Genomic DNA, 54,572 nt, shown 5'->3' with positions numbered 1-54,572 from the left:
CTGGATGCCCTTGGCGACACCCGTGACCGCGGAGGCGATGAACGCGAGCGTGAGCAGGGCGACGATCGCGACGAGCAGCATCACGCCGGCCGTCTCGAGCCAGCCGGTAACCTCGAAGCCCGATCCGATCTGCAGGGCGCCCAGGCCGAGCGACGCCGCGGTGCCGAACAGGGTCGCGAACAGGGCGAGGATGTCGATGACCTTGCCGAGCGGACCTTCGGCCCGGCGCCCCAGCAGCGGGATGAAGGCCGAGCTGATGAGCTGCTTGCGTCCCTTACGGAAGGTGCCGTACGCGATGGTCAGGCCGACAACGGCGTAGATCGCCCAGGGATGCAGGCTCCAGTGGAACATCGAGGTCGCCATCGCGACACCGGTGCCACCGTTGGTGCCCGGTGGCGGCTCGACGAAGTGCGAGAGCGGTTCGGCGACACCGAAGAACATCAGACCGATACCCATGCCGGCGGCGAACATCATCGCGATCCAGCTGACGGTGCGGAACTCCGGCTTCTCGTCGTCCTTGCCGAGCGGGATCCGGCCGTAGCGGCTCACCGCCAGCCAGAGCGCGAAGAACACGAATCCGCTCGCCGTGAGCACGAACAACCAGCCGAACTCGACGACGATCCAGTCGAGGATGTTCCCGGTAACGGTCCCGAAGTTCTCCGTGGCGGCCAGACCCCACACCACGATCGCCGCGACCAGCGCGGCAGCGACTCCGAAGACCACCTTGTCGGTCTGCGGCGGATGCGCCGCGGACGCGGCTACTGCAGGAGCACCGGCGCCCGAGACCTCGTCGATCTCCTCGGACCCGGGCCGATCACCAGGGACGTTCATGCGAACAAACCTTCCAAGTTTCGGCCGCCTGCGGAGCGGAATCACCGAACCCGAGAAAATCGTCACATTTCGGACGCACCCTGCATACTCTGCGCGAACCGGAAGACGGGCAGGTCAGCCCGCGCGCAGGGCGGCCGAGACGAATTCGAGGATCTCCTCGTCGGACATCCCGAGTGCCCTCACCTCGGCGACGTACTCGTTGGTGGATCGCTGGGCCCGCGTGCGAGTGGGATCGCCCGTGTCGGCGACGAACGTCCCCGCCCGCCCGCGGGCCTCGAGCACACCCAGCTTCTCGAGTTCCCGGTAGGTCTTCGCGACCGTGTTCGGGGCGATGCCGAGTGTGTCGGCGAGACCCCGGACGGTGGGTAGCTTGGAACCTGCGATCAGCTCACCATCGTGTACCAGGTCGACGATGCGTCGGCGCAGTTGCTCGAACGGCGGGACGGGTGAGTCGGGATCGATGGTGAGGTCGAGCATTCTCGCAGGTTATCAGCGCTCGGTGACCTTGACGGGCGCTTCGGCCGAGGGCGCGTCGGCGGGCGCGGTGTTGTAGCTGCCGGTCTCGAGCAGGTCGCGGATCTGGATGAGCAGATCGGTCTCGCTCAGCGGCTCGTCCTCGGGCTCCTTCTCCGGCGCGAAGCGGGCCTTGGCGGCATTGACCGGCACGATGAGCACGAAGTAGACGACGGCGGCGATGATGAAGAAGTTGATCGCCGCGGAGATGACGGCACCGAGGTTGACGAAGGTCGCGTCGTTCGACGAGAGCAGGCGGAAGCCGAAGCCCATCTCGTTGTCGCCACCCACAGCAGCGACCAGCGGGTTCACGATGTGATCGGTGAACGCCGTGACGATGGACGTGAACGCCGCGCCGACGACCACTGCGACGGCGAGTTCGACGACGTTTCCGCGCAGCAGGAAATCCTTGAAACCTTTGAGCATCGTGCTCCGTGCCTTTTCTGAGAGGGAATTCGAAAACTTCAGGGCGCGGAAATCGTAATAATGCTTCCCAACAGCTTCAACAGGGACGAATCGGGCAACACGAGCGCGAGTGACACCGGAGTATGGGCTGTGCCAGGGCAGAATCGGGCCATGGCAACCACGGCGACGATCTATCACAATCCGCGTTGCAGCACGTCACGCAACACTTTGGCGTTGCTGAAGGAAAACGGGCTCGAACCCACGGTCATCAAATATCTCGAAACCCCGCCCTCCCGCGACGAGCTGCGGTCGCTGCTCGATGCGGCAGGTCTCACACCGAGTCAGGCGATCCGGAAGAAGGAATCGCTCTACAAGGAGCTGAACCTGGCCGAGGCATCCGAGGACGAACTGCTCGACGCGATGGTCGCGAACCCGATCCTCATCGAGCGCCCGCTGGTCGTCACCGACAAGGGCACCGTGCTCGCGCGTCCGGTCGACAAGGTGCGCGAGATCCTCTGACGCCAGTTACAGGACCGCCCGCGAGAGCGGGCACGACATGCATCGCGGACCGCCGCGGCCGGAACCGAGTTCCGACCCGGCGATCCGCAGCACCTCGACCCCAGAATCCTCGAGGCGGGTGTTCGTCTCGACGTTGCGTTCGTAGGCGACGACGACGCCGGGCGCCACGGCCAGCGTGTTGTTCCCGTCGTCCCACTGCTCACGCTCGGCGACAACGGAATCCAGACCGGTGTCGATGACGCGCAGTTTCTCGATCCCCATCGCGTCGGCGGCCGCCTCGAGGAAGGGGCGCGGTCCCGAGATCTGTACCGCGCCGTTCTCGCGGTGGATGGCGAACGCCTGCAGGCTGTCCCGGATCGCCGGGTACATCACCACCGCGTCGACGTCGACCATCGTGCACACCGTGTCGAGGTGCATCGACGCCCGTCGCTGCTCGATCGGGACCGCCAGCACGGTGTGCGCGAGACCGTCGTCGAAGGCGCTGCGCGCCAACGCTTCCGCACCGGCCGGGCTGGTCCTCTCCCCCACCCCGACGGCCACGACGCCGGGCGCGAGCAGCAATACGTCGCCGCCCTCGACGGGCGCGGTGTGCGATTCGTACGCGCGTCGCACGTGGAGGAACTGCGGATGGAAGGCGTAGATGAGGTCGGTGAGGCTGGTCTCGCGCCGGCGCGCGGGCAGCGCCAGATTGGGGATCGCCACGCGCGTTCCGATCCAGAACGACGAATCGCGCGTGAACAGCAGGTTCGGAAGCGGTGCGATCGCGAAATCGGAGCCGTGGTGCATCAGGCGCACGAGGGACGGGGCCGCGCCACTGCCTACCGCGGGCAGTTCGTCGAAGGTCATGCCCGCGATGAGGATCCGGGCGAGTTCGGCAGCGGGCAGGGCACGCAGATGGCCCGTCAGCTCCTCTGCGAGCGCATAACCGAGACGTTGCGCGTCGACGGCCGACGACACGCTCTGCACCCGCGCGGCGCCACTGGCCTCGAGTGTCTCGGTGAGCAGGTCTGCCAGCAGGAACACCTCGACCCCGCGGCTGCGCAGCAGCTCGGCGAAGGCGTCGTGCTCCTCCTGGGCGCGCGCCACCCACGGCAGGGCGTCGAAGAGCAGCTGGTCGTTGTTGCGGGGCGTGAGGCGTTCGAGTTCGGCACCGGGCCGGTGCAGCATCACGGCGCGGAGTTCACCGACTTCGGACTCGACACCCCAGCGATGACTCATATGCTCACGGTATCGCGCAGGACGGCGGCATCCGGGTCAGGCGCGTCGAGTACGGCGACAACGATTGCGAAGAACACACCGAGAACACGAGGGAGATTTCATGGCCGACGACCCGCTCGGGTGCCTGGCACCGTACGCCGGGCGCTGGACCGGAGGTGGCGACGGCCACTACCCCACCATCGACGACTTCGCGTACGACGAGACGATCGAGTTCGCCACCCTTCCCGGCAAGCCCTTCCTGATGTACGTCAGCCGTACGCGGCACCGCACGGAGGGACGCCCGTTGCACACCGAGAACGGCTACCTGCGTCGCAGCGGCGACGACGTCGAACTGCTCGTCTCGCAGCCCACCGGGTTCGTCGAGATCCAGCGGGCCAGGCCGGAAGGCGGCGTGCTGGACTTCACCACCCTCACCCTGGAGCGCTCACCCGACGCCAAGCCCGTGCACGAGGTCCGGCGGCGTTTCGAGGTCGACGGCGACGTGCTGGTCTACGACTTCTGGATGGCCCACGCCGACACTCCTCTGACGCACCACCTGCACGCCGAACTGCACCGCGCGTCGGAGTGATCCAGGTGGATCCGGCCCCGCTCAGCGGGGTCGGAACCACCGGAATTCACTTCGTGCCGACGACGCGACGGAAGTAGTCGTTGGCGGCCTGCATGACGAGGTTGTAGGGCGGCGCGAACTTGCGGGCCCACCAGTACCCGAACCGGGTGTCGAACGACGTGTAGACCATGAAGCGGTTCTTCAGGATGCCGGCGACGATGCGTTCGGCAACCTTCTCGGGCGTCGCGGCGTGCCGGACGAACTGCTTGGTGAGCTTGCGGACCTCGGGGCGGTCGCGGTCGACGCCGACGATCTGCACGGTGTCGACGAGCGGTGTGCGCACGGCCCCCGGGACGACGAGCGAGACACCGATGCCGTCGCGCTTGAGGTCGAACCGCAGCACCTCCGACACCCCACGCAGACCGAATTTGCTTGCGCTGTAGGCGGCATGCCACGGCAGGGCGAGCAGCCCGGCAGCCGAGGAGACGTTGACGATGTGCCCGCCGCGGCCGGCCTCGATCATGGCCGGCACGAAGTTCTCGATGACGTGGATGGGCCCCATGAGGTTGACGTCCACCATGAGCTTCCAGTGCTCGTGCTCCAGCCGGTCGACCGTGCCCCACACCGACACTCCCGCGACGTTGGCGACGATGTCGAGCGCCCCGCACGCCTCGTGCACGTCGCGGGCGAAGGCGGTGACGGCCTCGTAGTCGGAGATGTCGAGGGCGGCCGAGTGCAGCACGGTGCCGCCGCGTTCACGAACGCTGCGGACCACCTCGCCGAGGGCCTCCTCCTGCAGATCGGTGAGCACCAGCCGGGCCCCGCGATCGGAGGCCGCATGGGCCAGGGCGCGGCCGATTCCGCTGGCCGCGCCGGTCACAAGGAATTTGGTGCCGCGCAGGTCGGTGATCGCCATGGCGACACCCTAACGTCGCCGTGACGACGCGACGCTCCGGCGCGCCACGGATAAGACCGGATGCGCCGGAGCGAAGCGACTTGTGTGGCCGGAGCGAAGCAAGTTGTGCGGCCGGAGCGAAGCGACCTGTGTGGCCGAGCGAACCGACCTGTGAGCCGGAGCGTGCGGCTCCGGCGGATGGAACTCGCAGAATCGAACTCAGAGCCGCTGTGCCATCTCCTCCTGGTATTCCCGAATCGTGCGCTCGATCATCTCGACATCGTCGTGGCGATTCTCGCTGCGCGCGAGGTCGGCGCGCTCGCGCAGTACCCGGATCGCCCGACGCAACTCGTCGTCACTCATCCTGTGGTCCATGCCACACAGTCTGCCGGGTTCGGCGAGGACCCGCCAGCGGATGGCCCCGCATACGACGAAAGCCCCGCCGAGGGCGGGGCTTTCGGGGGTGGAGCTGAGGGGAATCGAACCCCTGACCTCTTCGATGCGAACGAAGCGCGCTACCAACTGCGCCACAGCCCCGTAGGTTCCGAGGGAACCGACTCGCAAACTCTAGCAAACCACCCCGTCCATCACGAAATCGGAGTGTCGGCGCAGGTGACGGGCGATTTCGCGATCTGCTCCGAAGACGGGTCGGGGCCCGCACCGATTCGGTGCGGACCCCGCCGGAAGCATCGTCGGACGATCATTCCCCCACTGCGCGGGGAACGACGTAGTCGCCGGGCTCGTCGTCGCCGTCGCTCGCCCGGACGTCGTAGCCGTGGTCGATGCCGTAGTCGTCCTCGTAGCGATCGAGATGTTCGAACTCCGGATCCTCGTCGTCGACCTCGAGGACCACGGCCCCCGGGCGACGCAGACGCTGCGGAACGTCGTCGTGGCCGCCGCGGGCTCCTGCGCGGGACCGCTGCAGTCGCGCGAGCCGACGCCGCCGGATCTCCTGTTCGAGACGCACCTGGCGCCGCAGGTAGAACAGGTAGGCCACGAGGGCCACGGCCGCGAGACCGGCGAGCCACCACATGACCGACGAGACGATCAGGGCGAGCGCCGACGTCATGATCGCGGCGATCAGCAGGCCGAGGACGGTCCGCTGACGGAATTCGTATCGTGCAGCGCTCGCGACGGCATCGGCGTGCGGGTCGAATCCGCCGCGACCCCGGCGCTGCGGTGCGTGTGCGCGCACGGGCTCACGGTCGGGTGCTGCTTCGTCGTGGACGTCGGCCTCGTCGGAATCGATCTCCGGCCTGTCGTCGAGTTCAGTGTTCATGCGGTCCTCCGCGGGGGTGCGGTGCGTGCGGTCACGAGTCGGACGCCAATGAGGATCGCTGCGGTGTCCGGCGGCCGGCCCCCGAGGGGTAATCGGCTCGTCGTCTCCGCGGTGCAGAACTCGAGTTGCGAGAGCGGCGTCGGTCGTCTGCCGGATTCGAGGACGCTTCGTGACCAGCATGGGCACCAGAACGAACAACCACACGGCAACGAGCCCGATCCACAGAAGCGAGTTCGGCATCCGGTGGTCCTCCCTCCAGTCGTCGCCCTACCAGCCCGTCGACGCCACCGACCTACATGAGGCTAACGGCATCACTGCGCTTACCTGTACAGAAACGCCGACTCAATCGACTACAGAAGTCACTCGAGTCACGCGAAACCAACTGACACTTTCTTCACTCTAATCACAGAGATCCCACACGCGCTGGGGATTGTTACTCGAGTTGCGAGTAACCTGCGTTACATAACGGACGAACCCGACTCGAGACGGGAAGTGATCAGGACCAGGTCGCGCGACCGGCCCGGACGAGGCGATCCGAGACCGAGCCCGGAACCTCCTCGACCGTCATCGCGACCAGCAGATGGTCGCGGAATCGACCCTGGACGTCGAGATAGCGCTTCAGCAGACCTTCCTCGCGGAAGCCGACGTTGCGCAGCACCGCGCGACTGGGCTCGTTCTCGGGCCGCACGGTGGCCTCGACGCGGTGCAACCCGACCGGGCCGAAACAGTGATCGAGACCGAGGGCGACGGCAGCGGTCGCGACGCCGAGGCCGTTGACCTCCTTCTCCACCCAGTAGCCGATCCAGGCCGAGCGCAGTGCCCCGCGCACGATGTTGCCCACCGTCAGCTGCCCGCAGAACCTACCGTCCAGTTCGATGGCCATCGGCAGCATCAGGCCCTTGTGGGCCTCCGACCGCAGGCTCCGATACAGCCCCGGCCACACCGAGATGTGGTGCCGCATGTCCCACGGCGCCTCACCGGTCGGCTCCCACGGCTCGAGATGCGCACGATCACGCAGACGCAGGCGACTCCAAGCCGCGGCATCGCGCAGTCGGATCGATCGGACGGTCACGACGCCCCCGGCCACCCGCAGCGGCCCGAGCTCGGCCGGCCAGCCGGGATGACGGGACATCAACCACGCTGCCCGAGGAACGCCACGTCCACCGGGTCGCCCGTGCGGATCTCGGAGACCTCGGGGTCGACGATGACGAGACAGTTCGCCTCGGCGAGGGTCGCGAGCAGGTGCGACGACGAGCCGGCAGCGCCACCGAGCGCCTGCACGAGATAGTCGCCCGTCGTCTCGTCGCGCATGAGCTGGCCGCGCAGGAAACCCTTGCGACCGGGGATCGAGGTGATCGGGGCGACCGTGCGAGCCGAGACGACGCGGCGCATCGGCTGGCGCCGGCCGAGCGCGATGCGGATCAGCGGCCGGACCATCACCTCGAAGACGACGAGCGCGCTCACCGGGTTGGCGGGCAGCAGGAAGGTCGGCACCTCGTCGCGGCCGAGACGTCCGAAGCCCTGGACCGAACCGGGATGCATCGCGATCCGCTCGACGCCCAGCTCACCGAGATCGGACAACGCCTCGCGGACCTCCTCGAGCGCGCCACCGCCCACGGCACCGGCGATCACGACGATCTCGGCGCGGATCAGCTGACCCTCGACGACCTCGCGCAGCCGCTTCGGGTCGGTGCTCGCGATGCCGACCCGGTTGACGTCGGCACCGGCGTCACGCGCGGCCGCAGCCAGCGCGTAGGAGTTGACGTCGTAGACCTGCCCCGGCCCGGGGGTGCGGTCGACGTCGACGAGTTCGCCGCCGACGGAGATGACCGACAGTCGCGGCCGCGGATGGACGAGCACCTTGTCGCGGCCGACCGCGGCGAGCAGACCCACCTGGGCGGCCCCGATGATCGTCCCCGCCCGCACCGCGATGTCGCCGGGCTGGACATCGTCGCCGGTGCGACGCACGTAGTCGCCCGAACGCACCGGCTCGAGCACCTTGATGCGCGCGGCACCACCATCGGTGTTGTCGAGTGGCAGCACCGCGTCGGCGAGCGTCGGCAGCGGCGCACCGGTGTCGACGCGGACCGCCTGACGGGGCTGGAGACGGATCGGCTGACGCGAACCGGCACGCACCTCGCCCACCACCGGCAGCGTCACCTCGGCGGGCGCGGAGTCGCCGTCGGTCTCGGCCGGGGCCTGGACGTCGACGCTGCGCACGGCGTATCCGTCGATCGCCGCCTGGTCGAATCCGGGTAGGGGTCGCTCGGTGACCACTTCCTCCGCGCACAGCAGACCCTGCGCCTCGGAAATGGCCACCCGGACCGGCCGGGGTGCGACTGCCGCCGCCGTGACCCTGGCCTGCTGATCCTCAACCGACCGCATACCGCTTCTCGTCCTCCAGCCCGTCCTGCAGTCAGCGCTTCAGGCGCTCGAGGAGCCACTCGCGCAGCGAGGGCCCGTACTCTTCCGTGTTCAACGCCGAGTCAACCGCAGCGCGCAGATAGCCCCCGGGATTTCCGAGGTCGTGTCGGGTGCCGCGGTGCACCACCACGTGGACGGGGTGGCCCTCGGAGATGAGCAGGGCGATCGCGTCGGTGAGCTGCAGTTCTCCCCCCGCTCCAGGCTCGATGCGACGCAGTGCGTCGAAGATCGCCCGGTCGAGCAGGTAGCGGCCGGCGGCAGCGAAGGTCGACGGTGCGTCCTCCACGGCCGGCTTCTCGACCATGCCGAGCACCTTGAGCACGTCGGGGTTGGCGGCATCCGGTACGACCTCGACGTCGAAGACGCCGTACGCGCTGACCTGTTCCTTGGGCACGTCGATCGCGCACAGCACGGAACCGCCACGCTTGGCGCGGACGCGCTGCATCGTCTCGAGCACGCCGACCGGCAGCACGAGGTCGTCGGGCAGCAGCACGGCGATCGCGTCCTCGTCGGGATCGAGCGCCTCTTCGGCGCACGCCACGGCGTGACCGAGGCCGAGCGGCTTCTCCTGGACCACGGACTCGACCTCGAGCAGCCCCTGGGCCTTGCGGACCTTGGCGAGGAGCTCGTACTTGCCCTTCTCCTCGAGCTTGGACTCGAGGACGAGATCCTCGACGAAGTGCGCGACCACGCCGTCCTTGCCCGGCGCCGTCACGATGAGAAGGCGTTCGGCGCCCGACTCCGCGGCTTCACCCGCCACGAGCTCGATGCCGGGCGTGTCGACCACCGGCAGGAGTTCCTTCGGAACCGTCTTGGTTGCGGGAAGGAACCGCGTCCCCATACCTGCTGCGGGGACAACCGCGGTCTTGAAATGCCGCGTGCCTCCGGTCGTACTGTTCGTCATAGACTCCCACCCTAAACTTCGGCCACCGAGGACGGTGGTTCGGCGATCGTAAGGCGCAGACATGCCCCCACCCCCGAAAGCGGTCTGGCGTGACCGCATTCTTACAGCTCGGCGCGAGCTGAGTGCTGCGAGGCGCAGAATCGAGGACACCGCGCTCGCCACGGTGGCCTCGACGCTGGCCCCGGCGGGGTCGATGGTGTGCGCATATGTGCCCGTGGGTTCGGAGCCCGGATCGATCGCGCTCCTCGACGCTCTGACCGAGGCCGGAACGACGGTGCTCGTCCCGGTGACCCGCACCGGCGAACCGTTGTCGTGGGCCCGCTACATGGGCGAGAAGACGCTGATGGCGGCCGATTTCGGGCTGCGCGAGCCGGGTGGTGAGATCTTCCCGCCCGAGGCGGTGGCGAAGGCTCACACGGTGCTCGTCCCGGCCCTGGCGGTGGACGCGCGGGGCGTGCGGCTCGGCCGCGGCGCCGGTTTCTACGACCGCACCTTGCACCTCGCCTCACCCGACGCCGCGATCATCGCGGTGGTCCGCGATGAAGAACTCGTCGACGAACTGCCCGAGGACCCCCACGACATCCGCATGGGATGGGCGCTGACACCCGGGAAAGGGCTGGTCCGGCTCGGTAGCGGCGACCGTGCGGAACAACACACTCCCTAGCGCTGTTGGCACTGTCGGCGGTAGAGTGCCAAAACTGCAGTACGACGAATACTGCGGTTCGACGAACTGGCGGAGGATCAACCGGTGCCCACCTACTCATATGCCTGCACGGCCTGCGACAACAAGTTCGACATCGTGCAGTCCTTCAGTGACGACTCCCTGACCGAATGCCCGCAGTGCGAGGGCAAGCTGCGCAAGCTCTTCAACTCGGTCGGCATCGTGTTCAAGGGCAGCGGCTTCTACCGCACCGACTCCCGCAGCGGCAGCACCGCGAGCGAATCCGCGTCGACGAGCTCGAGCAGCTCCTCGTCGAGCGACAGCAGTTCGTCGAGCAGTTCGTCGTCGAGCAGCACCTCCTCGGCTCCGGCTGCCGCCGCGAGCTGACCTCCGGACTCCTTTGTCCACAGGCGGTCGAGTCATCCACAGACCGCCGTCTCCGAGGGCTCATCGGGGCCGACAGAGCATCCCCACCTTCTAGGTTCGGGGCATGCCCGTCGGCCCTTTCTCGTTCCTCCAGCGTGCGCGCGCGCATCCGCACCACTCGCGCTCCTCTGCGGGTGCCTCGCTGCAGCCCACCCTCCCCGACCGGTTCGTCGAACTCCTCCGCCCCGGCTGGTCGCGCATCGTCCGGGCCCGCCGGATCGCGGCCGGACTCCTCGCCGTCCTCGCGGTGATCCTCGCGCTGCGCGGCGACCCCGACACCGATCGTGTGGGTGTCGTCGTCGCGGCTCACGATCTCGCGCCCGGGCACACCCTCACGGCCGACGATGTCGCGCACGTGGAGCGCGATCGGTCCACTGTGGTCGCCGGGACCCTGCACGACGTCGACGACGCCGTGGGCCACACTCTCGCCGGCCCTGTGCCGGCCGGTGAACCCCTCGTGGACACCCGCCTTCTCGGTCCTCGTCTCGCCGCAGTCGCCACCGGCTCCACCGAGGCCCGCGTAGTGCCCATCCGGCTCGCCGATGCCGGGGTGAGCGAACTGCTCCGTGAGGGCGACCGCGTCGATGTCCTGACGGTGACGGAGACCGAAGAGGGACCCCTGCCCGGCGCCCACGTCCTCGCTCGGGGTGCAGTGGTGGTGCTGGCCGAATCCGGCGGTTCGACGAGGGATCGGAACGAGCGGGTCGTGCTGGTCGCGCTGGAGCCCGAACCTGCCACGGCGGTCGCGGCGGCGTCGCTCGTGAGCGCGCTGACCGTCACGCTGCACTGAATGTCCCGGTGGTTACCGAGCCTCCCGGTCGTTTCCCCTGCACAATCGCCACGAGGAACCGACCTCGCGGTTTATCGTGTGGACGTCCGTGTGACCTACCTCATGTGCGCGGCTCCGGCGGACAGGCCGCGAGAAGGAGCACACCATGCTGAAGGGCTTCAAGGACTTCATATTGAGGGGCAACGTCCTCGATCTCGCCGTCGCGGTCGTGGTCGGTGCCGCGTTCACCGCCATCGTCACGGCCTTCACCCAGTACATCATCGAGCCGCTCGTCAGCGCGATCGGCGGCGACAACGAGATGGGCTGGGGCTTCGAGATCGTGAGCGGCAACCCGGAGACCTTCGTGAACATCGGCGCGGTGATCTCCGCGATCATCAACTTCATCATCATCGCCGCGGTCGTGTATTTCGTGCTCATCGTCCCCGCCAACGCGGCGAAGAAGAAGTTCGTCACCGAACCGGAGGACAAGCAGGCCAGCGCCGAGGACCTGCTCATCCAGATCCGCGACATCCTCGAGGCCCAGGCAGGTCAGGCCGCCCAGGGCGCACACGCCAAGCCGACGCCGCGCGTGGAATGAGCACGTGTGCATCGGGCATGACAAGACCGGGCCCGCTCGATGATTCGAGCGAGCCCGGTCTTGTCGTGCTGTGTTCGGCGTGAGCCGGACGTCTACGTCCTAGACGGTCCAGGGAGCGCCGTAGGTGGTGACGTTGTCGCCGTTGGCCGTGATGGCGCGAACGAACGGACGGACCTGGACAGCGCCGAGGACGCCGGAGGCCGTGCCGTGGACGTTGGAGAACTGAACGGTCTTGAAGTCACCGTCGAACTCGCCCTCGGCGACGACGAGCTCCTCGATGCCCGGAGCCGGGGTCAGCTCGAGCTCGGCGTAGGCCTGCGGAAGGATGTCGGTGACCTTGGCGGTGACGTCGCCGCTGAGCTTGGCGTCTACACCGAGGCCAGGAGTCGAGTAGGTGACTCCGATGGCTCCGTCGATGCTGCCGGCCCACGCGAACTGGTAACCGAACTGGAAGGTCGTGCCCTCGGCGTCGGCAGCGCCCTCACCGATCAGGTTGGCCGTACCGCGGCCGTTGTGGAAGAACTCGCGGTTGAACGGGCTGCCGCCGAGAGCCGGAACACCCTGGATGAAGGTGTCCTCCTGGGTCACGACGACCTCGAGGCCGTCGGAGACGATGCGGTTCTGGTCGTTGACCTCGGCCGAGGCGGCACCCGAGGCACCGAGGACCAGGCCGAAGACGGCGGCACCGGCGACGGCGGCGTTACGAGCGGCCTTGAAGCCACGCGACTTGATTCCCATGATTACTCCGTTTGTGGTGGTGGGGATTTCTTGCGGGATGGCGCGGAGCAGGACTAGAGGGTCCAGACCTGGCCGTAGGTGGTGACGTTGTCGCTGTTGGCCGTGATCACACGGACGAACGGACGGACGGAGACCGGACCGATGACTCCGGTAGCGGCACCGTGGACATTGGCGATCTGAACTTCCTTGAAGTCGCCATCGAACTCACCCTCGGCCACGACAATTTCTTCAATGCCAGGCGCTTGACTCAATTCGATGCCCGCAGTGACCTGCGGCAGAATGCTGCCCACACCGATGTCCGTGGACTGGTGCTCATAGTCGCCACCATCCTCGATCACAGTCCAGAGCTTCTTGCCGTCCTTGGTGCCGTCGACTGTGGCCTGAACCCGCTTCTCCTCGTCAACCACGTTGCCGGAGTAGTCGACGTATTGGCCAGCGGAATTCTTCAGCCAAACCTCTTCCACCGTGTCCGAATAGCCATAACCAAGGTCCGTGGCAAGCTCAGGGGAAGTCCAATTGAAGCCGATCGCACCGTCGACCGACGCCGTCCACGCGACCTGGTAGCCGAACTGGAAGGTCGAACCCTCGAAGTCCGCCGCCTCGGGGCCGACGATGTTCGCGATGCCGCGGCCGTTGTGGAACCATTCGCGGCTCAGCGGGCTGCCGCCGATCGGGGGCACACCGTTGATGAAGGTGTCCTCCTGCGTGACGATGACCTCGTGGCCGTTGGAGACGATCCGGTTCTGGTCGTTGACCTCGGCACCTGCGGCGCCGGCCGATCCGAGAACCAGACCGGCCACAGCAGCTGCTGCCACCGTGGCGTTGCGGGCGGCCCGGAAGCCACGTCGCGTCTGAATCTTCATGAATGCCTCATCCGTTCTCTGCGTGCCGGGTTGCGCACCGCGTCCGACAACAAGTAGTCGCCCTGTCGCCCGCGGGCCGCTGTCCACAGCGAACACACCGGCGGATCAGCCGCCGGTGTGTCGGTACGTCCATCGTCCGCACGGTTTTGCTTTACCGATTCGTGACCGAGCCCAGGCTGTGAAGCCTGGGCTCGACCGGTTTGAACCTGAGAGGGAGATTAGACCGTGACCATTCCTAGAGCAACGCCTAGCTTTCGTAACGCTCCGGTATAGGCGCGGTGCAGATCACACGCCCGACCGTTCACCGAAGCGGTCAAATAGGACACCTATCAGGTTGGAATATGTAACCCAGGATTACACGTACAGGACTCGATCAGCGCCACATCGGCGCAGGTAGAAGCCACATTCTTATTGCACCCGGAGTGCAGGACAAAATACCTTATGTGACCGGAAACACAGATCACAAACATCGCGCGGACCAGACGGAGATGAACGGATCGTTGCGGCGACGTTTCGTTGCGGTCGACAACGGGTTGGAATCCGGTTGAGCGCAACTCGACGTCAGTGATGCAGATCACTCACCGGAGTGGTGTGGAGGCACCTGCCTGCGCAGCCATTCGTCCGAGCCGCCACCGCCGGAGTCGCTCTCGCCCCGTTCGTCGCGTGTCGTCTCGGGAAGTACATCTCCGAAGATGCGCGCCAGCCGTGCCCGGTCGATCCGGGCACGGCTCTCACGCTTTGCTTCGGTCACCTCGTCGGGCTCCTGCGGGTCCGCAGGGTCGCCGGACATGGCGTCACTCCTCCATCCAGGACAGCTCTTCGATGACGTGCGCCGCGAGAGGAAGCAGGGTCGCCATCCCGTCGCGGATGGCGGGACGCGACGACGCGAGGTTCACCACCAGCGTCGATCCGGAGACGCCCACGAGACCGCGGGAGAGGCCGGCGTCGACGGCACCCGACGCCAGGCCCGACGAACGCAGCGCCTCGGCGATGCCGCGAATCTCGTGATCGAGCACGTCCTCGGTCGCGTCGGGAGTCACGTCGCGCGGGGTGACACCGGTGCCACCGACGGAGATCACCAGGTCGACACCGCCGATCACCGCGGTGTTGAGTGCATTTCGGATCTCGACCTCGTCGGCCGCGACCGTCACGACACCGTCGACCGCGAAGCCACCTTCGACGAGAAGCTCCGTGACCAGCGGGCCCGCGGAGTCCGGACTGTCGCCGTGGGAGACGCGGTCGTCGACGACGACGACGAGCGCGCGGCCTTTTCTGGGAGCTTCGAGTTCCATGAGGTCCACGGTAGTTTGCGGGTCGAGAGCATGCGGCTCTTGTACCGAAATGTGAGCTATGTCCATGTCGTCCCTCATCGTCCGGCGGAATCTGCGGTGGTCACGACGTCGACGGTGTTCTCCTCACCGTCGGCCGTGCGGTAGGTGATCTTCACGGTCTCGCCGGGAGCGCGGGAGCGGATCGCGGCGATGAGCGAGTCGCCGTCGGTGATGACCCGCTCGTCGACGCGGACGATGAGCGCGTTGTTCGGGATGCCCGCACGATCGGCCGGCCCGTCGGGTACGACTTCCACGACGCGCGCGCCGTAGGCGTTGTCCCGGGACGGGACCTGGACACCGATGATCGAGTGCGTCGCCTGCCCGGTGTCGACGAGTTCCTGCGCGATGCGCCGGGCCTGCTCGACGGGGATCGCGAAGCCGAGGCCGATCGAGCCCGACTGTCCGCCGGCCGTGGCGATCGCGGTGTTGATGCCGACGAGGCGACCTTCCATGTCGACGAGCGCGCCACCGGAGTTGCCCGGGTTGATCGCCGCGTCGGTCTGGATCGCGTCGATGACCGACGCCTGGTTGGCAGTGTCCCCGCTCGTGGAGACGGGACGGTTGAGGGCCGAGACGATGCCCGCCGTCACGGTGCTCTGGAGTCCGAGTGGCGAACCGACGGCCACGACCTCCTGGCCGACCGCCAGGTTCTCGGCGCTGCCGAGTTCGATAGGTGTGAGGTCGGTGCGACCTTCCGTCCGGATGACGGCGATGTCCGAGACCGCGTCCGCGCCGACGACCGTCGCCGGTGCGGTGGAACCGTCCGAGAAGTAGACCGTCAGGCGCGCGCCCTGCCCGCCACCCGCCACGACGTGGTTGTTGGTGAGAATCAATCCGTCCGAGGACAGGACCACACCCGAACCCTCACCGGCACCCGTGCGACCGAGGACCTCGATCCGCACGACGCTCGGCACGACCCTGTCGGCGACGGCCTGCACGCTGCCCTCGGGAGCGGCGGCGATCGTCTGTGTCTCGGGTCGCGGGGCGTCGAGGGAGTTGACGACCGGTCCGGACGAGTCGCGTACCGACCAGGCACCGACCGCGCCACCGATTCCGCCGCTCACCAGTGCCAGTGCGATGGCACCGACGACGAGGGCGGTACGGCCCGGCATGCGATTCGATGCCGTGTGATTCGGTGCTGGGTGATTCGATCCCGGCGCCGGCGGCGGAGGTGCCGGCTGCTGGGCGGCCTGCGCGTAGGGGTCGGTGTATCCACCGGGGCCGTACGGATGGGGTTGCGGTTGCGGTGCTCCCGCGCCGCGGGTGGGGTCCTCACTCATTCGTCACTTCGCCTTCGTCCGCCGGGGCCACCGGACGCATACGGGTCGACGTCGGCGTGCGGTGGCCGATCATGCGGGGTGCGTCGAGCACCTCCGCCCTTCTTCGTCCAGCATGGACCGGGCAGCTGAGAGTCGCCTCAGAAGTACCCGCGATTCTGCTGTCGAATTCATTCGATCTCGGTGGGGTGTGTCTCTCCGTCGAGGGCCGGTGTGCCGGGCAGCACGATGCGGATCAGCGCGCCGCCCCGATTCGACCGTTCGACGGCGATCGTCCCGCCGTGCTTCGTGACCATCTGTCGCACGATGGCCAGTCCCAGACCGGATCCCGGCATCGACCGCGCGGTCGTCGCCCGGTAGAACCGTTCGAACACCAGTTCGCGTTCCTCCTCCGGGATCCCCGGGCCGGCGTCGTCGACGGTCAGCTCCATCAGACCGCTGGCGATCTGCCGCATGTTCACGACGACGTCCTCCCCCGCCGGGCTCCACTTGGCCGCGTTGTCGAGGACGTTGACCACGGCGCGGGTGAGTCCGGCCTGGTCGCCGAAGACGAACCACTGCTCGGTGGTCGCCCGGAACTCGATGTCGGTACGCCGTCGACGCGCACGTTCGAGGCTGCGGTCCACCACCTCGGCGACGTCGACGACCTCGAAGACCGTCTCCGGTGCATCCTCCCGAGCGAGGTCGACGAGATCGCCGACGAGCGTCGACAACTCCTCGATCTGGCCGATGACGTCGGCCCGCAGTTCGGCCATGTCCTCGTCGGGCAGGCTCGGTGCACCGGGACGGCTCGCCGCGATGAGCAGTTCCATGTTGGTCCGCAATGAGGTCAGCGGTGTCTTCAGTTCGTGACCGGCGTCGGCGACCAGCCGGCTCTGCCGTTCCCGCGACTCGGCGAGCGCGCGCAGCATCATGTTGAAGCTCTCGGTGAGACGGGCGAGCTCGTCGTGGCCGGTCACCCGGATGGGCCGCAGGTCGTCGGTGCGGGCGACCCGCTCGGCGGCGGCGGTGAGCCGGGCGACGGGACGCAGACCCGTACGGCCGACCGTCGCACCCACGGCGGCGGCGAGCACCACCCCGCACCCGCCCACGATGAACAGCACACTCGCCAGGCGGTTGAGGATCTCGACGGTGGGACGCAGGCGCTGCGCGATCACGACCGTGCTGCCATCGGGCATGCGCTGGGCCAGTACGCGCTGCTGGGCGACGGTGCGAAGCGACGACTCACGGTCGCCCTCGGCCACCGCCAGTTCGGATTCGCCGATGGGGACCGACGAGCCCGGCGGCACGTACCTGCCGAGATCCGGGTAGATCAGGGCCACGCTGATGTCGGAGCTGTAGAGCTGGGCCCCACCGATATAGCGCGGGTCATAGGTGATGAGGGTGCTCGACTCGACGAGCGCGGCGGCCCGCGCCCGCAACTGGGTGTCGACCTCCGAGTACAACGCCCGCGAGACGACGGCGTAGGCCGCGATGGAGGTGACGGCGACGGCGAGCGCCACCGCGCCGGCCGCGAGGAGCGTGACGCGGGTGCGCAGCGGCACCGAGCGGGTCAGAAGAAGAGGTGGTCGCATCGGGTCGCTCACGGCGGGGTTTCGCGCAGCACGTACCCGACGCCGCGCACCGTGTGGATCAGGCGCGGTTCTCCACCGGCCTCGGTCTTGCGTCGCAGGTACCCCACGTAGACCTCGAGGGCGTTGCCGGAGGTCGGGAAGTCGTAACCCCACACCTCCTCGAGGATGCGGCTGCGCGTGAGCACCCTCCGCGGGTTCGCCATGAGCATCTCCATCAAGGAGAACTCGGTGCGGGTGAGGCTGATCTGCCGGTCACCGCGGGTGACTTCGCGGGTCGCGGGGTCGAGGCTGAGGTCGGCGAACCGCAGCACCTCGTCGGCGGACGAGTCCGGGTCGGGCGCGGCACGACGCAGCAGCGCCCGCAGCCGCGCGAGCAGTTCCTCGAGCGCGAACGGTTTCGGCAGGTAGTCGTCGGCGCCCGCGTCGAGACCCGCGACCCGCTCCGAGACGGAGTCGCGCGCGGTAAGGACGAGGATCGGCAGGTCGTCGCCGGTGCTGCGCAGTCGGCGGCACACCTCGAGACCGTCGACGCGCGGCATCATCACGTCGAGCACCATCGCATCCGGACGCGACGCCGCGACCTGCTCGAGGGCGTCCTGCCCATCCGTCGCGAGGTCGACCGTGTATCCGTTGAAACTCAGTGACCGGCGCAGCGACTCCCGCACCGCACGGTCGTCGTCGACCACCAGAATGCGCATGATCACCATTGTGGCCTGCCCCTACTGAGAGCGCGCTGAGAACCCGCGGTGGCGGGCGGGCTCTACGACTCAGTCGGTCCGGGGATCGACGTCACCCCTGTGCACGGCCTCGACGAGCCTGCGGGGCACCTTCACTGTCGTTCCGTCGACCGTGACCGGCACGAGATCGGGGACCTTCGCCGTCCACTGCGACCGGCGATGACGGGTGTTCGAGCGGGACTTCCTGCGTTTGGGGACTGCCATGTCGTTCTCCTTCGATGTCGGGAGGTTCGGGGATCAGGGTCGGCGCCGGCCGTACTTGCGCTCGAACTTCTCGACGCGACCGGCGGTGTCGAGCAGGCGGGCGGCGCCCGTCCAGAACGGGTGCGAGTCGCTCGTGACATCGACGACGATCAGCGGGTAGGTACGGCCGTCCGACCAGACGGTCGTGCGTTCGGATGTCGCGGTGGAACGGGTCAGGAAGGTGGCGCCGGTGTTGGCGTCCCGGAAGACCACGGGGTGGTAGTCGGGATGCAGGGCCGGTTTCATCGGTGTTCCTCTCTCTCGTTGTCGCGGCGGTCTGCCGGGAGGTCGTCACATGGGTCTTCGTGGAATCGACCGAAGGGGTCGTGCCAGGTCGGCCACAGGTCGGGGCGGTCGAACTCGTCGTCGGTCACGACTGCCGCACGCAGGGTGCGGTCGATGAGATCCGGGTCGGCGTCGTGGACGAGGACGACGATGCTCGTGTCCCGGTCGCCGTAGCGTTCGTCCCAGCGCAGCGACGCCATCGCGCGGCGTTCCGGCGGGATCTCGCGCTGTTGCTCGGGAGTCATCGACACGAGCCACGGCCCGGCATGAGCGACCCGCAGTCCTCCACCGGCGGATTCGACGAGCAGCGCATTGTCGGGTTGGGTGGCGACCCACAGTCGCCCTCGGGCGCGCACGACGCCGTCGAGCAGCACGTCGATCGCGTGGTGGAGACGTTCCGGATGGAACGGCCGGTCGGCGGAGAACTCGACGAGGCGGATTCCGCAGTCGTCGTCGAGGGGCGGTTGACCTCGTAGGAGAGGCGAGTGCGCCCCGTCGATCGTCCCCCGACGGGCGGTGGCGGGTATCTCGCGGAGGAGCCGCTCGACGTCCGGTTCCCCCGCCCACGCGATCGGCGCGTCCGGGGCGAGTCGGGTGAGCACCGCGTGCAGGCGTGCCTGCTGCCAGCCGTCCGCTCCCGGAAGCACCACCAACGCATCGGCGAACTCGACCTGGCCGACGACGACCTGCGCCAGGGTGCGGTCGTCGTCGACACGCTCGTTCAGTTCGTCGTCGCCCGTCGCGTCCTCGAGCCAGGTCGCGGCGTCGAGGCAGGTCACGACGCCGTCCACTCGGACATCGAGGGACGCGGGTCCGTCGACACGACCGACGATCCCGCTCACCACGACATGTTCGACTGCCCAGCACAGTGCCTCGGGTTCGAGTTGCGGGTCGAGGTGCAGCACGATCCGGTCGACGCTGCTGTAGTCGCGCATGCGGCGCAGAAGCGGCAGCAGATCCTCGCGCAGCGTGCAGGAGACGCACCCGTGCGCGAGTTCGAGGATCTCGGTGCGTTCGCCCTCGACGGTGAGCACTGAGCGGCGGAGTACGCCCTGGTCGAGACCGGACAGGTCGTGGTGGACGACCGCGGTGCCCGGACGCAGGAGCGACCGCGCGACCTGCGCAGTCCGTCCGCGCCATCCGCAGACGATGACGAGCGGCGTCCTGGTGTCCACAGGACTCCTTTCGATAACGATTGTCATTAACGACACCTGAGCGTACAGTCAGCGAAGCACTTTGTCGAAAATGATTGTCGTTACCTACGAAAGGAGCCGACGTGTCGGCCACGTGCCAACTCACCGGACGGCGACCCGGTTTCGGGAGATCCGTATCGCACTCCCATGTCCGCACCAGCCGGCGGTGGAACCCGAACATCCAGCGCAGAACCTATTTCGTACCTTCGTTCGGACGCCGGGTCACGCTGAACCTGTCCACCAAGGGCATCAAGATCGTCGACCGCGACGGCATCGAGAGCGTCGTCGCGCGTCTGCGTGCCCGCGGAGAGAAGTTCTGATGGCAGCACGCAGCGAGATCCGGCCCGTCGTCAAGCTTCGCTCGACCGCGGGAACCGGCTACACCTACGTCACCCGGAAGAACCGCCGGAACGATCCCGACCGTCTCGTCCTGCGCAAGTACGACCCCGTGCTGCGCAGACACGTCGACTTCCGGGAGGAGAAGTAGTCATGGCGAAGAAATCGAAGATCGCGCGCAACGAGCAACGGAAGGCGATCGTGGCCCGGTACGCCGAGCGCCGCGCGGAGCTGAAGGAGGTCGTGCGCCGACCGTCGTCCTCGCCCGAGGAGCGCAGCGAAGCCCAGCGGGCACTGCAGCGTCTACCCCGCGACGCCAGTCCGGTACGATTGCGCAATCGAGACGCTGCGGACGGCCGCCCGCGCGGCCACCTGCGAAAGTTCGGGCTCTCACGAGTGCGTGTGCGTGAACTCGCCCACCGCGGGGAACTACCCGGCGTCCACAAGTCGAGCTGGTGAGGAGCGAGATATGGCAGTCAAGCGAGGACCGTCGAAGAAGTCGCGTGCCGTAGAGGGACGCAAGCCCAAGAAGAACCCCCTCTTCGCGGCGAAGATCGAGTACGTCGACTACAAGGACGTCAACCTGCTCCGCACCTTCATCTCCGACCGCGGCAAGATCCGCAGCCGTCGCGTCACGGGCCTGACCCCGCAGCAGCAGCGTCAGGTCGCCGTCGCGGTGAAGAACGCCCGCGAGATGGCTCTGCTCCCCTACGTCAGCAGCAAGTAGGTCGTAGCTTCCGACGCCGCCTCTCCCCATCGGGAGGGGCGGCGTCGTCGTATGTGCAGGTATTGTCGAAATTCGTCGAAATTTTCGACGAGAAGTGCACATCACACGGGTGCGCCCGAAGCCCGCAGCGCCCTGCGGACCCGCTCGACGATCGTCAGCGGACGCATTCGGAGTTGCTCGGAGTTCACCCGGATCACCGACCAGCCCAGCGAGGCGAACGACTCGTAGCGCTCGATGTCCTTGGTGCGCTGACGCTCGTCGGTCCAGTGGTGCACCCCGTCGTACTCGACGGCGGTGCGCCATTCGTGCCACCCCATGTCCGCCCAACCGACCACCCTGCCCTCGTCGACGATCGGCACCTGGGTGGCCGGCGCCGGTAGTCCGTGGTGCACGAGCAACAGGCGGACCCTGGTCTCGGGTGGAGACTCGGCACCGGGATCCACGCGGGGCACGACCGCGCGCACCTGCGGAAGTCCGCGCTCCCCGCGGTGCCGGTCGGCGACGGTGAGGATGTCTGCCGGATCCAGCCCGGTGGCTCGACACAACGCATCGAGTTGTTCGACGGCTCGCGCCGGTGCCAGCCACCGGGCGAGATCGAAACCGGTCCGCGCGGCAGTCGTCACCGACATCCCCTCGCGCTCGCAGACCTCCTCCTCGAGCACGGTGTCGCCGTGCACCCTCACCCCGGCCGTGCCGCGGCGACTCCCGGTCCGGAGCAGCTCCGCCGGCGCACGACCGTCGACCCATCTGCTGCCGTGCACCGCGGCAGCGGACAGCCCTGCCAGTACGCCACCGCCTCGCGTCCACAACCACGCCGCACGCGCACGCCGCAGTGCCGTCATCTCCGCGTCGGGATGGATGTACACGTCGCGATGCAGCCGGCGCATGGTCCGCAGTCGGTACGGCGTCAAGCATTTCTCGGCCAGTGCGTCGGTGCCGCTGAACGGCTCGTCGAATTCCCCCATGGCGGAAGCCTGCACAACGCCCGCTCGACGTGGAACCCCGGAGCGTCGCCCTGTGGATGAACGTTCCCGAGTGAGCAGTTGTCGTCGAAAAATTCGGCTCCGATCGACAAGAACTGCGCTCCGGGCGCCTGCCTCGGGAACTCATCCACAGGGTCCTTAGACTAGGCAACCGTGTCGGGTGTGATCGCGGGGTTCAGTGTCATCTTCGTGATCATCGCCATCGGCTTCACGCTGGGGCGCCTGGGCACTCTCGGGCACGAGGCGCAGACGGTGCTCAGCCGGCTCGTCTTCTTCGTCGCCACCCCCGCGCTGCTGTTCGACGTGCTCGCGACGTCCGACCTGTCGGTGATCTTCTCGCCCAATCTCTACATCGCGGCGGCCACGGCGTTCGCCGTCGCGATCGTGCACTTCGTCGTCGCGAAGCTCTGGCTGCGACGTGCAGTTCCCGAGGCCACCATCGGCGCGCTGTGCGCCGGCTACGTCAACTCCGCGAACCTCGGCATCCCCATCGCGGTCTTCGTGCTCGGCGACGCGTCGTTCGTCGCTCCCCTGCTGTTGTTCCAGATCGTCGTGCTCTCCCCCATCGCGCTGACGATGCTCGACCTGTCGACGATGCGCGCCGGGGTCTCGCGCCTCGACACCCTGCTCGCGCCGTTCAAGAACCCCATCGTCCTGGCCGCCGCGGCCGGGCTCGCCATCGCGATCAGCGGGTGGACGCCTCCCGAAGCGCTGCTGCAGCCGTTCCATCTGCTCGGCGGCGCGTCTGTTCCCGGTGCGCTGCTCGCGTTCGGGTTGTCGCTGCAGGGCGTCCGAGTGCTCGAGAAGGGGACGAGCCCGCGCCGCGACATCGCGCTCGCCTCGGTGCTCAAGATCCTCGCCCAGCCCGTGCTCGCGTACCTGATGGGGCGTTTCGTGTTCGGCCTCGACGGCCATGCGCTGTTCGCCGTCGTGGTGGTCGCGGCACTGCCGACCGCGCAGAACGTGTTCGTCTACGCCAGTGCCTACGGTCGCGGCACGGTGCTCGCCCGCGACGCCGCACTCGTCACCACCCTCGCCTCCATCCCTGCGATCGGCGTGACCGCCGCCCTGCTGGCATGAGGAACACACGACACGGGAATACCGTGGGAACCATGCGTTCCGTCGTCCGTGTCTGCCGGGGAATCACCGTCCTCGCGATGTACCTGATCATCGCGGCCTGCGGATCGAGTTCGGGTACACCGGACGTCCCTGCACTGCCCGAGGAACCGGTTCCGGCAGGGGCGACGGCGTTCTCGCCGCGACCCGACATCGTCGACGCACATCCGCTGACGATCCTGTCGTGGTCGCGGGTGAGCGACGACCGGATCGCCCTGCACTTCGAGACGGGCACCCCCGAGTGCTTCGGCGTCGACGCGACCGTCACCGAAACGGACGACGCGGTGACGGTGACGCTGCTCGGCGGCACGCTGCCGGAGATGCAGGACCGCATGTGCATCATGGTCGCCGTCGCCGGCACCCTCGAGGTCTCCTTGCAGTCGCCGCTCGGCGACCGGGTCGTGACGGCCGGCGTCTGACATATGCCGCATCCTCCGCGTCACTGGCTGCTGTACCTGTGCTTGTCCACAGCCCTGCTGCACGCGGCATTCCAGTCGATCCGCGTCCTGGTCTCCTACCGGATCCTCGCGCTCGGCGGTGACGCGACGACCATCGGTGCCGTCACCGCGCTCTACGCCATCGTCCCACTGATCGCGGCGGTGCGGATGGGACGCGCCGTGGACCGCGGCCACGCGACCGCCATTCTCCGTTCGGGCATCGTCGTCACCACGGTCGGCGCCGGGTTGATCGCTCTCAGTTCGGGATTGCCCGTGCTCGCCGCCGGCAACGTCGTGCTCGGTCTCGGGCAGTTGCTCGTCACGGTGTCGGGACAGGCGTTCGTGTCGATCCTGTCGCCGCCGGGTCAACTGGATCGCGGGTTCGCCGGTCTCACGCTGGGTGTATCGCTCGGGCAGGCCGTCGGTGTGCCGGTCTCCGGCGTGATCGCCGCGACCACCGGTGACGGCAACGGTTCCGTCGAGACCACCGGCGCACTGCTGGCCATGACGGTGGTCTCGCTGCTCTCCCTTCCACTCGTGCTGGGACTTCGTGAACCGCCCGGCTCCGGCCGCACCGCGGAGGACGGCGCGCCCCAGTCGATCCTGTCGATGCTCGGGACGAAGGGCATGAAGCCCGCGATGCTGTCGAGCCTGGTGGTCCTCGCCTCGGTCGACCTCGTCGTCGCCTACCTGCCGTTGCTCGGCGAGCAGTTCGGGTTCGGTGTGCTGCTGGTGTCGATCCTGCTCACCGCCCGCACCGTGGCGTCCATCGTCTCGCGTGCCCTGCTGCCGTGGGCGCTGCGCCGGATTCCGCGCAGGTGGCTGCTCGTCTCCGCGACCGCCGGGACCATCGTGCCCGTCGCGCTGCTGCCGCTCGTGCCGAACCCGTGGGTCATCGGCGCCTTGCTGGCCGTGTGCGGAATGTTCTGGGGCGTCGGCCAACCCCTGACCATGACGTGGGTGGTCGAACTCGTCGCACCGGCCGACCGCGCGTCGGCGCTGGCGGTGCGATTGACCGGCAACCGTCTTGGGCAGGTCGCGGTGCCCATGGTGGCCGGCGCGATCGCCGGGGTCGCCGGGGTCGCGTCGATCTTCTGGGTGACCGCCGCCCTGCTGTCCGCCGCCGCGACGACCACGTGGCGATCCGTGCGCCGCTGAGAGTTCCTACGACCGCCGACGGGCCCGCACGTAGTCGGCGACGACCGCCGCCCCGAGACCGTCGACGTCGGGCGCGACCACCCGTCCCCCGACGCGACGCGCCAGCACGTCGACGACCCGCGCGAGCCCCGGATCGCTGCCGAGCCGGAAGATCGTGACCTGGGCGCCGAGCCGCGCGATGTGGTCGAGTTCGCGCACCGTCAGCCCCAGAGTGCGTGCGCTCGGCGGGTAGTCGAAGGCCGCGAAGCCGTCCGGTTCGAGGTGGGCGGTGGGTTCACCGTCGGTGACGACGAAGACCACCGGTTGCGCGTTGGGATGTCGACGCAGGTGACGACCCGCGAGCATCAGGGCGTGGTGCAGGTTGGTGCCCTGCTCGTAGACGCCGTCGAGCCCGGCGAGTTCGGGCGCCGACACCACACGAGCGTGCCGGCCGAACGCGATGAGCTGCAGCGCATCCCCGCGGAAGCGCGTGGACACGAGATGGTTGAGCGCGAGGGCCGTGCGTTTCATCGGCACCCAGCGACCGTCCATGACCATCGAGAACGACGTGTCGACGAGCAGCGCGACCGCCGCCTGCGTCCGCTGTTCGGTCTCGATCACCTCGACGTCCTGCACCGACATCCGCACCGGCAGACCGGGACTGCGCAGGGTCGCGTTGGTGAGGGTCCGCACGACGTCCCACGGTTCGGTGTCGCCGAACTCCCATGTCTTCGACGCGCCGGTCGGTTCGCCGAGCACGCCCGCCCGCCGCGACTCGCGTTGCCCGGTGCGCGACGAGATGCGATTCACGACGTCGCGCAGAGCCGCCTCGCCGAGCCGGCGCATGGCTTTGGGCGACAGTCGCCACTGTCCGTCGGCACCCCGGTCGAAGAAGCCCTGCCGCTGCAGTTCCTTCTCGAGTTCGGCGAGGGTGCGTGCATCGGCCGCGGCCTCGGGCCCGAGATGACGGGCGAGCGCGTCGAGGTCGATGTCGTCGAGCGACGCCCCGGCGTACTGCTGCGACAGCTGCTCGGCGAGCTGGTCGAGTTCGGACAGCTCCTGCAGCGCCGAGGTGGCCTCACCGAGACCCATGCCCTGTTCGCCGCGCACCTGCTCGGAGCCGGTCCAGTCCTCGCCGGGACGCGCGGCACGCAGGTGGCCGTCGAGACGGTCGAGCTGGCTCATCAGATCCGGGGATCCGAAGGCCTGCTGCGCGAGGGCGTCGAGTTCGTCGCGCTGCTCGGGGGTGAGCGAGTTGCGCAGCCGCTGCGCAGCCGCGGCCCGCTGCGCGAGGGAGTCGAGCAGTTCCTCCACGTTCTGCGGGTTCTCCGGGAAGAACTCGCCGTGCTCGGCCATGAACTGCTCGAAGTCCTCCTCGGTGTCCTCACCGCGGGAGTGCTTGTCGAGCAGATCGTTGAGGTCGTTCAGCATCTCCGAGATGCGTTGCCGGTCTTCGTCGGTGGCCCCTTCGAGCGCCTGCTTCATCCCGGTGAAGCGCTGGTCGAGCATCTCGCGGCCGAGCAGGTCGCGGATCTTCTCGTAATCCTGCCGGGCCTGCGTGCTGCGCCAGTCGTAGTCGGCGAGTTCCTGCACGGCCTGCGCCGTCGACGGGGGTAGTTCCTCGATCCGCATCTCCGCGAACCGCGCGTCGTCGTCGAGGGCACGGGCCAGCTCCTTGCGCTCCTCGAGCACGGCGCGGTCGAGGAGTTCGCGCACCTCGCGCAGGGTGCCGTCGAGGTTGGTGCGGTCGAGCAGCTGACGTCGACGCCGGTTCGCCTGCGCGGCAAGCTTGTCGAGGCCGCGCATACCGTCCTGTCCGCGGCGCAGCAACTCCCGCAGGGCGCGCTTGGGTGACGCGCCGGCCATGACGTCGTCGCCGATCGCGGCGAGCGCGTCGCGCAGGTCCACCGGCGGGGCGAGCGGATCGCCCCCGGTATACGGACCGTAGCGGGCGGACCTGCTCATCGGGAGTACACCGCCGAGCCGTCGTCGCCGGTGTCCTTGGCGATGCGTCGCGCCAGATACAGGCCTTCGAGGGCGAGTTCCACTGCCGCGGCGCGGGTTCCGGTGCCGGTGGCGCCGAGCCGCTCGGCGACGGCGTCGAGGACGGGCAGTTCGGGCAGTTCGTCGAGCAGCACCTTCGCGGTGATCCGCTCACCGGTGACCACCGGATCGCCCTGTTCGACGGCGGCGACCAGCGGTCCGAGGTCGACGCCCGCGAGTCGCGAGCGGGCGGTCTCGGCCGTCGCGCGCCGGAGGAGGTGATCGAGGATCTCGAATTCCCTTCCCTCCTCGCCGGATTCGAACTCCACCTTGCCGCGGAGCACCTCGACGACCGTGCCGAGGTCGACGGGACGCGCGACCGGATCGTCCTCGCCGAGAACCGCACCGCGGTGCAGCGCCGCGGCCGAGACCGTCTCGGCACCGGCGACGGCGAACCGTGCCGAAACACCCGAACGCTGGTCGACGGAGGTCGATTCGCGCAGCAACCTGGTGAAACGGGCGAGGATCTCGAAGAGATAGTCGGGCACGCGGGACTGCAGGTGGGCCTCCTGCTCGATGACGGCGATCTCGTCCTCGAGCCGCGTCGGGTAGTGCGTGCGGATCTCCGCGCCGAAACGGTCCTTGAGCGGGGTGATGATGCGACCGCGGTTCGTGTAGTCCTCGGGGTTCGCGCTCGCGACGAGCAGCACGTCGAGGGGCAGACGCAGCGTGTAGCCGCGGACCTGGATGTCGCGTTCCTCCATGACGTTGAGCAGCGACACCTGGATGCGCTCGGCGAGGTCGGGCAGTTCGTTGACGGCGACGATGCCGCGGTGCGCGCGGGGCACGAGACCGAAGTGGATCGTCTCCGGGTCGCCGAGGCTGCGACCCTCGGCGACCTTCACGGGATCGACGTCGCCGACGAGGTCGGCGACCGAGGTGTCGGGGGTCGCGAGCTTCTCGGCGTACCGCTCGCTGCGGTGCCGCCACGCGACGGGCAGGTCGTCGCCGAGTTCGGCGGCACGGCGGATCGACGCCGGGGTGATGGGTTCGTAGGGGTGCTCGCCGAGTTCGGAGCCGGCGATGACCGGGGTCCATTCGTCGAGCAGCAGCGGCAGGGTGCGCAGCAGGCGCGTCTTGCCCTGGCCGCGTTCGCCGAGCAGGACCACGTCGTGGCCGGCGATGAGGGCGCGTTCGAGCTGCGGGACGACGGTGTCCTCGAAACCGAGGATTCCGGGCCACGGATCGGTACCGTCGCGCAGCGCAGCGAGCAGGTTGTGCCGGATCTCGTCCTTGACGGACCGTTGCACGTGGCCGGAGGCGCGGAGCTCGCCGACCGTGGAGGGGCGCGGTGTGGGTGACGTCACCTCACCCAAGGTACGACCGAACCGCAGTTTCGGCATCCGTGATCCCGCGACCGGTCCGCCTACACTCGCCGCATGGACACCTGGATCCTGGCGGCCCTGCTCGGGCTGGGGCTCGCGGCCGCCACCGGGCTGCGCACCTTCCTGCCGCTGCTGCTCCTGTCGGCCGCGGTCCACTTCGAACTCTTCGGAGTCGTCCTCAACGAATCGATGCAGTGGCTCGGGTCCACCTCGGCGCTCGTCGCCCTGACGATCGCCACCGCCGTGGAGGTCGTCGCCGACCTCGTGCCGCTCGTGGACAACGCGCTGTCCGCCGTCGGCACGGTCACCCGGCCGGTCGCGGGTGCGCTCGCGGCGTGGGCGGCCTTCGCGAGCCTCGATCCGGCGATGGCGGCGCTCGCGGGCATCGTCATCGGCGCCCCGACCGCCCTGGCGGTGAGCACGGCGCAGACGGGTACGCGGGTCGCGAGCACCGCGACCACCGCCGGTTTCGGCAATCCGGTGCTGTCGATCGTCGAGAGCGTCACCTCGTTCGTCACATCGCTGATCGCGTTGCTCGCTCCCCTGCTCGTCATCCCCCTGCTGGCGCTGTTCGGGTGGCTCGGAGTGCGGGGTTACCGCCGGGTGCGCCGTGCCCGTTCGTCACGGACGAAACCGACGCCACACCGCGGCGCCCTCGATACGGGCCGGCCCGGCGACTTCTGATAGACACATGACATGTCGGACACCGAGATCACCTTTTCCAGCGGCGACGTCACCCTGCACGGCAGCCTGCGGGTCCCCGTCTCCATGAGGGGTCCGGTGCCCGCCGTCCTGCTGCTCGCCGGCAGCGGCCCCACCGACCGCAACGGTGACAGCGCACTGCTCCCGGGATCGATCGGGACCCTGCGGCACCTCGCCGACGTGCTCGAACGCAAGGGCTTCGCGAGCCTGCGCTACGACAAGTTCGGCAGCGGTGTCACCGGCCTCGGCCCGTACAGCGTCGAGGACGTCGCCGATCTCGGCTTCTCGACGTTCATCGACGGCGCCGCCGACGCGCTCGCCTTCCTCGGTTCGCAGCGCGGGGTCGACCCGGAGCGGCTCTACGTCGTCGGACACAGCGAGGGCGCGCTGATCGCGCTGTCGCTCGCCCAGGACAACGACGCGGTCGCCGGACTCGGTCTGCTCGAACCGCTCGCCGTGCGCCTGCTCGACCTGCTGACCGCCCAGATCGACGCGCAGCTCGACGCCGTCGTCGCCGCGGGACAGCTCCCCGTCCAGATCGCCGACGAACTGCGGGTCGCGCTCACGGGTGCGGTCGAGTCGCTCCGCGCCGACGGCACCCTCAGCGACACCCTGCCCGAGCCGTTGCGCAATGCCGGGCTCGTCCCCGCCAACGCGAAGGCGCTCGCCGAGGAGGACGCGCTCGATCCGCGGATGCTCGCCGCACAGGTCGCCGGCGACCTGCCGGTGCTCACCGCGGTCTCCTCGAAGGACATCCAGGTGCGGGTCGAGGACGTCGACGCGCTCGACGCGGCACTCGTCCACACCCGCCTGACGTCGCTGCGCATGACGCGCACCAACCACGTGCTCAAGGACATCGGCGACCAGCAGTCGACGGGCGCCGATTACGTCGCCGACCTGCCCTTCTCCGACGAGTTCACGTCCGGTTTCGAGGCGTGGCTCGAGAAGCTGAGGGGCTGAGCACCCGACCCCACGCACGGACGACGCAGAAATAACAAATGTCCATTCCGCGTTGTTCGTGTATGGTCATCCGTTAACCAACTGGTTCACACGAGAAAGGTACGGTCCGATGCGATACAAGCACATGTACGTAGCCGGTTGTTCCGTACCGTTTTCTCACTTCTTCTTCCACTTCGCGGCGGAGCGATCCCGAGAATAGAAGTCACACGACGACTCGTTCTCGGGCACTCGGGGCACATACGCCCCGGGTGCCCTTTCTCTATCCCCGACCGCGACCCGTACAAGATCACCTCGACAGGAGAAACACCATGAAACTGCGAATCGAATCCGGCGGCACCGTGTCGACCGAACTGCCCGACGACCTCACCGGTCACGCCATCACCATCGACCTGAGCCGGGTCGGCGGTACCGAGAGCGGCGCCGCCTCCGCGGATCTCATCCGCGAGCTGCTCGACCGTGGCGCCGCCAAGCTCGTCATCTCCGAGGGCCGCGGCAAGCGCACCGTCGAACACACCGCACACGACAACGGCACCCACGCGCACGCCGCCTGAGCGACGGTGCGCGCGGGTGCCGCGCGTGGTCGTGACTAGTGCGCGAAGTGCCGCGCGCCGGTGAGGTACAGCGTCACGCCCGCCTCGCGAGCGGCCTCGATGACCTCGTTGTCGCGCACCGAGCCACCCGGCTGCACGATCGCCTTCACGCCGGCCTCGGTCAGCACCTGCAGACCGTCGGCGAACGGGAAGAAGGCATCCGACGCGGCCACCGACCCGGCGACACGATCACCCGCACGGGTCACGGCGAGTCGCGCCGAGTCGACGCGGTTGACCTGACCCATGCCGACACCGACAGTCGCGCCGCCCGAAGCCAGCAGGATCGCGTTGGACTTCACGGCACGGCATGCGCGCCAGGCGAACTCGAGATCGCGCAGCGTGGCCTCGTCGGCAGCCTCGCCGCACGCGAGCTGCCAGTTGGCGGTGGAGTCGCCGTCCGCGGTGAGCACGTCGCGCTCCTGCAGCAGCAGCCCACCGGAGATCTGACGGATCTCGACCGGAGCCGACTTCGGCGAATCGGCGCGCAGGATGCGGATGTTCTTCTTGCGGGAGAGCACGTCGACGGCACCGTCGGCGTACGACGGGGCGATGATCACCTCGGTGAAGATCTCGGCGACCTGCTCGGCCATCTCGACGCTCACCTCACGGTTGGCGGCGATGACGCCACCGAAGGCCGAGACCGGATCGCACTCGTGCGCGTTGCGGTGTGCCGTGGCGATGTCGTCGGCGATCGCGATACCGCACGGGTTGGCGTGCTTGATGATCGCGACGCACGGCTCGCTGTGGTCGTGCGCGGCGCGCCAGGCGGCGTCGGCGTCCTGGTAGTTGTTGTAGGACATCTCCTTGCCGTGGAACTGCTCGGCCTGCGCGAGCCCCGGCTCGCCGGCCTCGTTCACGTACAGGGCTGCGGCCTGGTGCGGGTTCTCGCCGTAGCGAAGGACGTTCGCGCGGGTCCAGGTCGCGCCGGTCCACGCCGGGAACTGCGACTCGTCGCCCTCGGGCGCTGCGTAGCCGCTGTTCATCCAGCTCGCGACGGCGACGTCGTAGGCGGCGGTGTGCTGGAACGCCTGCGCGGCAAGACGCTTGCGCTGCTCGAGGGTGAAACCGCCGCCCTCGACGGCGGCGAGCACGTCACCGTAGGCGGCCGGGTCGACGACGACCGCGACGGACGGGTGGTTCTTCGCCGCAGCGCGCACCATCGACGGACCGCCGATGTCGATCTGCTCGACGCACTCGTCGGGGCTCGCACCCGAGGCGACCGTCTGCGTGAACGGGTAGAGGTTCACGACGACGAGCTCGAACGCCTCGATGCCGAGATCGGCGATCTGGTCGAGGTGGTCCTGCTTGCGGGTGTCGGCGAGGATGCCGGCGTGCACGCGCGGGTGCAGGGTCTTGACCCGGCCCTCGAGGCACTCGGGGAAGCCGGTCAGTTCTTCGACCTTCGTCACCGGCACGCCTGCGTCGGCGATGGTCTTGGCCGTGGAGCCGGTCGAGACCAGCTCGACACCTGCCGCGTGGAGCCCTGTCGCCAGCTCCACCAGCCCGCTCTTGTCGTACACGCTGACCAGCGCGCGGCGCACAGTCTTACGTTCGGTCACCGGGGATCACGGCCTTTCGTCCATCGGAAACAACTCCACGGGTGGCGACGGCGGCGACCATCTCGGCCAGCAGCCGTCGCTCCACAACCTTGATGCGCTCGTGCAGGGTGTCCTCGTCGTCGTCGTCGAGCACCTGCACGGCTTCCTGCGCGAGGATCGGCCCGGTGTCGACTCCCCCGTCGACGAGATGCACCGTCGAACCGGTGACCTTGACGCCGTAGGCCAGGGCGTCGGCGACGGCGTGCGCGCCGGGGAACGACGGCAGCAGCGCGGGATGCGTGTTGATGATGCGGCCGGCGAACCGCTCCAGGAAGGCCGAACCCAGGATCTTCATGAAGCCCGCGGACACCACGAGGTCGGGTTCGTGGGCGGCGACCGCGTCGGTCAGCGCGCGGTCCCACGCGGTGCGGTCCTCGAAGTCGCGCAACGCGACGCGGAACGACGGGATCCCCTCGTCCGCGGCATGTCCTTCGGCGGGACATTCGCGGTCGACACCGACAGCGACGACCGTGGCGGGATATCCGTCGGTCCGGGTGGCGTCGAGCAGCGAACGCAAGAGGCTGCCCGTGCCCGAGGCGAGGACGACGAGCCGCGCCGGCGCGGTGGGCGGCAGCTGGTCACGCGAGGCAGTCAGGGTCCACTCCTGTGAAGTCGAGGTGGGTCGGCCGATCGACCGGCCGTAGGAGAGCCTAGTCGGCGCCCTTCTCGGCCTTGTTCGCGACCTCCTCGTCGGGCTCGCTGTCGTCCTCGGCATCATCCTCGTCGACGACCTCGATCACCTCGGCGTCGATGACGTCGTCGTCCTCGGCGGCGTCGGTCGCATCGCCTTCGTCGGCCTCGTCCTCGTCGACTTCTGCGACCTCGCGCTCGGCGGCGGTGGTGTCCTCGACGGAGGATTCCTCCTCGTCGGCATCCGCGTCCTCGACATCCTCGCCGTCGACATCCGCACTGTCGACATCAGCGGCCTCGGAGTCCTCCGCCGCAGGAGCCTCGAGTACCGGGGTCTCACTCTCGGCCGCCTCGAGTTCTGCGTCGGTCTCTCCGTCGGCGGTGTTGTCGGACGGGGCCGCGTCTGCCGCATCCTCCGAGATCTCCTCGTCCACCTCGATGTCGGCGCGCAGCGCCGCCGCGGCCAATCGTCCTTCGCGCCACACAAGCAGCTGGGCCGTGATGATGCCGAGCAGTCCCGACCAGGCGAAGACGAGGATTCCGGCGAGCCACCAATTGGCGCCGACCGTGCCGAAGACGCCGAGCGGACCGCCCGCGACCCAGGTCGCCAGCGCCGTGACGAGTCCGGCTCCCGCTGCGGCAGCGAGCACCGTCCATGCCGCATCGGCGCTGCCGACCGGAGCACCGTCGGCCTTCGCCTGCAGGGTTCGCTGCGCGGCGAAACGGCCGAGCAGCGCACCGATCGTCGCCGGAACGGCCAGCAGCACCGGCCAGAACGCTGCGGCCGGGCCCGAGGGGACCGCCGCGAGCACCGGCAGTGCCGGGAGGTCGCCGCCCGTCGCCTCGAACAGGCTCAGATGGATGTCGCCGAAGTGCACGGTGCTGCCCGCCAGGACGGCAGCGGCACCGATGATGACGTTGGGCAGGTACAGGATCGACATCACCGTCAGCCCCAGCACGCCGGTCCAGTGATCCCCGCGCGCGAGCAGTTCACCGACGACGTTCCACGACCACAGCAGTCCGGCGACGACCACCACCCCACCGAGGGCGAACATTCCCAGCAGCACCCGCAGTGCCGGACGGAAGGCGAGCACGAGCCAGTCGGGCGCTGCGTAATAGCGCACCAGCGGCCTCCACACGCGGGACCCGATGCCGATGAGGGCCGCGAGGAGGTAGATGCCGGTGACCCACGCGAGCGCGGCACCGGCGTTCGGGGGCGTTACCGGCAGCACGCTCGCCGCATCCTGCAGCACGATCAGCGACGCCGCGGTCACGAGCAGCGGGCCGGCGAGGACGGCGACGGTGATGCGCGAGACGTCCTGACGATCGAGGGCGTAACCGCTGTTCTCGACGAGCGCGTCGGCCGCGGACGCGCATCCGCGCGCCGCCTGCCACACCAGGACCGCGGTGGGCAGCAGCGGCAGCACACCCAACGACGTGCCGTCGATCGTGAGCGTCACCTGGTGCAGAGCGAGCCACGTGCCGGCGATCGCGGCGTAGATGCCGGTGAGGTCGCTGTTGGCGACGACCATCGTCGTCACCACGATGGTGGCCACGACGGCGAGCGTCACCGCCGGAACGCGGGCCGCGGTGCCGAGCAGGATGCGGAACCGCTCCGGGTCCAGGCTGTCGTCGTCGGTGGGAACGTGCCGGGTGGACCGGCCGAGCGTCGAAGTCATCGGTTCGAGAGTGTCACCGACACGGCGGTCGTGGTGTCAGGCGCGCCGATCACCGCTGGTCGTCCGGTGCGCGGAAGGCCTGCGTGGCCTCCTGGTCGCCGGTCGCAGTGGTCCCGGTCTCCTCGCGACGTTCCGTGCCCGTCGTGTCGTCATCGGACACTGTGCCGTCCGCCCGGGTGACTGTGCCGTCCGCCCGCGTGTCGGTGTGGTCCGTCGGGTCCTGAGCGCCGTGCGGTTCCTGAACCGGATACTGCTGGGTCGGCTGCGCACCGGTGTACTGCTGTCCGCCGTACTGCTGGGCACCGGGATACTGCGCTCCCCCGCCGTACTGCTGGGCGCCCGGGAACTGCTGTGAACCGGGGAACTGCTGGGCTCCGCTGTACTGCTGCCCGCCGTACTGCTGAGCGCCCGGATACTGCTGGGACCCGCCGTACTGCTGCGACCCCGAATACTGCTGCGCGCCGGAGTACTCCCCCGACGTCTGCTGTCCGGGATACGCCTGATGGCCGGGATGCGGCGCACCGAACTGGGACTGCCCTCCGGTGACTCCCTGCTGCGAGCCGTAGGGCTGGCCGTATCCCTGCGGGCCGTAACCCTGCGGCGAACCGTATCCCTGCGGCGAACCGGAGCCCTGCGGCTGACCGGTTCCCGCACCGGACCCGAATCCCTGGTACTGCCCGGCGCCCTGCTGCGACCCGAAGGAACTCCGCTCACCCGACCGGCCGGACACGAGGATGCCGAGGCCGAACAGCAGCGCGACGAGCGCCAGCGCGAACTGCAGGAAACCGAGGACGAGGATCGTCACGCCGCCCCACGCGATCCCGGTGTCCTCGGGCAGATGGAACAGCTGGAACAGGGATGTCACGAAACCGACGCCCGACGCCGCGACGGCCACGGCACGCAGGTCCTGGCCGGGGAGCAGCGACAGTGCCGCGCTCACACCGCCGAAGAGCAGGAAGGCCAGCGGCACGACGGCGAAGCCGAAATCGAAGGACGTGAGCGCCACCTGCGAGCCGAAGGTGATGTTCACGAAGGGTGTGAGGCCGAGCAGGAAGTTCACGGCACCGAGCACGGCCACCGCGAGTGGCAGCAGCAACGGCACCACCTTGCTCTGGGCGGATGCGCCTGCGGGGAATGTCATCGATTCTCCTGCCGTCGATCGGTGTGTGTCGGTCACTCGTCCTGCAGTCAACAGCCTAGGGACTACCCGAGAGAATGGGGTCCATGCCGCACACTCTCGCCCCGGGCCCCGACGTCGTGGTCGAGACGGAGGTGAAGCACTCGCGTTTCCTCGCGGCGGTTCGTCGTGTCGACACGGCCGACGCCGCGCTCGCCTTCGTCGACGAACAACGCCGACTGTATCCCGATGCCCGACACCATTGCTGGGCGTTCGTGGTGGGTGACGCCCCGGCGGCGCGTGCCGAGCGGTCGAGCGACGACGGGGAGCCGGGCGGCACGGCCGGCATCCCGATGCTGCAGGTCCTGCACCACCGGGATCTCGTGAACGTCGCGGTGGTGGTGACCCGGTGGTTCGGGGGGATCAAGCTCGGCGCGGGCGGGCTGGTGCGCGCGTACTCGGGTGCGGTCGCGACGGCACTGGACGAGGCGCCCCTCGTCGAGCGCAGGCAGCAGGAGAAGTTCACCCTCGCGATCGATCACGGCGAGGCGGGTCGCGTGGAGGCGGAACTGCGCGGGCGCGGGGTCGCGGTGCTCGACGTCGCTTATGCGGACCGGGTCGTCCTCACCGTCGCCGGGCGCGAGCGGAGCGAACTGGAGGGGTGGGTGGCGTCGTTGACGTCCGGGGCGGGCGAACTCGAACCCGCGGGAGTCGACTGGATCGACATCTGACCGGATCCACACCGGAAAAGCGCGTGCGCGCCTCCCGATGGCCGGAGCCACCGGAAGGCGCGCACGGAAGGTGACGCTGCTGTCAGAGCGACTGCAGGATCTCGCGAGCGAGCGCAGCGGTCTCGGACGGCGTCTTGCCGACCTTCACGCCGGCCGCCTCGAGAGCGTCCTTCTTGGCCTGAGCGGTGCCCGAGGAGCCCGAGACGATAGCGCCGGCGTGGCCCATGGTCTTACCCTCGGGAGCGGTGAAGCCCGCGACGTAGCCGACGACCGGCTTGGTCACGTTGGCCTTGATGTAATCGGCCGCGCGCTCCTCGGCGTCGCCGCCGATCTCGCCGATCATGACGATGACCTTGGTCTCCGGGTCCTTCTCGAACGCCTCGATGGCGTCGATGTGGGTGGTGCCGATGACCGGGTCGCCGCCGATGCCGATGGCGGTCGAGAAGCCGTACTCGCGCAGCTCGAACATCATCTGGTAGGTCAGGGTGCCCGACTTGGAGACGAGGCCGACCGGGCCCTTGCCGGCGATGTTCGCCGGGGTGATGCCGACGAGCGCCTCACCCGGGGTGATGATGCCGGGGCAGTTGGGGCCGATGATGCGGGTCTTGTTGCCCTTCTGGACGTTGTAGGCCCAGGCGTAGGCGGAGTCCTGCACGGGGATGCCCTCGGTGATGACCACGAGCAGCGGGATCTCCGCGTCGATGGCCTCGACGATGGCGTCCTTCGAGAAGGCCGGGGGAACGAACGCGATCGAGACGTCGGCGCCGGTCTCCTTGATGGCCTCGGCGACGGAGCCGAAGACGGGGAGCTCGACCGGGTTGCCGTCCTTGTCGGTGTGCGAGACCGTCGTGCCGGCCTTGCGGGCGTTCACGCCGCCGACGACCTGGGTGCCGGCCTTGAGCATGAGCGCGGTGTGCTTGGTGCCCTCGCCGCCGGTGATGCCCTGGACGATGACCTTGGAATCCTTGGTAAGGAAGATTGCCATTGTTCTGTGTGTCCCTTTACTTCGCTGCGAAGGCGAGTTCGGCCGCCTTGTCGGCAGCCTCGTCCATGGTGGCGACGACCGTGACCAGCGGGTGGTCGGCCTCGGCGAGGATGCGGCGACCCTCGTCGACGTTGTTGCCGTCGAGGCGGACGACCAGCGGCTTGTTGGCCTCGTCGCCGAGGATCTCGAGGGCCTTGACGATGCCGTTCGCGACCGCGTCGCACGCGGTGATGCCACCGAAGACGTTGACGAACACGCTCTTGACCTGGGCGTCGTTCAGGATGACGTCGAGACCGGCGGCCATGACGGCTGCGGAGGCGCCGCCACCGATGTCGAGGAAGTTGGCGGGCTTGACGCCACCGTGCTTCTCGCCTGCGTAGGCGACGACGTCGAGGGTCGACATGACCAGGCCGGCGCCGTTACCGATGATGCCGACCTCGCCGTCGAGCTTGACGTAGTTGAGGTCGTTCTCCTTGGCCTTGAGCTCGAGGGGATCCGTGGCGTCCTTGTCCTCGAACTCGGCGTGGCCGGGCTGACGGAAGTCGGCGTTGGCATCCAGGGTGACCTTGCCGTCGAGGGCGAGGATCTGGTCGTCCGGGGTGCGGACGAGGGGGTTGACCTCCACGAGGAGAGCGTCTTCCTTGACGAAGACCTCCCACAGCTTCTGAATGGTCACGGCCGCGGCGTCGAGGACCTCGGCGGGCAGGTGACCCTTCTCGGCGATCTCGCGCGCGAACGCGAGGTCGACGCCCTTGACGGCGTCGACGGCAACCTTGGCGAGGCGCTCCGGCTTGGTGGCGGCGACCTCTTCGATCTCCATGCCGCCCTCGACCGAGCACATCGCCAGGTAGGTGCGGTTGGTGCGGTCGAGCAGGAAGGAGATGTAGTACTCCTCCGCGATGTCGCTGGCCTCGGCGACCAGGAGCTTCTTGACGATGTGACCCTTGATGTCGAGGCCGAGGATGTTCTCGGCGTGGGTCTGCGCGTCGTCTGCGGTGGCGGCGTACTTCACGCCACCGGCCTTGCCGCGGCCGCCGACCTTGACCTGGGCCTTGACCATCACCGGCTTGCCGATTTCCTCCGCGATCTCGCGGGCACCGGCGACAGTGTCGGTAACACGGCCGGCCGACGTCGGCACGTCATGCTTGGCGAAGAGTTCCTTCGCCTGATATTCGAAGAGATCCATCTGCTCACCGTCTCGTCTGCGTTCACGCCCGCTCCGGGGTATCGAGCGGGCCGTTTCGGACTCTAGTTTCTCGGCCGGGCCGCGGATCACGCGCGGCAGTCCCATGTGGCACAGGTCACGCGCGCGTAGGTCCGGGAACGACTTCGCAGTTCCCCTCCTCGAACGTGGCGGACGCCACGTTCGAGCGGAGCACTCGGTTCAGAATGACAGGTACCCACTCGCCCTCCGACACCGGATCCCACGCTGCCGCGACGCGACGGACTCGTGACATGTCGGAAAACAGTGTTTGGGACGCCGACCGCTGGGGCATGTCCCAATTTGCCCCGGTTTGCACTGTGATGCCACTCACATAACGTCCGCCGGACGAACTACGGCTTGCCACCCCCGCGATCGCTTCGTTACCGTCGCCTGGTCGAAGTAACGATGAGGTCACGAACGGAGGATGGCGATGCGCTCTGGTAACCCGAGTGCCGAGAGCCGAACCCGCCGTCCCGAATCGGCACCCGAAGACTGGAACGCCTGGGAAGCCGCCACGATGGACTTCCGCAACACCGGCCCCGGTCCCGAGCCCACCTACTACTCCGACTCCTTCGGCCACGCCGTCCGCGACGACCGCTTCGCGCAGGATCGTCCCGACGAGAGCACCGACGTCACCGCTCCCGCGTCCCGCGGTGGAGCCCATCGACTTCCCACTCCCCCCACCGCCCTCAAGGGCCGCGCCGCGGTCTTCGCGGTTGCCGCAGGCGCCGTGGTCGCCGCGGGCCAGGCCGCAGCCAACGGTGGTCCGGGACAGAACACCGAGCACTCCGAGGTCGCTCTCGCCGCCGGCGAAGCCGATTCCTCGATCATCACCGCCACTGCAGTGCCCCAGGCCGCGCAGTTCGCGCCGAGCGCCGACGCCGAGCCGTCGCAGGCCCCGCAGGTGCTCAACATCGCCGACCCGAACGACCTGTCGCAGTTCTCGAATCTCCTGGCCAAGGGCCAGCGGTTCAGCGAGGAACGCGCTGCGCGCGAGGCCGCGGCCCGTCGCCCGCTGTTCGTCCTCCCCGCCGTGGGGTCGTTCACCTCGAACTTCGGCGCCCGCTGGGGCACCCTCCACGCCGGCGTCGACATCGCAGGCCCCATCGGCACCCCGATCCTCGCGGTCGCCGACGGTGAGGTCATCGATTCCGGTCCGGCCTCCGGCTTCGGCATGTGGGTCCGCCTCCTCCACGCCGACGGCACCGTCACCGTGTACGGGCACATCGACCAGTCGCTGGTGACCGTGGGTCAGCACGTCATGGCCGGCGACCAGATCGCCACCATGGGCAACCGCGGCTTCTCCACCGGCCCGCACCTGCACTTCGAGGTGCACCTCAACGGCGTCGACAAGATCGACCCCGTTCCGTGGCTCGCCACCCGCGGTATCGCCCTCGGCATCCAGCGCGACTGACCGACCTCGCCGCCGTACGTTGGGCACTGCGTCCCGTTCCACCCTCTTGCCCGTTTCGGCGCGGACCCGCTCCTGCGTGCGAATCCGCGCCTGCCACAGGCTTTCAGGGCATCACAGCTTGATCATCGGCACACCGCCGACGAGCATCAACCGCACCTTGCCGGCACTGCCGAAGTCGATCACGACGGTGGCCGTGGGGCCCGAACCCCGGGTTTCGAGAACCGTTCCCAGACCGTACTTGTCGTGGCTGACGCGGTCGCCGACGTCGAGCACCAACTGGTTGTTGCGTCCGCGCGCCGCACCGAAACTCGGTGTGCCCGACGAACCGCGCCGCTCGCCCGCACCGAAGCGCGAACCGGTGCCCGAGCCGATCGCCTGACCACGCGCGGGTGTGGGCTCGAGGCGCCGCCAGTCGATGAGATGCTGCGGAATCTCTTGTAGGAAGCGGGATTCCGGATTGGTGAGCGGCTGACCCCAGGACGACCGCAGCACGGCACGTGTGAGGTAGAGACGCCGCCGCGCGCGCGTGATGCCGACATACGCGAGTCGCCGTTCCTCGGACAGTTCGGCGGGATCACCCAGGGCGCGCATGTGCGGGAACTGGCCGTCCTCCCAACCGGTGACGAAGACGACCGGGAACTCGAGGCCCTTCGCGGTGTGCAGCGTCATCAGCGTGACCACGCCGGCCTCGCTCTCCGGGATCTGGTCGGCGTCGGCGACGAGCGAGACCTTCTCGAGGAACGCCGCGAGCGAGCCCGGTTCGGGATCCCCCTCTTCGCGCTCGTCGTCGACGATCCCGGCCGAATTGCGGACGTCGGCACTGAATTCCCTTGCCACGCTGACGAGTTCGTGGAGATTGTCGAGACGGGCACCGTCCTGCGGATCGTCGCTCGCCGACAACTCGGCGCTGTACCCGGTACGTTCGAGGATCGCCTCGACGACGTCGCCGATGTCGACCATGTCGTTGCCGTCGGCGTCGCTCGCGACGAGCATCGCCCGCAGGCCGTCCATCATCTCGACGAAACCGGCGATCGCCTTCTGCGCCCGCGTGTTCAGCAACGCGACCTTGCCGGCTGCGGCGTCGGTGAGGGCCTGCCCGAAGCTCACACCGAGCCGCTCGGCGTGCACCGCCACGCACGCCTCGGCGCGATCGCCGATACCGCGGCGAGGGGTGTTGAGGATGCGGCGCAGGCTCACCGTGTCGTCGGGGTTGTCGAGCACCTTCAGGTACGCGACGACGTCGCGCACCTCCTTGCGCTCGTAGAACCGCACACCGCCGACGACCTTGTAGGGCACACCGTGCCGGATGAAGACGTCCTCGAACGCGCGGGAGGCGTTGTTGGTGCGGTAGAACACCGCGATGTCGGAGTAGGTGGTGTCGCCGCCGTCGACGAGCCGGTCGATCTCGGCGGCGACGAACCGCGCCTCGTCGTGCTCGTTGTCGGCGACGTAGCCGGTGATGAGTTCGCCCTCGCCCGAATCGGTCCACAACCGCTTCTCGCGGCGACCCGTGTTCTTGGAGATGACGGAATTGGCCGCCGACAGGATGTTCTGGGTGGAGCGGTAGTTCTGCTCGAGCAGGATCGTCCGCGCCTGCGGATAGTCGCGCTCGAACTCCTCGATGTTGCGGATCGTGGCGCCGCGGAAGGCGTAGATCGACTGGTCGGCGTCGCCCACCACGCACAGTTCGCTCGGGGAGACTGCGGATTCCTCCTCCGGATCGCCCACGAGGGTGCGCACCAGCACGTACTGCGCGTGGTTGGTGTCCTGGTACTCGTCGACCAGCACGTGGCGGAACCGGCGCCGGTAGTACTCGGCGACCTGCGGATGCGCCTGCAGCAGTGCCACCGTCTCGCCGATGAGGTCGTCGAAGTCGAAGGCGTTCGCCGTGCGCAGGCGCTGCTGGTAGTGCGCGTAGACCCGGGCGACGACACGGGTGAGTTCGGTGGCCGCCGAATCGGTCTCCGCCTCGTGAGCGGCTTCCTCCGGCCCGATCAGTTCGTTCTTCAGGTTCGAGATCTGCGTGGACAGCAGCCGGGCGGAGTACTTCTTGCTGTCGAGTTCGAGATCCTTCGCGATCATCGTGAGCAGACGACGGGAATCGTCGGCGTCGTAGATCGTGAAATTCGAATTCATGCCCTGGAGCAGACCCGCCTGCGCGCGCAGGATCCGGACGCAGCTCGAGTGGAAGGTCGAGACCCACATCGCATTCGCGCGCGGCCCCACCAGGGCCGCCACCCGCTCGCGCATCTCGGCCGCGGCCTTGTTGGTGAACGTGATTGCGAGCACCTGACCAGGGGCGACGCCGCGCTCGGCCAGCAGATAGGCGATGCGGCGCGTGAGCACCGCAGTCTTGCCGGAGCCCGCGCCCGCGACGATCAGCAGCGGGGCCCCTTCGTGCGTGACCGCTTCCCGCTGCTGCGGATTGAGCCCTTCGAGAAGAGCATCGGATCCGGGACGGGAGTGTGCGAGCGCGACGGGAGTGTTCATCGTTTCACCAAACTACCGGACCGCTCGGACAACGGATCCGGACCACGAAGTCGATCAAGCCGAGTGGCAGGGCCTACAGGGAGAGTGGCAAACTGGAGGCCATGTCTTCTGTCCTTTGCAGGCTCGGATCGAGTTCCGGTTGTCGCTGTCGATTCCCGACTGCCGGCCCGACCCGATACCGGTAACAGCCGCTCCCATACGGGCGATCCATCAGAGCAGATGCGAGGAGACGACATGAGCACGCACATCGATTCTTCCCTTTCCGGCGAGCCGGGCCAGGCGAACGCCGGAACACCGGCCGAGGCCGACGACACCGGAGTGCCCACCGAGGCCGAGATCGAGGAGCTCCGCAAGGAGATCGATCGTCTCGACGCCGAGATCCTGGCCGCGGTCAAGCGGCGCACCGAGGTCTCCCGCATGATCGGGCGTACCCGGATGGCGTCCGGCGGCACCCGTCTCGTGCACAGCCGCGAGATGAAGGTCCTCGAGCGGTTCAGCGAACTGGGCCAGGAAGGCCACACCCTGGCGATGCTGCTGCTCCGCCTCGGGCGTGGCCGCCTGGGTCACTGACGGCGAGGCCGTCCGCGTCAGTGACGGCGAAGCCGTCCCGGCCATCGCTGAGTTCCCTACTGCAGGGCGATGTACTTGGTCTCGAGGAATTCCTCGATGCCCTCGGTACCGCCTTCGCGTCCCAGCCCGGAATCCTTGATTCCGCCGAACGGGGCCGCGACATCCGAGACGACCCCGCGGTTCACACCGACGATGCCCGTTTCGAGCGCATGCGACACGCGCAGGGCCCGGTCGAGGTCGCGCGTGAAGATGTAAGCGGCGAGCCCGTAGCGGGTGTCGTTCGCCGCCGCGAGCGCTTCCTCCTCGGTGTCGAAGCCGGTGACGGCCGCGACCGGCCCGAACACCTCTTCCTGCAGGATGCGGGCCTGCTTCGGCACGTCGTCTAGCACGGTGGCCGGGTAGAACCATCCCGGTCCGTCCGCGGGTTCACCGCCCAGGCGCACCGAAGCACCCGCCGACACCGCGTCCTGCACGAGTTCGATCACGGTCTTCTTCTGGTTCTCGTTGACCAGGGGGCCCAGCGTCGCATCGGGATCCGTTCCCGGCCCGAGCTTGTACGACGCCATGCGCTCGGTGAGCTTGGCGACGAAGGCGTCGCGCACCGAATTGTGGACGTGGAAGCGGTTCGCGGCCGTGCAGGCCTCTCCCCCGTTGCGCAGCTTGGCTGCCACCGCGCCCTCGACCGCTGCGTCGAGATCGGCGTCCTCGAAGACGACGAACGGCGCGTTGCCGCCGAGTTCGAGCGAGGTGCGCAGCAGCGAACGACCGGCCTTCTCGGCGAGCATGCGCCCGACCTCGGTGGAGCCGGTGAAGGTGAGCTTGCGCAGCCGGGGATCCTCGAGGAGCGGCCCGGTGACCTCACCGGCATGCGAGGACGGCAGCACCGACAGGACCCCCTTGGGCAGTCCTGCCTCGTCGAAGAGTTGCGCGAGCAGCTGGATCGTGAGGGGTGTCTCGGACGCGGGCTTGACGATGATCGTGCACCCGGCCGCGAGGGCGGGACCGATCTTGCGGGTTCCCATCGCGAGCGGGAAGTTCCACGGCGTGATGGCCAGGCAGGGACCGACGGGTTGTTTCGTCACGAGAACGCGTCCGGTGCCGGCCGGGGCGGGCGTGTAGCGACCGGCGATGCGGACCGCCTCCTCGGAGAACCATCGCAGGAATTCGGCGCCGTAGGTCACCTCCGATCGGCTCTCCGGTAGTGCCTTGCCCATCTCGAGTGTCATAAGCAGCGCGAAGTCGTCGGCGCGCTCGGTGATCTTCTGCCAGACCGCTCGCAGCAGTTCGGCGCGTTCGCGCGGCGGGGTCGCTGCCCATTCCGGACCGGCCGCGACGGCCGCATCGAGGGCCCGTAGGGCATCGCCGGGCGCGGCATCGGCGACTCGGTTGAGTTCGTCGCCGGTCGCGGGATCGTGGACTCCGAAGGTGGCTCCGTTCTCGGCCGCCACCCATTCACCGCCGAGGAACAGGTCGGTGGGGACGGACCGAATCAGTTCTGCAGCATCCATATGCCCCATCATGCGCGCCGCGGTCGCTCGCTGTGGGAAACCGAGGGATCCCTTCGTCACACCGGGCACAGTCACACCGGGCACGGTCACATCGGGGGGCACGGTCGCATACCGGGCGCACCGTGTCGGGGCGCACTACTGTCGACGACATGAGCGACGTAACCGCAACGGCACCGTGGAAAGCTCTGGAAGACCATCGCGACCGGCTCGAATCGGTGTCGCTGCGGCAGTTGTTCACCACCGAACCCGACAGGGTCTCGGCGTTGACGGTCCGTGCCGGGGATCTGGTGATCGATTGCAGCAAGCAGCGCCTCGACACCCCCGTCCTGCAGGCTCTGCTCGAGCTCGCCGACACCGCCGGAATCGCCACCGCTCGGGAGGCGATGTTCTCGGGGGCGCACATCAACGTCACCGAGGACCGCGCGGTGCTGCATACCGCCCTGCGCCTGCCCCGCGACGCGACACTGATCGTCGACGGGGTCGATGTCGTCGCCGACGTCCACGCCGTGCTCGACCGGATGGGCGAGTTCACCGACCGCCTCCGCACCGGGGCTTGGCGCGGCGCCACCGGGCAGAAGATCGCCACGGTGGTCAACATCGGCATCGGCGGCTCCGATCTGGGCCCGGCGATGGTCACCCGCGCCCTGCGCCGTTTCCACGACGGGCCGGCGGCGCGGTTCGTCTCCAACGTCGACCCCGCCGATCTGACCGCCGCGCTGGCCGACCTGGACCCGGCCACCACGCTGTTCGTCGTCGCGTCGAAGACCTTCTCCACCCTCGAAACCCTGTCCAATGCCACCGCCGCGCGCCGCTGGCTCGTCGACGCCCTCGGCGAGGACGCCGTGGCCAAGCATTTCGTCGCCGTGTCGACCCATACGGAGCGGGTGGTCGAGTTCGGCATCGACCCGGCGAACATGTTCGAGTTCTGGGACTGGGTCGGTGGGCGGTATTCGGTGGGTTCGGCGATCGGCCTGGCGGTCATGTGCGCCATCGGCAAGGCCCGGTTCGGTGAGTTCCTCGCCGGCATGCACGCGATCGACACCCACTTCGCCACCGCGGCCCCGGCGCAGAATGCGCCGTTGCTGGCGGGGTTGATCGGGGTGTGGAACGCGAGCATCCTCGGCCACCGGTCGCGGGCGGTGGTGCCCTATGCGCAGGATCTGGCGCGGCTGCCGGCCTATCTGCAGCAGCTGACCATGGAATCGAACGGCAAATCCGTGCGCGCCGACGGCACCCCGGTCTCGTGCCCGACCGGGGAGGTGTTCTGGGGCGAACCCGGTACCAACGGCCAGCACGCCTTCTTCCAGTTGCTGCACCAGGGCACCGAGATCGTGCCGGTCGATTTCCTCGGCCTGGCCCGTTCCGGCGACGACCTGCCCGCCCGCGACGGGCAGACGAGCATGCAGGTGCTGGTGCTGGCGAACATGTTCGCCCAGGCCAAAGTGTTGGCGTTCGGCCGTGATGCGGACGAGGTGCGTGCCGAGGGCGTCGACGAGGCGTTGGTGGCGCACAAGGTGATGCCCGGCAATCGGCCGTCGACGACGATCCTCGCCCCGGAACTGACCCCCTCGGTGGTGGGGCAGATCATCGCCTTCTACGAGCACCAGACCTTCGTCCAAGGCGTCGTGTGGGGGATCGACTCGTTCGACCAGTGGGGCGTCGAACTCGGCAAGACCCAGGCCACCGCCCTGCAGGCCGTGCTCGCCGGCGACGACACCCCCGATACCGGGGACGCGTCGACCGATCACCTGATCGAGGTCTACCGCAACCTGCGCGACGGAGCCTGACCGCGCCCTGCCCGAGACGTCAGGCAGCCTTCGGATCGGACCAGGCCGTGGTGGTCCGGACCCGGCCGTGCGTGTCGACGAGACGCGCCGGCAGGTCGTACTGTTCGAGCCAGGACAGGGCTCCGATGCCCCGCTGCAAGGCCGTCGCCGCGGCCGCATCGGCCCACACCGCGTCGGGAGCGATGACGCTGACGAGACGCCACCGCTCTGGATCGGCGACGTCGCTGGCGTGCGACGCCATCGCCGATCCGGCCGGCAGTTCGACCGAGCCCCGATCCGGGAGCGGCACCTGCCATCCCCCGGCCGGCGCGTGCCCCGCGGTGGCCATGACGTCGCCGATGCGCACGAGCGCCCCGCATTCGAGCAGGTTCGCGACGAGCGCCGCGGAGTAGTCGACAGTGTCGGCCACGGCCGTCGCGCCGAGTTCGAGGCTCACCCCGAACGGGGCGAGCACGATGTCTCCGTCGATCTGCACGTCGCGGTAGGTGGGGATGGGATGGATCGGTGGGATGGCTCCGGCGTCGACCGCAGCGTCGTCGGAGTCGACCGGGGTGACGGCCCCGCCCGTCATGCGGGCCGCCCACAGCGCCGACCGCACCATCGACGCCAGTCGAGGGCTCATCGTGACCGGAGTGCCCTGCGCGAGGTTCACGGAGTGGATCTCGGCGTCGCCCCGACGGCTGTCGCTCACCGCCTCGGACTCGGCGACGACGCCGCGCACGATCATGCGGGCACGGTGCAGTGCATGCGGCTCGGTCACCGCGAGTGCGATCTGCCGACCCCACTCCCACCATTCGTTGCTGCCGATCATGACGGGCTCCACCCGTGGTCGATTCCTCGCAGGACGTATTCCAGTATGCCCGCGACCTGCGACAGGTGACAGCGCCGCAGAATCGGACCCGCGCCGTCAGATCCGGTCGAGGATCGCGGCGGTGTCCACGCCGGTCGGCAGTGTGCCCATCGCGATGCCCCAGTCGTCGTCGAGCCGGCTGCGGCAGAAGGCCTCCGCGACGGCGGGATGCCCGTGCCGGACGAGCTGCGCGCCCTGCAGGACCAGGGCCATGAGCTCCACGACCCGCCGTGCCCGGTACTCGGCGTCCTCGAGGTCGGCGAGCTCCTTGCCCACCCGGGCGATGGCCGAATCGAGGCGCGGATCGGCGCCTTCCGCAAGTCGGACCTCGGTGAAGAACGCCTCGACCGTGTCGGGTTGGCGGGCCATGGCGCGCAGCGCGTCGAGTGCCGCGACGTTGCCGGATCCTTCCCAGATCGACATGAGCGGCGACTCGCGATACAGCCGCGGCATGCCCGATTCCTCGGCGTAGCCGTTGCCGCCGAGACATTCGAGCGCTTCGGCGGCGACCGCGGGCGCCCGCTTGCACACCCAGTACTTGGTGACGGCCAGCGCGATGCGGCGTAGGGCGGCTTCCTGCTCGTCCCCGGCGGCGCGGTCGGTGGCCCCGGCCAGGCGCATCATCATCGTCGTCGCGGCATCGGATTCGACGACGAGATCGGAGAGGACGTTGCGCATGAGCGGCTGGTCGACGAGCAACGCGCCGAACGCCTTCCGGTGACGGGCGTGATGGACCGCGCGCAGCGTCGCGACCCGCATGTTCACGGCCGAGCCGATGACGCAGTCGAGTCGCGTCATGTTCACCATCTCGATGATGGTGTTGATGCCGCGGCCTTCCGGGCCGACGAGCCAGCCGATCGCGTTCTCGTACTCGATCTCGGACGAGGCGTTCGACTTGTTGCCGAGCTTGTCCTTCAGTCGCTGGATGCGGATGGCGTTGCGGGTGCCGTCCGGCAGGACGCGCGGGAGCAGGAAGCACGACGGTCCGTGCTCGGTCTGCGCGAGCGTGAGGAACAGGTCGGACATCGGCGCGGACGTGAACCACTTGTGCCCGACGATCGTGTACGAGCCGTCGGCGTTGGGGGTCGCGGTGGTGGTGTTGGCGCGGACGTCGGAACCGCCCTGCTTCTCGGTCATCGACATCCCGGCGATGAGGCCGCGTTTCGTGGAGGGTTCGCGCAGTCCGAAGTCGTAGTGCGGCGCGGCCAGCAGCGACTCGTAGCGCTCGGCGAGTTCGGCGTTGTGGCGCAGCGCCGGGACCGCGGCGTAGGTCATCGAGATGGGGCACATGTGCCCGGCGTCGGTGTGCCCCCACACGTAGAACTTCGCGGCGCGGGCGACGTGCGCGCCGGGACGCGGGTCGCGCCAGGGGGCCGCGTGCAGGCCGTTCTCGACGGCGACGGTCATCAGGTCGTGCCAGTGCGGATGGAACTCGACCTCGTCGACGCGGTGACCGTAGCGGTCGTGGGTGTGCAGCACGGGCGGGTACTCGTTGGCGAGCCGCCCCCAGTCCTGGGCACGGGTGGTGCCGGCGAGGGCGCCGAGTTCGCGGACCTCGTCCTCGGCCCAGCTCGCGCCCTCGCGGCGCAGTCCTTCGAGCAGGGCCGCATCGTCGGCGGCCGGGTACGGCTCGAGATCCGGTACCTGGTTGAACACCTCGTGGGTGGCGGGGAAATTCACGGCTTCACTCCTGAGTCGTTCCGGAAGGCAGGTGCCCCGCCGCTCGCAGTGCGAGGGCGACGAGGTCGGGGACGGTGGATCCGGCCGCGCTGTCTCGAAGGCGACCGTCGGCCGCGCCGGGCAGACGGCCGGTGAGCACCTCGCCGACGGCCCCGACGAGCGCGGCGGCGGTGAGTTCGACATCCTGTTCGGGGAATTCACCGGTCGCGATGCCGTGGCGCACGGCGTTCGCGAAGGCCGCCGCGAAGGCGCGGCGCAGCACGAGCCGTTCGGCGTCGACCGCGACGTCGACCGGTTCGGCGAGCAGCGCGTAGGCGAGGGTGGGATTGCGCAGAGCACGGCGGGAGAAGGTGTCGACCACCGCGCTCACCCGGTCGGCTCCGGATCCGGTTGCGGCCGCGGACGTCACGGCCTCGACCTCCCGTTCGCACAGTTCCCGGAAGATCCGCACCACGAGATCGGACTTGTCGACGTAGTGCCGGTAGACGCTGCCGGTGGCGACACCGGCCCGTTCGGCGACCGCCGAGACGGACAGTCCGCTGTACCCGCGTTCGCTGAGCAGAGCGACCGCGGCGGCAGCGATCGCCTCGCGCTGTGCGTCGAGTCGCTCCTGCACTGCGGGTGTCCGCCGGTACGCCACACTAAGGATTGAACCTCGGTTCAGTGCTTCGGTCAACGGTCGGCGCTACGGTCGGGATTGTGAATCGCCTGAGCGTCGTGGACGAGATGTTCCTCCACCGCCACAAAGGAACCGGCCTGCCGTCGGTGATGCAGGGTCTGTGGCGCACCGACGAGACCGTGGACGCGACCCTGTTGCTGTCCCTTCACGACGTGCTGTCCGAAGGCCCGCTCGGTCGCCGCGTGGTCCGTCCCCGTGTTCCCGGCGCACGCCCCCGCTTCGAACCCAACACGCACGTCCATCCGCTGCGCTATCCCGCGACTCCCATCCCCGACGACGAGCTCCTCGATTGGGCCGACGAGCACGCGAACGTGAACGTCGATCCCGAGCTCGGTCCCGGCTGGGCTCTCGCCGCGACCCGCCTCACGAGTGGCGGCACCGCACTGTCGATCGTGTGCTCACATGTCCTGACCGACGCGCGGGGATTCGTCCGCGCGGTCGCCGACGCGCTCGCCGACCGGCCGCGACGACCCGACCCCGGTCGCCATTCCGATCTGCGCGATGCGATGCAGCTGTTCCGGAAGGTCGGCAGCGGACTGCGCCGCGTGAAGTACACGCCCCGCACGGAGAAGCCCCCCGCGCCGCAGACGGTGCGCTCGCGACCGCGCACCGCGCTCGTCGACGTCGACGCGGCGCAGTGGAAGGCCGTCGCCGCCGCGGAGGACGGCAGCCCGAACGCCCTGCTGCTCGCCGTGTCCGCCGGTGTCGCGCGACGCGCCCGGATCCCGTTCCCCGTGCGCATCTCCGTTCCGGTCGACGACCGGAAGGACGGAACCGTCTCCAACGGCGTGTCGATGGTGGGGATCTCCGTCGACGACGGCGACACGCTCGCCTCCATCCGCGCCAGCGCCGCGCACGCCTACTCGCAGCCGCGGGAAGGAGCGCCGCACAACATGCCGGCCGAGATCCTGCAGCTCCTGCCCGACCGCCTCGCCGCCCGTGTCGCGCGAGGTGCGGGCGAGCGGGACCTGTTGTGTTCCAACATAGGTGCGGTGCCCCGCGAACTCACGACACTGGGCCCGTACCGCACCACCGGGATCGCGATGCGCGCGATGCACCCGGGTCTCGACACCCGGCCGGCCCGCACCGCGACCCGCCTGTCGGTCTACGCCTGCCACACCGACGAGCGGTACACCCTCGCGTTCGTCGCCCTCGACGAGGAGCGCTTCCCCGACACCGCGACGCTGCGCACCTACGTGCTGGCCGAGCTCGCGGACCGGGGACTCGAGGCCCACTCCTGGTGACGCCGCCGGTGGAGGCGGCGGCTACCGTGACGCGCCGTCACGTACAGTGCGGAGCATGACGCCCGAGACCCACGTCACATTCGCCGACGGGACCGTCCGCGGCACCCGGCTCGGCGACCTCCTCGCCTGGCGCGGCATCCCCTACGCCGCTCCCCCGGTCGGGCCGCTGCGGTTGCGCGCCCCGCAACCGGTCGAGCCCTGGACGGGGGTGCGCGATGCGACACGGTTCGGCAATGCCGCCCCACAGCGTCCGCGCTACGCCGAGACCGGGCGTCGCGGAGTGCGCGTGCGTCCCGACGAGGACTGCCTGACCCTCAACGTGCTCGCCCCCGCAGGTCGTGTCCACGCGCCGCGACCGGTGATGGTGTTCATCCACGGCGGCGCGTTCACCCTCGGCACGAGTGCCCTGTCGGTCTACGGCGGCGAGTCGCTGGTCCGGCGCGGCGACGTCGTCTACGTGTCGATCAACTACCGCCTCGGATCGCTCGGCTATCTCGACTTCGGGTCCTTCTCCACCGACGACGTGCGTTTCGATTCCAATCTCGGTCTGCGCGACCAGGTGGCGGCGCTCGAATGGGTGCAGCGCAACATCGCGGCCTTCGGCGGCGACCCCGACAACGTGACGATCTTCGGCGAGTCCGCCGGCGGCACCTCGGTGACGACCCTGCTCGCGACCCCCGCCGCGCGCGGACTGTTCTCCGCCGCGATCGCGCAGAGCCCGGCGCCGAATCTCGTCGTCACCGCCGACCGCTCGGCCGAATGGGGCCGCAAGTTCGTCGAACTGCTCGGTGCCGATCCGGATACCGCCGCTCGGGCGCTGCTCGACGCCTCCCCCGTCGAACTCGGGCGGGTCGGATCGCGGCTCGGGGCGCAGGTGCTGCGCGCGACCCCGGGTCTGCATCCCTTCGGCCCGGTCGTCGACGGCGATTTCGTTCCGCTCCAGCCGCTCGAGGCGTACGAGACGGGCGCGGCACATCCCGTTCCGCTCGTGCTCGGGACGAACGACCGCGAAGGTGCGCTGTTCCCGAAGTTCCTCGACGCGCTTCCGACGAACCCGCGGCGGATCGACGCGCTGTTCGCCGCGACCGATCCGGAGGCGAAGGATCGCATCACGGCGGTCTATCCGGGATATCCGGACGAGCGTGCCGCGATCGATCTCGGCGGCGACCTCACCTTCTGGTATCCGTCCGTGCAGATCGCGCAGGCACATTCGCGTTTCGCGCCGACCTTCATGTACCGCTTCGATCTCGCGCCGCGACTGCTGCGGTGGACGGGCTTCGACGCGACGCACGCGGTGGAGTTGCTCGCCGTCTTCGACCAGACCGACGAACCGCTCGGCCGGGCGCTCACGGCGCTCGGTGGGCGACGTGGTCTGCGGAGGGTCGCCGGGTCGATGCAGCGCCAGTGGCTGAACGTGGCCCGGCACGGTGAACCACTGCCGTCGTGGCCGCGCTACGACGAGAAGGACCGCGCAACAGTGATTTTCGACGAGGTCACGCGCATCGAGCACGATCCGCGCCGCCAGCGCCGACTCGCGTGGGAGGGCTACCGCGGGTACACCGCTCCGGCACCTGTGCAGTAAGCGTCGCTACTCGACGCGTGCAGTGAGCGCCGCTACTTGGCGACGGTGAGCAGGAAGGCGACGTCCTCGATGGCGCTGACGCTGTGCCGGACCAGCGGGATGATGATCATGTCGCCGGCCGAGCCCTTCCACACGTCGTTGCCGGCGACGAGCTGGAGCTGGCCCGACAGCACCTGCAGGGTCGCCTCGCCGGGGCTGTCGTGCTCGCCGAGTTCGTGGCCGGCGAGCAACGCGACGACGGTCTGCCGCAGGTGCTTGGTATGCCCACCGAAAACCGTCTGGGAGCTGCGTCCGCTGCTGGACGCCGCTGCGAGTTTGAGCTGCTGCCGTGCCAGGGCGGTCAACGAGAGCTTGTCCATGTACCGCAGTATCGCTCAGATGCCGCCGCGAGAACTCAGCTTCGCGCGTACCGGATCCAGCGGAACCTGATTTCCTTGGTGGAGGTCATCCATTCCCCGGCCTCGGCCACCCACTCGGCGCCGATCGGGGGTGCGGTCGCATCTCCTGCGACGTCGAGGTCCACCTCGGTCACGAGCAACTGCGTCGCGAACGGCATCGCCTGCGCGTAGATCTGGCCCCCGCCCATCACGACGACCTCGTCCTCACCGGCGAGCGTCAGCGCGTCCTCGAGGCTCATCGCGGTCTCGGCGCCCTCGGCCGACCACTCGACGTTGCGGGTGACGACGATGTTCCGGCGTCCCGGCAGCGGCCGGAACCGCACCGGGAGCGAATCCCAGGTGAGCCGGCCCATGATCACCGGCTTGCCCATCGTGGCGTCCTTGAAGAACGCCATGTCCTCGGGGATGTGCCACGGGATGGTGTTGTCGCGGCCGATCACACCGCCGCGTGCCTGGGCCCAGACGAGGGTGACATCCCCCATCAGACGGCCACCGGCGCCTTGATCGCCGGATGATGCCGGTAGCCGACGACCTCGACGTCCTCGTAGCGGTAGTCGAAGATCGAGTCGCGCGGGTGCAGCTTCAGCGTCGGGTAGGGATACGGATCGCGGGTGAGCTGCTCGGTGACCTGCTCGATGTGGTTCGAGTAGATGTGGCAGTCGCCGCCGGTCCAGATGAACTCTCCCGGCTCGAGTCCGGTCTGCTGCGCGACCATGTGGGTGAGCAGCGCGTAGCTGGCGATGTTGAACGGCACGCCGAGGAACATGTCGGCGCTGCGCTGGTAGAGCTGGCAGCTGAGCTTGCCGTCGGCCACGTAGAACTGGAAGAAGGCGTGGCACGGCATCAGTGCCATCCGGTCGAGCTCGGCCACGTTCCACGCCGAGACGAGGATGCGCCGTGAGTCGGGGTTGCTGCGCAGGGTCTCGATCACCTGGCCGATCTGGTCGATGTGCTGCCCGTCGGGGGTGGGCCACGAGCGCCACTGCACGCCGTAGACCGGGCCGAGGTCACCGTCGGGTGCGGCCCACTCGTCCCAGATCGTCACGCCGTGCTCCTGCAGCCACTTGACGTTGGAGTCGCCGCGCAGGAACCACAGCAGTTCGTAGACGATGGACTTCAGGTGCACCTTCTTCGTGGTGATCAGCGGGAAGCCCTCGGACAGATCGAAGCGCATCTGGTGGCCGAACAGGCTCCGCGTGCCGGTTCCGGTACGGTCGGCCTTCTCCGCGCCGGTCTCGAGGATCAGGCGTAGCAGGTCTTCGTAGGGCGTCGACACAGTCACGAGCGCAGTCTATCGGGGCCTCGAAGGTGTCCGTCGCCACCCGCGAACGGCCCGGCGACCGTAGCCTGTTCCCATGCCCGAGCTCCCCGAGGTGGAAGCACTTGCGGTGTTCCTGCGCGAGCACGCGGTCGGCAGCGTCGTCGGACGCATCGACGTCGCGGCGCTGAGCGTGCTGCAGACGGCCGACCCACCGATCACGGCGCTGCAGGGACGCGACATCACCGGAGCGGCGCGCTTCGGCAAGTTCCTCGCGATCGACTGCTCCGGGCTGCATCTGATCACGCACCTGTCGCGCGGCGGCTGGTTGCGCTGGCTCGACGAACCGTCGCAGACTCCCCCGAAACTCGGTCGCGGTCCGCTCGCCCTCCGCGTGCACCTGTTCGCCCCCGACGCGACGACACCGGCCTTCGATCTCACCGAGGCCGGCACGAAGAAGCGCCTCGCGGTCTGGGTCGTCGACGATCCGCAGCAGGTGCCGGGCATTGCCCGCCTCGGCCCAGATGCACTCGCCCTCACCCGCGACGAGTTCGCCGAGCTCCTGACCGACAGCACCTCGCG

The 54,572-nt window shown here is 68.8% G+C and carries 60 protein-coding genes and 1 tRNA gene (2 of these 61 only partly in view); 23 read left to right on the top strand and 38 right to left on the bottom strand.

The window, feature by feature from the left end; genetic code table 11:
* The 3 genes from LPH33_RS05525 to mscL (LPH33_RS05515) form a co-directional block, all read right to left on the bottom strand.
* Positions 1 to 831, bottom strand: the 5' portion of a protein-coding gene (locus tag LPH33_RS05525) for a BCCT family transporter (protein WP_229567386.1). 780 nt of this gene lie to the left of the window's left edge; 831 of the gene's 1,611 nt are visible here — the first part of the coding sequence; its start codon is at positions 829 to 831; the stop codon falls past the left edge of the window.
* Positions 832 to 945: 114 nt separating this feature from the next.
* On the bottom strand, positions 946 to 1,308 hold the full coding sequence (locus LPH33_RS05520; protein ID WP_088899233.1) for a GntR family transcriptional regulator: 363 nt from the start codon (positions 1,306 to 1,308) through the stop codon (positions 946 to 948).
* A gap of 12 nt (positions 1,309 to 1,320) precedes the next feature.
* Positions 1,321 to 1,770 (bottom strand): large conductance mechanosensitive channel protein MscL, encoded by a 450-nt coding sequence (mscL, locus tag LPH33_RS05515; RefSeq protein ID WP_016692908.1) that lies wholly within the window; start codon positions 1,768 to 1,770, stop codon positions 1,321 to 1,323.
* Between the two features lie 150 nt (positions 1,771 to 1,920).
* Between mscL (LPH33_RS05515) and arsC the strand changes: the two genes are divergently transcribed.
* Positions 1,921 to 2,268, top strand: a complete 348-nt coding sequence (arsC, locus tag LPH33_RS05510; RefSeq protein WP_085468971.1) for an arsenate reductase (glutaredoxin) — start codon at positions 1,921 to 1,923, stop codon at positions 2,266 to 2,268.
* Positions 2,269 to 2,274: 6 nt separating this feature from the next.
* Here arsC and arcA read toward each other — a convergent pair whose 3' ends face one another.
* Complete coding sequence (gene arcA, locus LPH33_RS05505) at positions 2,275 to 3,486, bottom strand: arginine deiminase (RefSeq protein WP_088899232.1); 1,212 nt, start codon at positions 3,484 to 3,486, stop codon at positions 2,275 to 2,277.
* Positions 3,487 to 3,586: 100 nt separating this feature from the next.
* Here arcA and LPH33_RS05500 point away from each other — a divergent pair, with 100 nt between their 5' ends.
* Positions 3,587 to 4,054, top strand: a complete 468-nt coding sequence (locus tag LPH33_RS05500; RefSeq protein ID WP_145693398.1) for an FABP family protein — start codon at positions 3,587 to 3,589, stop codon at positions 4,052 to 4,054.
* Between the two features lie 46 nt (positions 4,055 to 4,100).
* Here LPH33_RS05500 and LPH33_RS05495 read toward each other — a convergent pair whose 3' ends face one another.
* From LPH33_RS05495 to LPH33_RS05465, 7 genes are all read right to left on the bottom strand, one after another.
* Complete coding sequence (locus LPH33_RS05495) at positions 4,101 to 4,949, bottom strand: SDR family oxidoreductase (protein ID WP_160873871.1); 849 nt, start codon at positions 4,947 to 4,949, stop codon at positions 4,101 to 4,103.
* A 198-nt stretch (positions 4,950 to 5,147) separates the two neighbouring features.
* On the bottom strand, positions 5,148 to 5,291 hold the full coding sequence (locus LPH33_RS05490) for a hypothetical protein (protein ID WP_157788873.1): 144 nt from the start codon (positions 5,289 to 5,291) through the stop codon (positions 5,148 to 5,150).
* 101 nt (positions 5,292 to 5,392) lie between these two features.
* Positions 5,393 to 5,465 (bottom strand) — tRNA-Ala (locus LPH33_RS05485).
* A gap of 163 nt (positions 5,466 to 5,628) precedes the next feature.
* Positions 5,629 to 6,447, bottom strand: a complete 819-nt coding sequence (gene glpR, locus LPH33_RS05480) for a gephyrin-like molybdotransferase receptor GlpR (protein ID WP_229567385.1) — start codon at positions 6,445 to 6,447, stop codon at positions 5,629 to 5,631.
* A gap of 256 nt (positions 6,448 to 6,703) precedes the next feature.
* Complete coding sequence (locus LPH33_RS05475) at positions 6,704 to 7,339, bottom strand: GNAT family N-acetyltransferase (protein ID WP_059381672.1); 636 nt, start codon at positions 7,337 to 7,339, stop codon at positions 6,704 to 6,706.
* The gene (glp, locus tag LPH33_RS05470; protein ID WP_229567384.1) at positions 7,339 to 8,592 is read right to left on the bottom strand and encodes a gephyrin-like molybdotransferase Glp; all 1,254 of its coding nucleotides are present in this window, start codon (positions 8,590 to 8,592) and stop codon (positions 7,339 to 7,341) included. Before glp ends, LPH33_RS05475 begins: the two co-directional genes overlap by 1 nt.
* A gap of 31 nt (positions 8,593 to 8,623) precedes the next feature.
* The gene (locus tag LPH33_RS05465; protein WP_229567382.1) at positions 8,624 to 9,535 is read right to left on the bottom strand and encodes a UTP--glucose-1-phosphate uridylyltransferase; all 912 of its coding nucleotides are present in this window, start codon (positions 9,533 to 9,535) and stop codon (positions 8,624 to 8,626) included.
* A gap of 61 nt (positions 9,536 to 9,596) precedes the next feature.
* Here LPH33_RS05465 and LPH33_RS05460 point away from each other — a divergent pair, with 61 nt between their 5' ends.
* The 4 genes from LPH33_RS05460 to mscL (LPH33_RS05445) all read left to right on the top strand — a co-directional run bounded on the left by LPH33_RS05460 (position 9,597) and on the right by mscL (LPH33_RS05445) (position 11,989).
* Entirely contained in the window at positions 9,597 to 10,199 is a 603-nt protein-coding gene (locus LPH33_RS05460; protein ID WP_229567381.1) for a 5-formyltetrahydrofolate cyclo-ligase, read from the top strand.
* An 84-nt stretch (positions 10,200 to 10,283) separates the two neighbouring features.
* The gene (locus tag LPH33_RS05455; RefSeq protein WP_229567379.1) at positions 10,284 to 10,583 is read left to right on the top strand and encodes an FmdB family zinc ribbon protein; all 300 of its coding nucleotides are present in this window, start codon (positions 10,284 to 10,286) and stop codon (positions 10,581 to 10,583) included.
* A 103-nt stretch (positions 10,584 to 10,686) separates the two neighbouring features.
* Positions 10,687 to 11,412, top strand: coding sequence for an SAF domain-containing protein (locus LPH33_RS05450; protein ID WP_006553791.1), 726 nt, complete (start codon positions 10,687 to 10,689; stop codon positions 11,410 to 11,412).
* A gap of 145 nt (positions 11,413 to 11,557) precedes the next feature.
* Positions 11,558 to 11,989 carry a large conductance mechanosensitive channel protein MscL gene (gene mscL, locus LPH33_RS05445; RefSeq protein ID WP_229567377.1) on the top strand — a complete coding sequence of 144 codons (432 nt, stop codon included), beginning with the start codon at positions 11,558 to 11,560 and terminating at the stop codon, positions 11,987 to 11,989.
* A gap of 99 nt (positions 11,990 to 12,088) precedes the next feature.
* On the opposite strand, the gene LPH33_RS05440 is transcribed toward mscL (LPH33_RS05445), so the two are convergent.
* The 10 genes from LPH33_RS05440 to mrf all read right to left on the bottom strand — a co-directional run bounded on the left by LPH33_RS05440 (position 12,089) and on the right by mrf (position 20,212).
* On the bottom strand, positions 12,089 to 12,727 hold the full coding sequence (locus tag LPH33_RS05440; RefSeq protein ID WP_229567376.1) for an MspA family porin: 639 nt from the start codon (positions 12,725 to 12,727) through the stop codon (positions 12,089 to 12,091).
* Positions 12,728 to 12,780: 53 nt separating this feature from the next.
* A complete protein-coding gene (locus tag LPH33_RS05435) occupies positions 12,781 to 13,590 on the bottom strand; it encodes an MspA family porin (RefSeq protein ID WP_229567374.1) in 810 nt (269 codons plus the stop codon).
* 574 nt (positions 13,591 to 14,164) lie between these two features.
* Complete coding sequence (locus LPH33_RS05430; protein ID WP_229567372.1) at positions 14,165 to 14,380, bottom strand: hypothetical protein; 216 nt, start codon at positions 14,378 to 14,380, stop codon at positions 14,165 to 14,167.
* A gap of 4 nt (positions 14,381 to 14,384) precedes the next feature.
* A complete protein-coding gene (locus LPH33_RS05425; RefSeq protein ID WP_006553786.1) occupies positions 14,385 to 14,882 on the bottom strand; it encodes a MogA/MoaB family molybdenum cofactor biosynthesis protein in 498 nt (165 codons plus the stop codon).
* A 74-nt stretch (positions 14,883 to 14,956) separates the two neighbouring features.
* A complete protein-coding gene (locus tag LPH33_RS05420) occupies positions 14,957 to 16,201 on the bottom strand; it encodes a S1C family serine protease (RefSeq protein ID WP_229567371.1) in 1,245 nt (414 codons plus the stop codon).
* A gap of 167 nt (positions 16,202 to 16,368) precedes the next feature.
* Positions 16,369 to 17,772: a HAMP domain-containing sensor histidine kinase gene (locus LPH33_RS05415; RefSeq protein ID WP_229568261.1), complete on the bottom strand. Its 1,404-nt coding sequence runs from the start codon at positions 17,770 to 17,772 to the stop codon at positions 16,369 to 16,371.
* 8 nt (positions 17,773 to 17,780) lie between these two features.
* On the bottom strand, positions 17,781 to 18,470 hold the full coding sequence (locus LPH33_RS05410; RefSeq protein ID WP_088899223.1) for a response regulator transcription factor: 690 nt from the start codon (positions 18,468 to 18,470) through the stop codon (positions 17,781 to 17,783).
* A 69-nt stretch (positions 18,471 to 18,539) separates the two neighbouring features.
* Positions 18,540 to 18,713, bottom strand: coding sequence for a 50S ribosomal protein L32 (gene rpmF / locus LPH33_RS05405; RefSeq protein ID WP_088899222.1), 174 nt, complete (start codon positions 18,711 to 18,713; stop codon positions 18,540 to 18,542).
* 33 nt (positions 18,714 to 18,746) lie between these two features.
* A complete protein-coding gene (locus tag LPH33_RS05400) occupies positions 18,747 to 18,998 on the bottom strand; it encodes a type B 50S ribosomal protein L31 (RefSeq protein WP_088899221.1) in 252 nt (83 codons plus the stop codon).
* A complete protein-coding gene (gene mrf, locus LPH33_RS05395; protein WP_160873862.1) occupies positions 18,995 to 20,212 on the bottom strand; it encodes a ribosome hibernation factor-recruiting GTPase MRF in 1,218 nt (405 codons plus the stop codon). The genes LPH33_RS05400 and mrf overlap by 4 nt, the downstream gene beginning before the upstream one ends.
* A gap of 101 nt (positions 20,213 to 20,313) precedes the next feature.
* On the opposite strand from mrf, the gene rpmB reads away from it, so the two are divergent.
* From rpmB to rpsR, 4 genes are read left to right on the top strand one after another with little or no spacing between them, the layout of a single operon-like run.
* Positions 20,314 to 20,550 carry a 50S ribosomal protein L28 gene (gene rpmB, locus LPH33_RS05390; protein ID WP_160873861.1) on the top strand — a complete coding sequence of 79 codons (237 nt, stop codon included), beginning with the start codon at positions 20,314 to 20,316 and terminating at the stop codon, positions 20,548 to 20,550.
* On the top strand, positions 20,550 to 20,717 hold the full coding sequence (gene rpmG / locus LPH33_RS05385) for a 50S ribosomal protein L33 (RefSeq protein WP_006553778.1): 168 nt from the start codon (positions 20,550 to 20,552) through the stop codon (positions 20,715 to 20,717). Before rpmB ends, rpmG begins: the two co-directional genes overlap by 1 nt.
* Positions 20,718 to 20,719: 2 nt before the next feature.
* Positions 20,720 to 21,025, top strand: a complete 306-nt coding sequence (rpsN, locus tag LPH33_RS05380; protein WP_006553777.1) for a 30S ribosomal protein S14 — start codon at positions 20,720 to 20,722, stop codon at positions 21,023 to 21,025.
* Positions 21,026 to 21,035: 10 nt separating this feature from the next.
* The gene (gene rpsR / locus LPH33_RS05375) at positions 21,036 to 21,293 is read left to right on the top strand and encodes a 30S ribosomal protein S18 (protein WP_006553776.1); all 258 of its coding nucleotides are present in this window, start codon (positions 21,036 to 21,038) and stop codon (positions 21,291 to 21,293) included.
* A gap of 101 nt (positions 21,294 to 21,394) precedes the next feature.
* Here the strand turns inward: rpsR and LPH33_RS05370 are convergent, their stop codons facing one another.
* A complete protein-coding gene (locus LPH33_RS05370; RefSeq protein WP_160873860.1) occupies positions 21,395 to 22,258 on the bottom strand; it encodes a DUF559 domain-containing protein in 864 nt (287 codons plus the stop codon).
* A 171-nt stretch (positions 22,259 to 22,429) separates the two neighbouring features.
* Here LPH33_RS05370 and LPH33_RS05365 point away from each other — a divergent pair, with 171 nt between their 5' ends.
* Genes LPH33_RS05365 through LPH33_RS05355 form a run of 3 tightly spaced genes read left to right on the top strand, consistent with a single transcriptional unit; the run spans position 22,430 to position 24,987 of the window.
* Entirely contained in the window at positions 22,430 to 23,356 is a 927-nt protein-coding gene (locus LPH33_RS05365; protein WP_026061586.1) for an AEC family transporter, read from the top strand.
* 32 nt (positions 23,357 to 23,388) lie between these two features.
* A complete protein-coding gene (locus tag LPH33_RS05360) occupies positions 23,389 to 23,811 on the top strand; it encodes a hypothetical protein (RefSeq protein ID WP_160873859.1) in 423 nt (140 codons plus the stop codon).
* A gap of 3 nt (positions 23,812 to 23,814) precedes the next feature.
* Positions 23,815 to 24,987, top strand: coding sequence for an MFS transporter (locus tag LPH33_RS05355; RefSeq protein ID WP_229567369.1), 1,173 nt, complete (start codon positions 23,815 to 23,817; stop codon positions 24,985 to 24,987).
* A gap of 6 nt (positions 24,988 to 24,993) precedes the next feature.
* Here LPH33_RS05355 and LPH33_RS05350 read toward each other — a convergent pair whose 3' ends face one another.
* The gene (locus tag LPH33_RS05350) at positions 24,994 to 26,931 is read right to left on the bottom strand and encodes a vWA domain-containing protein (RefSeq protein ID WP_229567368.1); all 1,938 of its coding nucleotides are present in this window, start codon (positions 26,929 to 26,931) and stop codon (positions 24,994 to 24,996) included.
* Entirely contained in the window at positions 26,928 to 28,316 is a 1,389-nt protein-coding gene (locus LPH33_RS05345) for an ATP-binding protein (protein ID WP_229567367.1), read from the bottom strand. Before LPH33_RS05345 ends, LPH33_RS05350 begins: the two co-directional genes overlap by 4 nt.
* Before the next feature lie 72 nt (positions 28,317 to 28,388).
* Between LPH33_RS05345 and LPH33_RS05340 the strand changes: the two genes are divergently transcribed.
* The 3 genes from LPH33_RS05340 (at position 28,389) to LPH33_RS05330 (ending at position 30,547) form a co-directional block, all read left to right on the top strand.
* Complete coding sequence (locus tag LPH33_RS05340) at positions 28,389 to 29,018, top strand: DUF4126 domain-containing protein (protein WP_016693416.1); 630 nt, start codon at positions 28,389 to 28,391, stop codon at positions 29,016 to 29,018.
* 12 nt (positions 29,019 to 29,030) lie between these two features.
* Positions 29,031 to 29,996: an alpha/beta hydrolase gene (locus LPH33_RS05335; RefSeq protein ID WP_160873855.1), complete on the top strand. Its 966-nt coding sequence runs from the start codon at positions 29,031 to 29,033 to the stop codon at positions 29,994 to 29,996.
* Between the two features lie 308 nt (positions 29,997 to 30,304).
* Positions 30,305 to 30,547 carry a hypothetical protein gene (locus tag LPH33_RS05330; RefSeq protein ID WP_016693414.1) on the top strand — a complete coding sequence of 81 codons (243 nt, stop codon included), beginning with the start codon at positions 30,305 to 30,307 and terminating at the stop codon, positions 30,545 to 30,547.
* Between the two features lie 35 nt (positions 30,548 to 30,582).
* Here the strand turns inward: LPH33_RS05330 and purH are convergent, their stop codons facing one another.
* The 4 genes from purH to LPH33_RS05310 are packed head-to-tail and all read right to left on the bottom strand — an operon-like array spanning position 30,583 to position 35,634.
* Complete coding sequence (purH, locus tag LPH33_RS05325; RefSeq protein WP_064255721.1) at positions 30,583 to 32,145, bottom strand: bifunctional phosphoribosylaminoimidazolecarboxamide formyltransferase/IMP cyclohydrolase; 1,563 nt, start codon at positions 32,143 to 32,145, stop codon at positions 30,583 to 30,585.
* Entirely contained in the window at positions 32,132 to 32,779 is a 648-nt protein-coding gene (gene purN, locus LPH33_RS05320; protein ID WP_024103172.1) for a phosphoribosylglycinamide formyltransferase, read from the bottom strand. The genes purH and purN overlap by 14 nt, the downstream gene beginning before the upstream one ends.
* Before the next feature lie 55 nt (positions 32,780 to 32,834).
* A complete protein-coding gene (locus LPH33_RS05315; RefSeq protein WP_160873854.1) occupies positions 32,835 to 34,493 on the bottom strand; it encodes a DUF6350 family protein in 1,659 nt (552 codons plus the stop codon).
* Between the two features lie 49 nt (positions 34,494 to 34,542).
* Positions 34,543 to 35,634, bottom strand: coding sequence for a DUF5336 domain-containing protein (locus LPH33_RS05310; protein ID WP_229567365.1), 1,092 nt, complete (start codon positions 35,632 to 35,634; stop codon positions 34,543 to 34,545).
* Positions 35,635 to 35,717: 83 nt separating this feature from the next.
* On the opposite strand from LPH33_RS05310, the gene LPH33_RS05305 reads away from it, so the two are divergent.
* Positions 35,718 to 36,341: an IMPACT family protein gene (locus LPH33_RS05305; protein WP_120281649.1), complete on the top strand. Its 624-nt coding sequence runs from the start codon at positions 35,718 to 35,720 to the stop codon at positions 36,339 to 36,341.
* An 82-nt stretch (positions 36,342 to 36,423) separates the two neighbouring features.
* On the opposite strand, the gene sucD is transcribed toward LPH33_RS05305, so the two are convergent.
* Positions 36,424 to 37,326, bottom strand: a complete 903-nt coding sequence (gene sucD / locus LPH33_RS05300; RefSeq protein WP_120281648.1) for a succinate--CoA ligase subunit alpha — start codon at positions 37,324 to 37,326, stop codon at positions 36,424 to 36,426.
* Between the two features lie 16 nt (positions 37,327 to 37,342).
* Positions 37,343 to 38,512 (bottom strand): ADP-forming succinate--CoA ligase subunit beta, encoded by a 1,170-nt coding sequence (gene sucC, locus LPH33_RS05295; RefSeq protein WP_229567364.1) that lies wholly within the window; start codon positions 38,510 to 38,512, stop codon positions 37,343 to 37,345.
* Positions 38,513 to 38,954: 442 nt separating this feature from the next.
* On the opposite strand from sucC, the gene LPH33_RS05290 reads away from it, so the two are divergent.
* Complete coding sequence (locus tag LPH33_RS05290; protein WP_420714477.1) at positions 38,955 to 39,944, top strand: M23 family metallopeptidase; 990 nt, start codon at positions 38,955 to 38,957, stop codon at positions 39,942 to 39,944.
* A gap of 111 nt (positions 39,945 to 40,055) precedes the next feature.
* On the opposite strand, the gene pcrA is transcribed toward LPH33_RS05290, so the two are convergent.
* Positions 40,056 to 42,434: a DNA helicase PcrA gene (gene pcrA, locus LPH33_RS05285; RefSeq protein ID WP_160873851.1), complete on the bottom strand. Its 2,379-nt coding sequence runs from the start codon at positions 42,432 to 42,434 to the stop codon at positions 40,056 to 40,058.
* A 234-nt stretch (positions 42,435 to 42,668) separates the two neighbouring features.
* Here pcrA and LPH33_RS05280 point away from each other — a divergent pair, with 234 nt between their 5' ends.
* Positions 42,669 to 43,004 carry a chorismate mutase gene (locus tag LPH33_RS05280; protein WP_016693405.1) on the top strand — a complete coding sequence of 112 codons (336 nt, stop codon included), beginning with the start codon at positions 42,669 to 42,671 and terminating at the stop codon, positions 43,002 to 43,004.
* Between the two features lie 56 nt (positions 43,005 to 43,060).
* Here the strand turns inward: LPH33_RS05280 and LPH33_RS05275 are convergent, their stop codons facing one another.
* Positions 43,061 to 44,512 (bottom strand): NAD-dependent succinate-semialdehyde dehydrogenase, encoded by a 1,452-nt coding sequence (locus LPH33_RS05275; RefSeq protein ID WP_229567361.1) that lies wholly within the window; start codon positions 44,510 to 44,512, stop codon positions 43,061 to 43,063.
* Positions 44,513 to 44,661: 149 nt separating this feature from the next.
* Here LPH33_RS05275 and pgi point away from each other — a divergent pair, with 149 nt between their 5' ends.
* Positions 44,662 to 46,299 carry a glucose-6-phosphate isomerase gene (gene pgi, locus LPH33_RS05270; protein ID WP_229567359.1) on the top strand — a complete coding sequence of 546 codons (1,638 nt, stop codon included), beginning with the start codon at positions 44,662 to 44,664 and terminating at the stop codon, positions 46,297 to 46,299.
* 19 nt (positions 46,300 to 46,318) lie between these two features.
* On the opposite strand, the gene LPH33_RS05265 is transcribed toward pgi, so the two are convergent.
* From LPH33_RS05265 to LPH33_RS05255, 3 genes are all read right to left on the bottom strand, one after another.
* Positions 46,319 to 47,110 carry an FAD:protein FMN transferase gene (locus LPH33_RS05265; RefSeq protein ID WP_026061135.1) on the bottom strand — a complete coding sequence of 264 codons (792 nt, stop codon included), beginning with the start codon at positions 47,108 to 47,110 and terminating at the stop codon, positions 46,319 to 46,321.
* 96 nt (positions 47,111 to 47,206) lie between these two features.
* Positions 47,207 to 48,829 carry an acyl-CoA dehydrogenase family protein gene (locus LPH33_RS05260; protein WP_088897737.1) on the bottom strand — a complete coding sequence of 541 codons (1,623 nt, stop codon included), beginning with the start codon at positions 48,827 to 48,829 and terminating at the stop codon, positions 47,207 to 47,209.
* Positions 48,830 to 48,833: 4 nt separating this feature from the next.
* On the bottom strand, positions 48,834 to 49,469 hold the full coding sequence (locus LPH33_RS05255) for a TetR/AcrR family transcriptional regulator (protein WP_160873847.1): 636 nt from the start codon (positions 49,467 to 49,469) through the stop codon (positions 48,834 to 48,836).
* 59 nt (positions 49,470 to 49,528) lie between these two features.
* Between LPH33_RS05255 and LPH33_RS05250 the strand changes: the two genes are divergently transcribed.
* Positions 49,529 to 50,752 (top strand): hypothetical protein, encoded by a 1,224-nt coding sequence (locus LPH33_RS05250; protein WP_145693415.1) that lies wholly within the window; start codon positions 49,529 to 49,531, stop codon positions 50,750 to 50,752.
* A gap of 55 nt (positions 50,753 to 50,807) precedes the next feature.
* Positions 50,808 to 52,334: a carboxylesterase/lipase family protein gene (locus LPH33_RS05245; RefSeq protein ID WP_229567358.1), complete on the top strand. Its 1,527-nt coding sequence runs from the start codon at positions 50,808 to 50,810 to the stop codon at positions 52,332 to 52,334.
* Positions 52,335 to 52,366: 32 nt separating this feature from the next.
* Here LPH33_RS05245 and LPH33_RS05240 read toward each other — a convergent pair whose 3' ends face one another.
* Genes LPH33_RS05240 through LPH33_RS05230 form a run of 3 tightly spaced genes read right to left on the bottom strand, consistent with a single transcriptional unit; the run spans position 52,367 to position 54,014 of the window.
* Positions 52,367 to 52,693: a cupin domain-containing protein gene (locus LPH33_RS05240; RefSeq protein ID WP_016692188.1), complete on the bottom strand. Its 327-nt coding sequence runs from the start codon at positions 52,691 to 52,693 to the stop codon at positions 52,367 to 52,369.
* 35 nt (positions 52,694 to 52,728) lie between these two features.
* Positions 52,729 to 53,214, bottom strand: coding sequence for a dihydrofolate reductase (locus LPH33_RS05235; RefSeq protein WP_229567356.1), 486 nt, complete (start codon positions 53,212 to 53,214; stop codon positions 52,729 to 52,731).
* Entirely contained in the window at positions 53,214 to 54,014 is an 801-nt protein-coding gene (locus LPH33_RS05230) for a thymidylate synthase (protein ID WP_145693417.1), read from the bottom strand. The genes LPH33_RS05235 and LPH33_RS05230 overlap by 1 nt, the downstream gene beginning before the upstream one ends.
* Before the next feature lie 73 nt (positions 54,015 to 54,087).
* Here LPH33_RS05230 and LPH33_RS05225 point away from each other — a divergent pair, with 73 nt between their 5' ends.
* Positions 54,088 to 54,572, top strand: the 5' portion of a protein-coding gene (locus LPH33_RS05225; protein WP_145693418.1) for an Fpg/Nei family DNA glycosylase. The gene runs 382 nt beyond the window's last position; the window shows 485 of its 867 coding nt (coding positions 1–485); its start codon is at positions 54,088 to 54,090; its stop codon lies off the right edge, out of view.

The sequence above is a fragment of the Rhodococcus sp. RDE2 genome (assembly GCF_020885655.1).
In the GTDB taxonomy this organism is placed as follows: Bacteria; Actinomycetota; Actinomycetes; order Mycobacteriales; family Mycobacteriaceae; genus Rhodococcus; species Rhodococcus pyridinivorans.
The sequence above is the reverse complement of the archived record's forward strand: the minus strand, read 5'-3'. Positions and strand labels throughout refer to the sequence as shown.

Coding starts and splice junctions, on each gene's coding strand:
- LPH33_RS05420 (WP_229567371.1), bottom strand. CDS start 16,201: ATGAGTGAGGACCCCACCCGCGGCGCGGGAGCACCGCAACCGCAACCC.
- LPH33_RS05340 (WP_016693416.1), top strand. CDS start 28,389: ATGGACACCTGGATCCTGGCGGCCCTGCTCGGGCTGGGGCTCGCGGCC.
- rpmF (WP_088899222.1), bottom strand. CDS start 18,713: ATGGCAGTCCCCAAACGCAGGAAGTCCCGCTCGAACACCCGTCATCGC.
- LPH33_RS05335 (WP_160873855.1), top strand. CDS start 29,031: ATGTCGGACACCGAGATCACCTTTTCCAGCGGCGACGTCACCCTGCAC.
- LPH33_RS05280 (WP_016693405.1), top strand. CDS start 42,669: ATGAGCACGCACATCGATTCTTCCCTTTCCGGCGAGCCGGGCCAGGCG.
- glp (WP_229567384.1), bottom strand. CDS start 8,592: ATGCGGTCGGTTGAGGATCAGCAGGCCAGGGTCACGGCGGCGGCAGTC.
- LPH33_RS05400 (WP_088899221.1), bottom strand. CDS start 18,998: ATGAAACCGGCCCTGCATCCCGACTACCACCCCGTGGTCTTCCGGGAC.
- mscL (WP_016692908.1), bottom strand. CDS start 1,770: ATGCTCAAAGGTTTCAAGGATTTCCTGCTGCGCGGAAACGTCGTCGAA.
- LPH33_RS05245 (WP_229567358.1), top strand. CDS start 50,808: ATGACGCCCGAGACCCACGTCACATTCGCCGACGGGACCGTCCGCGGC.
- rpmG (WP_006553778.1), top strand. CDS start 20,550: ATGGCAGCACGCAGCGAGATCCGGCCCGTCGTCAAGCTTCGCTCGACC.
- LPH33_RS05495 (WP_160873871.1), bottom strand. CDS start 4,949: ATGGCGATCACCGACCTGCGCGGCACCAAATTCCTTGTGACCGGCGCG.
- sucC (WP_229567364.1), bottom strand. CDS start 38,512: ATGGATCTCTTCGAATATCAGGCGAAGGAACTCTTCGCCAAGCATGAC.
- LPH33_RS05460 (WP_229567381.1), top strand. CDS start 9,597: ATGCCCCCACCCCCGAAAGCGGTCTGGCGTGACCGCATTCTTACAGCT.
- pgi (WP_229567359.1), top strand. CDS start 44,662: ATGAGCGACGTAACCGCAACGGCACCGTGGAAAGCTCTGGAAGACCAT.
- glpR (WP_229567385.1), bottom strand. CDS start 6,447: ATGCCGAACTCGCTTCTGTGGATCGGGCTCGTTGCCGTGTGGTTGTTC.
- LPH33_RS05415 (WP_229568261.1), bottom strand. CDS start 17,772: ATGCGACCACCTCTTCTTCTGACCCGCTCGGTGCCGCTGCGCACCCGC.
- LPH33_RS05520 (WP_088899233.1), bottom strand. CDS start 1,308: ATGCTCGACCTCACCATCGATCCCGACTCACCCGTCCCGCCGTTCGAG.
- LPH33_RS05360 (WP_160873859.1), top strand. CDS start 23,389: ATGCGTTCCGTCGTCCGTGTCTGCCGGGGAATCACCGTCCTCGCGATG.
- LPH33_RS05450 (WP_006553791.1), top strand. CDS start 10,687: ATGCCCGTCGGCCCTTTCTCGTTCCTCCAGCGTGCGCGCGCGCATCCG.
- arsC (WP_085468971.1), top strand. CDS start 1,921: ATGGCAACCACGGCGACGATCTATCACAATCCGCGTTGCAGCACGTCA.
- LPH33_RS05430 (WP_229567372.1), bottom strand. CDS start 14,380: ATGTCCGGCGACCCTGCGGACCCGCAGGAGCCCGACGAGGTGACCGAA.
- LPH33_RS05440 (WP_229567376.1), bottom strand. CDS start 12,727: ATGGGAATCAAGTCGCGTGGCTTCAAGGCCGCTCGTAACGCCGCCGTC.
- LPH33_RS05425 (WP_006553786.1), bottom strand. CDS start 14,882: ATGGAACTCGAAGCTCCCAGAAAAGGCCGCGCGCTCGTCGTCGTCGTC.
- mscL (WP_229567377.1), top strand. CDS start 11,558: ATGCTGAAGGGCTTCAAGGACTTCATATTGAGGGGCAACGTCCTCGAT.
- LPH33_RS05465 (WP_229567382.1), bottom strand. CDS start 9,535: ATGACGAACAGTACGACCGGAGGCACGCGGCATTTCAAGACCGCGGTT.
- LPH33_RS05330 (WP_016693414.1), top strand. CDS start 30,305: ATGAAACTGCGAATCGAATCCGGCGGCACCGTGTCGACCGAACTGCCC.
- LPH33_RS05240 (WP_016692188.1), bottom strand. CDS start 52,693: ATGGACAAGCTCTCGTTGACCGCCCTGGCACGGCAGCAGCTCAAACTC.
- rpsR (WP_006553776.1), top strand. CDS start 21,036: ATGGCAGTCAAGCGAGGACCGTCGAAGAAGTCGCGTGCCGTAGAGGGA.
- sucD (WP_120281648.1), bottom strand. CDS start 37,326: ATGGCAATCTTCCTTACCAAGGATTCCAAGGTCATCGTCCAGGGCATC.
- LPH33_RS05305 (WP_120281649.1), top strand. CDS start 35,718: ATGCCGCACACTCTCGCCCCGGGCCCCGACGTCGTGGTCGAGACGGAG.
- LPH33_RS05500 (WP_145693398.1), top strand. CDS start 3,587: ATGGCCGACGACCCGCTCGGGTGCCTGGCACCGTACGCCGGGCGCTGG.
- LPH33_RS05350 (WP_229567368.1), bottom strand. CDS start 26,931: ATGAGCAGGTCCGCCCGCTACGGTCCGTATACCGGGGGCGATCCGCTC.
- rpsN (WP_006553777.1), top strand. CDS start 20,720: ATGGCGAAGAAATCGAAGATCGCGCGCAACGAGCAACGGAAGGCGATC.
- LPH33_RS05235 (WP_229567356.1), bottom strand. CDS start 53,214: ATGGGGGATGTCACCCTCGTCTGGGCCCAGGCACGCGGCGGTGTGATC.
- LPH33_RS05475 (WP_059381672.1), bottom strand. CDS start 7,339: ATGTCCCGTCATCCCGGCTGGCCGGCCGAGCTCGGGCCGCTGCGGGTG.
- LPH33_RS05265 (WP_026061135.1), bottom strand. CDS start 47,110: ATGATCGGCAGCAACGAATGGTGGGAGTGGGGTCGGCAGATCGCACTC.
- LPH33_RS05490 (WP_157788873.1), bottom strand. CDS start 5,291: ATGAGTGACGACGAGTTGCGTCGGGCGATCCGGGTACTGCGCGAGCGC.
- arcA (WP_088899232.1), bottom strand. CDS start 3,486: ATGAGTCATCGCTGGGGTGTCGAGTCCGAAGTCGGTGAACTCCGCGCC.
- LPH33_RS05275 (WP_229567361.1), bottom strand. CDS start 44,512: ATGGATGCTGCAGAACTGATTCGGTCCGTCCCCACCGACCTGTTCCTC.
- LPH33_RS05410 (WP_088899223.1), bottom strand. CDS start 18,470: ATGCGCATTCTGGTGGTCGACGACGACCGTGCGGTGCGGGAGTCGCTG.
- LPH33_RS05290 (WP_420714477.1), top strand. CDS start 38,955: ATGGCGATGCGCTCTGGTAACCCGAGTGCCGAGAGCCGAACCCGCCGT.
- LPH33_RS05435 (WP_229567374.1), bottom strand. CDS start 13,590: ATGAAGATTCAGACGCGACGTGGCTTCCGGGCCGCCCGCAACGCCACG.
- LPH33_RS05370 (WP_160873860.1), bottom strand. CDS start 22,258: ATGGGGGAATTCGACGAGCCGTTCAGCGGCACCGACGCACTGGCCGAG.
- LPH33_RS05310 (WP_229567365.1), bottom strand. CDS start 35,634: ATGACATTCCCCGCAGGCGCATCCGCCCAGAGCAAGGTGGTGCCGTTG.
- LPH33_RS05315 (WP_160873854.1), bottom strand. CDS start 34,493: ATGACTTCGACGCTCGGCCGGTCCACCCGGCACGTTCCCACCGACGAC.
- pcrA (WP_160873851.1), bottom strand. CDS start 42,434: ATGAACACTCCCGTCGCGCTCGCACACTCCCGTCCCGGATCCGATGCT.
- LPH33_RS05355 (WP_229567369.1), top strand. CDS start 23,815: ATGCCGCATCCTCCGCGTCACTGGCTGCTGTACCTGTGCTTGTCCACA.